43 protein-coding genes, 1 other RNA gene and 1 pseudogene (1 of these 45 running past the window's edge) are annotated in these 57,671 nt (G+C 66.8%); 24 read left to right on the top strand and 21 right to left on the bottom strand.

Features of this window, described 5'->3' with window-relative positions; translation table 11 throughout:
- Positions 1-202: 202 nt before the first annotated feature.
- Both ABIS05_RS26975 and ABIS05_RS26980 read right to left on the bottom strand, forming a co-directional pair.
- Complete coding sequence (locus tag ABIS05_RS26975; protein WP_348009087.1) at positions 203-1,561, bottom strand: MFS transporter; 1,359 nt, start codon at positions 1,559-1,561, stop codon at positions 203-205.
- A 2-nt stretch (positions 1,562-1,563) separates the two neighbouring features.
- A complete protein-coding gene (locus ABIS05_RS26980; RefSeq protein WP_348009088.1) occupies positions 1,564-2,583 on the bottom strand; it encodes a LacI family DNA-binding transcriptional regulator in 1,020 nt (339 codons plus the stop codon).
- 292 nt (positions 2,584-2,875) lie between these two features.
- Between ABIS05_RS26980 and ABIS05_RS26985 the strand changes: the two genes are divergently transcribed.
- From ABIS05_RS26985 to ABIS05_RS27020, 8 genes are all read left to right on the top strand, one after another.
- Positions 2,876-4,036: a glycoside hydrolase family 88 protein gene (locus tag ABIS05_RS26985; RefSeq protein ID WP_348063372.1), complete on the top strand. Its 1,161-nt coding sequence runs from the start codon at positions 2,876-2,878 to the stop codon at positions 4,034-4,036.
- Positions 4,037-4,056: 20 nt separating this feature from the next.
- Positions 4,057-5,319, top strand: coding sequence for a DUF2264 domain-containing protein (locus tag ABIS05_RS26990; protein WP_348009090.1), 1,263 nt, complete (start codon positions 4,057-4,059; stop codon positions 5,317-5,319).
- Positions 5,319-6,521 (top strand): DUF4861 family protein, encoded by a 1,203-nt coding sequence (locus tag ABIS05_RS26995; protein ID WP_348009091.1) that lies wholly within the window; start codon positions 5,319-5,321, stop codon positions 6,519-6,521. The genes ABIS05_RS26990 and ABIS05_RS26995 overlap by 1 nt, the downstream gene beginning before the upstream one ends.
- A 645-nt stretch (positions 6,522-7,166) precedes the next feature.
- Positions 7,167-10,055 (top strand): TonB-dependent receptor, encoded by a 2,889-nt coding sequence (locus tag ABIS05_RS27000; RefSeq protein WP_348009092.1) that lies wholly within the window; start codon positions 7,167-7,169, stop codon positions 10,053-10,055.
- 160 nt (positions 10,056-10,215) lie between these two features.
- Entirely contained in the window at positions 10,216-11,544 is a 1,329-nt protein-coding gene (locus ABIS05_RS27005) for a BNR repeat-containing protein (RefSeq protein ID WP_348009093.1), read from the top strand.
- A gap of 342 nt (positions 11,545-11,886) precedes the next feature.
- On the top strand, positions 11,887-14,643 hold the full coding sequence (locus ABIS05_RS27010; RefSeq protein ID WP_348009094.1) for a TonB-dependent receptor: 2,757 nt from the start codon (positions 11,887-11,889) through the stop codon (positions 14,641-14,643).
- 169 nt (positions 14,644-14,812) lie between these two features.
- The gene (locus tag ABIS05_RS27015; protein WP_348009095.1) at positions 14,813-17,209 is read left to right on the top strand and encodes a beta-galactosidase; all 2,397 of its coding nucleotides are present in this window, start codon (positions 14,813-14,815) and stop codon (positions 17,207-17,209) included.
- A gap of 39 nt (positions 17,210-17,248) precedes the next feature.
- Positions 17,249-18,589 carry an MFS transporter gene (locus ABIS05_RS27020; RefSeq protein WP_348009096.1) on the top strand — a complete coding sequence of 447 codons (1,341 nt, stop codon included), beginning with the start codon at positions 17,249-17,251 and terminating at the stop codon, positions 18,587-18,589.
- On the opposite strand, the gene ABIS05_RS27025 is transcribed toward ABIS05_RS27020, so the two are convergent.
- Positions 18,576-20,003 carry a sensor histidine kinase gene (locus ABIS05_RS27025; RefSeq protein WP_348009097.1) on the bottom strand — a complete coding sequence of 476 codons (1,428 nt, stop codon included), beginning with the start codon at positions 20,001-20,003 and terminating at the stop codon, positions 18,576-18,578. The two genes, ABIS05_RS27020 and ABIS05_RS27025, sit on opposite strands and share 14 nt — an antisense overlap.
- 81 nt (positions 20,004-20,084) lie before the next feature.
- Positions 20,085-20,642 (bottom strand): DUF1003 domain-containing protein, encoded by a 558-nt coding sequence (locus tag ABIS05_RS27030; protein WP_348009098.1) that lies wholly within the window; start codon positions 20,640-20,642, stop codon positions 20,085-20,087.
- A 270-nt stretch (positions 20,643-20,912) separates the two neighbouring features.
- On the opposite strand from ABIS05_RS27030, the gene ABIS05_RS27035 reads away from it, so the two are divergent.
- Together ABIS05_RS27035 and ABIS05_RS27040 are read left to right on the top strand one after the other, a co-directional pair.
- On the top strand, positions 20,913-21,734 hold the full coding sequence (locus ABIS05_RS27035) for a transglutaminase family protein (RefSeq protein ID WP_348009099.1): 822 nt from the start codon (positions 20,913-20,915) through the stop codon (positions 21,732-21,734).
- A gap of 131 nt (positions 21,735-21,865) precedes the next feature.
- Entirely contained in the window at positions 21,866-22,474 is a 609-nt protein-coding gene (locus ABIS05_RS27040) for a YdeI/OmpD-associated family protein (protein ID WP_348009100.1), read from the top strand.
- A 64-nt stretch (positions 22,475-22,538) separates the two neighbouring features.
- Here the strand turns inward: ABIS05_RS27040 and ABIS05_RS27045 are convergent, their stop codons facing one another.
- Positions 22,539-23,225 (bottom strand): hypothetical protein, encoded by a 687-nt coding sequence (locus ABIS05_RS27045; protein WP_348009101.1) that lies wholly within the window; start codon positions 23,223-23,225, stop codon positions 22,539-22,541.
- A gap of 157 nt (positions 23,226-23,382) precedes the next feature.
- Between ABIS05_RS27045 and ABIS05_RS27050 the strand changes: the two genes are divergently transcribed.
- From ABIS05_RS27050 to ABIS05_RS27070, 5 genes are all read left to right on the top strand, one after another.
- Positions 23,383-24,300: a LysR substrate-binding domain-containing protein gene (locus tag ABIS05_RS27050; protein WP_348009102.1), complete on the top strand. Its 918-nt coding sequence runs from the start codon at positions 23,383-23,385 to the stop codon at positions 24,298-24,300.
- 108 nt (positions 24,301-24,408) lie between these two features.
- On the top strand, positions 24,409-25,299 hold the full coding sequence (locus ABIS05_RS27055) for an amino acid ABC transporter substrate-binding protein (protein WP_348009103.1): 891 nt from the start codon (positions 24,409-24,411) through the stop codon (positions 25,297-25,299).
- 93 nt (positions 25,300-25,392) lie between these two features.
- Positions 25,393-26,136 (top strand): amino acid ABC transporter permease, encoded by a 744-nt coding sequence (locus ABIS05_RS27060; protein WP_348009104.1) that lies wholly within the window; start codon positions 25,393-25,395, stop codon positions 26,134-26,136.
- Entirely contained in the window at positions 26,136-26,801 is a 666-nt protein-coding gene (locus tag ABIS05_RS27065) for an amino acid ABC transporter permease (protein ID WP_348009105.1), read from the top strand. The genes ABIS05_RS27060 and ABIS05_RS27065 overlap by 1 nt, the downstream gene beginning before the upstream one ends.
- 14 nt (positions 26,802-26,815) lie before the next feature.
- Complete coding sequence (locus ABIS05_RS27070) at positions 26,816-27,550, top strand: amino acid ABC transporter ATP-binding protein (protein WP_348009106.1); 735 nt, start codon at positions 26,816-26,818, stop codon at positions 27,548-27,550.
- 118 nt (positions 27,551-27,668) lie between these two features.
- On the opposite strand, the gene ABIS05_RS27075 is transcribed toward ABIS05_RS27070, so the two are convergent.
- Positions 27,669-28,538, bottom strand: coding sequence for a DUF4394 domain-containing protein (locus tag ABIS05_RS27075; RefSeq protein ID WP_348009107.1), 870 nt, complete (start codon positions 28,536-28,538; stop codon positions 27,669-27,671).
- Positions 28,539-28,643: 105 nt separating this feature from the next.
- Here ABIS05_RS27075 and pyrC point away from each other — a divergent pair, with 105 nt between their 5' ends.
- From pyrC to ABIS05_RS27095, 4 genes are all read left to right on the top strand, one after another.
- Positions 28,644-29,684: a dihydroorotase gene (gene pyrC, locus ABIS05_RS27080; protein WP_348009108.1), complete on the top strand. Its 1,041-nt coding sequence runs from the start codon at positions 28,644-28,646 to the stop codon at positions 29,682-29,684.
- Complete coding sequence (locus ABIS05_RS27085) at positions 29,684-30,571, top strand: NYN domain-containing protein (RefSeq protein WP_348009109.1); 888 nt, start codon at positions 29,684-29,686, stop codon at positions 30,569-30,571. The genes pyrC and ABIS05_RS27085 overlap by 1 nt, the downstream gene beginning before the upstream one ends.
- A gap of 126 nt (positions 30,572-30,697) precedes the next feature.
- Positions 30,698-32,059 (top strand): serine protease, encoded by a 1,362-nt coding sequence (locus tag ABIS05_RS27090; protein ID WP_348009110.1) that lies wholly within the window; start codon positions 30,698-30,700, stop codon positions 32,057-32,059.
- A complete protein-coding gene (locus ABIS05_RS27095) occupies positions 32,035-33,063 on the top strand; it encodes an FHA domain-containing protein (protein WP_348009111.1) in 1,029 nt (342 codons plus the stop codon). The genes ABIS05_RS27090 and ABIS05_RS27095 overlap by 25 nt, the downstream gene beginning before the upstream one ends.
- A 206-nt stretch (positions 33,064-33,269) precedes the next feature.
- Here the strand turns inward: ABIS05_RS27095 and cysK are convergent, their stop codons facing one another.
- Positions 33,270-34,187, bottom strand: coding sequence for a cysteine synthase A (gene cysK / locus ABIS05_RS27100; RefSeq protein ID WP_348009112.1), 918 nt, complete (start codon positions 34,185-34,187; stop codon positions 33,270-33,272).
- A 40-nt stretch (positions 34,188-34,227) separates the two neighbouring features.
- Positions 34,228-35,298, bottom strand: coding sequence for a flavodoxin family protein (locus ABIS05_RS27105; protein WP_348009113.1), 1,071 nt, complete (start codon positions 35,296-35,298; stop codon positions 34,228-34,230).
- A gap of 65 nt (positions 35,299-35,363) precedes the next feature.
- On the opposite strand from ABIS05_RS27105, the gene rnpB reads away from it, so the two are divergent.
- The 3 genes from rnpB to ABIS05_RS27120 all read left to right on the top strand — a co-directional run bounded on the left by rnpB (position 35,364) and on the right by ABIS05_RS27120 (position 37,999).
- An RNA gene (rnpB, locus tag ABIS05_RS27110) (RNase P RNA component class A) lies at positions 35,364-35,736 on the top strand.
- Between the two features lie 119 nt (positions 35,737-35,855).
- Positions 35,856-37,064, top strand: coding sequence for a multidrug effflux MFS transporter (locus ABIS05_RS27115; RefSeq protein ID WP_348009114.1), 1,209 nt, complete (start codon positions 35,856-35,858; stop codon positions 37,062-37,064).
- 41 nt (positions 37,065-37,105) lie between these two features.
- The gene (locus tag ABIS05_RS27120; protein ID WP_348009115.1) at positions 37,106-37,999 is read left to right on the top strand and encodes a carbonic anhydrase family protein; all 894 of its coding nucleotides are present in this window, start codon (positions 37,106-37,108) and stop codon (positions 37,997-37,999) included.
- Between the two features lie 141 nt (positions 38,000-38,140).
- Here ABIS05_RS27120 and ABIS05_RS27125 read toward each other — a convergent pair whose 3' ends face one another.
- The 6 genes from ABIS05_RS27125 to ABIS05_RS27150 all read right to left on the bottom strand — a co-directional run bounded on the left by ABIS05_RS27125 (position 38,141) and on the right by ABIS05_RS27150 (position 47,314).
- Positions 38,141-40,477 carry a response regulator gene (locus ABIS05_RS27125; protein WP_348009116.1) on the bottom strand — a complete coding sequence of 779 codons (2,337 nt, stop codon included), beginning with the start codon at positions 40,475-40,477 and terminating at the stop codon, positions 38,141-38,143.
- Positions 40,478-40,755: 278 nt separating this feature from the next.
- Complete coding sequence (locus tag ABIS05_RS27130; RefSeq protein ID WP_348009117.1) at positions 40,756-41,952, bottom strand: hybrid sensor histidine kinase/response regulator; 1,197 nt, start codon at positions 41,950-41,952, stop codon at positions 40,756-40,758.
- Positions 41,949-42,539, bottom strand: coding sequence for a chemotaxis protein CheB (locus ABIS05_RS27135; protein ID WP_348009118.1), 591 nt, complete (start codon positions 42,537-42,539; stop codon positions 41,949-41,951). The genes ABIS05_RS27130 and ABIS05_RS27135 overlap by 4 nt, the downstream gene beginning before the upstream one ends.
- A complete protein-coding gene (locus ABIS05_RS27140) occupies positions 42,536-43,354 on the bottom strand; it encodes a protein-glutamate O-methyltransferase CheR (protein ID WP_348009119.1) in 819 nt (272 codons plus the stop codon). The genes ABIS05_RS27135 and ABIS05_RS27140 overlap by 4 nt, the downstream gene beginning before the upstream one ends.
- A gap of 3 nt (positions 43,355-43,357) precedes the next feature.
- The gene (locus ABIS05_RS27145; protein ID WP_348009120.1) at positions 43,358-46,843 is read right to left on the bottom strand and encodes a response regulator; all 3,486 of its coding nucleotides are present in this window, start codon (positions 46,841-46,843) and stop codon (positions 43,358-43,360) included.
- Between the two features lie 102 nt (positions 46,844-46,945).
- Positions 46,946-47,314 carry a response regulator gene (locus tag ABIS05_RS27150; RefSeq protein WP_348009121.1) on the bottom strand — a complete coding sequence of 123 codons (369 nt, stop codon included), beginning with the start codon at positions 47,312-47,314 and terminating at the stop codon, positions 46,946-46,948.
- 222 nt (positions 47,315-47,536) lie between these two features.
- Between ABIS05_RS27150 and ABIS05_RS27155 the strand changes: the two genes are divergently transcribed.
- Positions 47,537-47,770 carry a hypothetical protein gene (locus ABIS05_RS27155; protein WP_348009122.1) on the top strand — a complete coding sequence of 78 codons (234 nt, stop codon included), beginning with the start codon at positions 47,537-47,539 and terminating at the stop codon, positions 47,768-47,770.
- Positions 47,771-47,817: 47 nt separating this feature from the next.
- Here the strand turns inward: ABIS05_RS27155 and ABIS05_RS27160 are convergent, their stop codons facing one another.
- The 5 genes and pseudogenes from ABIS05_RS27160 to ABIS05_RS27180 form a co-directional block, all read right to left on the bottom strand.
- Entirely contained in the window at positions 47,818-48,363 is a 546-nt protein-coding gene (locus ABIS05_RS27160) for a hypothetical protein (protein ID WP_348009123.1), read from the bottom strand.
- 141 nt (positions 48,364-48,504) lie between these two features.
- On the bottom strand, positions 48,505-51,036 hold the full coding sequence (gene ligD, locus ABIS05_RS27165; protein WP_348009124.1) for a DNA ligase D: 2,532 nt from the start codon (positions 51,034-51,036) through the stop codon (positions 48,505-48,507).
- Complete coding sequence (locus ABIS05_RS27170; protein WP_348009125.1) at positions 51,033-51,824, bottom strand: tetratricopeptide repeat protein; 792 nt, start codon at positions 51,822-51,824, stop codon at positions 51,033-51,035. Before ABIS05_RS27170 ends, ligD begins: the two co-directional genes overlap by 4 nt.
- A 5-nt stretch (positions 51,825-51,829) precedes the next feature.
- Positions 51,830-52,758: pseudogene (locus ABIS05_RS27175) on the bottom strand (Ku protein).
- Between the two features lie 184 nt (positions 52,759-52,942).
- Positions 52,943-53,284, bottom strand: a complete 342-nt coding sequence (locus tag ABIS05_RS27180) for a PRC-barrel domain-containing protein (RefSeq protein ID WP_348009126.1) — start codon at positions 53,282-53,284, stop codon at positions 52,943-52,945.
- Between the two features lie 327 nt (positions 53,285-53,611).
- Here ABIS05_RS27180 and ABIS05_RS27185 point away from each other — a divergent pair, with 327 nt between their 5' ends.
- Complete coding sequence (locus ABIS05_RS27185) at positions 53,612-53,965, top strand: H-NS histone family protein (RefSeq protein ID WP_348009127.1); 354 nt, start codon at positions 53,612-53,614, stop codon at positions 53,963-53,965.
- Positions 53,966-54,010: 45 nt separating this feature from the next.
- On the opposite strand, the gene ABIS05_RS27190 is transcribed toward ABIS05_RS27185, so the two are convergent.
- Both ABIS05_RS27190 and ABIS05_RS27195 read right to left on the bottom strand, forming a co-directional pair.
- Positions 54,011-56,533, bottom strand: a complete 2,523-nt coding sequence (locus tag ABIS05_RS27190) for a response regulator (RefSeq protein WP_348009128.1) — start codon at positions 56,531-56,533, stop codon at positions 54,011-54,013.
- Between the two features lie 187 nt (positions 56,534-56,720).
- On the bottom strand, positions 56,721-57,671 hold the 3' portion of the coding sequence (locus ABIS05_RS27195) for a glycoside hydrolase family 5 protein (RefSeq protein ID WP_348009129.1). Its footprint extends 270 nt past the window's final position; 951 of the gene's 1,221 nt are visible here — the last part of the coding sequence; the start codon falls outside the window, past its right edge — the gene reads right to left on this strand; the stop codon is at positions 56,721-56,723.

Genomic DNA, 57,671 nt, shown 5'->3' on the forward strand with positions numbered 1-57,671 from the left:
GCCGGGGAGATTTGCGAGGCGATTCGGCGTTGCCGACTCGTTGTGGGGGTAGATCCCACGCCTCGCCGGCGCCTTGCCTCGCCCCGCAACTCACCCCGGCGCGCACCCGACCCAAAGCCCGACAGCCGCCTAGACCACCCATTGACGCAACTCGTCCAAGGCTGATGCGGCGCCTTGTCGTTTTGAATGGCTCAGCGTTGCCCTACGGCCGAAGCTGGCTCAATCCGGCGTCGGCGCCAACGGCCTTGGCACTGGCGCGCAGACGCGTCAGGCACACCAGGCTCAGCAGGGAGAACACGGTGCCGGCCAGCAGCGTGAAGCTGTAGGCATGGCCGGACAGGTCCAGCATCGGGCCCTGGATGCTGCTGACCAGGATGGTGCCGAAGATCACCATCAGGTCCTTGGTGGAGTTGAACTGGACAAAGCGAGCGCGCGGAAACAGCGCCATGGGCATGGAGGCCGCTGCCGTGAACCAGGCGCCGGAGATGACGACGTGGGCGAAATAGAAGACGCGAAAGCTCTCCGCGTCGGACACGCCTGCGAAGCCGGCTGCGGAGGTGGCGCAGTACACCGTCATGATGACCGTCGACACCCGCACCGCGCCGAATCGATCGGCCAGCCAGCCGATGGCAAAGGCCGACACGATGGAGGTGGCGTAGCCCGCCGCCGTCAGCGCACCCAGCGTCGCCTTGGCGATGCCGGCGGCGTGGGCGTAGTGCAGATAGAAGGTGTTGAAGGGGCTGAAGGTGACGCCGGCCAGCATGAAGGCGGCGACCGCCCAGCCGTAGGCGCGGTGGTTGAAGCACTCCAGCACATGCTTGAAGGGAAACAGCAGCGGCAGGCGCGTGGGCTTCTCGGTGGGCACGGTGCTGGGCGGCAGGGGCGTCTCCTTCACCATCAGCGCCATCGCCAGGATCGGCACGCAGAAGAAGAGGCCGACGCCGACCAGGATCTCGGCCAGGTAGTGGTCCGTGAGCGCGAAGATCCAGTTTTGATACGCGATGCCGACGCTCAGCCCGACGATGCGAAACACGGCAAAGAAGCGGCCCAGCAGGCCGGCGGGCACGAGGTCGTTGACGAGGCCGTTGAACAACGAGAAGGCGCTGATGGCGGCGCAGTCGAATGCGGCCCAGAACAGGCAGAACAGCATGAGGCGGCAGTTGTGCAGGCCAGGCGACCAACTGCCCAGCGCGGCATCGAGCGCGACCGCCAACGCCGGTGCCGCTGCCAGGCCCAGCATGGCCAGGCAGCCCATCGGAGCCGCCACGAGCAGGAAGGGTTTGCGCCGGCCGAGGTGGCTGCGGCAGCGGTCCGAGTGGTAGCCGGCCAGAGGCACCAGCAACATGCTCAGCGCGGCCGGCACGGTCGACAGCAGCAGTGACGTCGTGGTGTCGGACGCCGCATGCCGGCGCATCAGCTCAAGTGCACTCGGCAGCGCCGCACGCTCGCGCATCGAGACGCCGAGATCGCCGAACAGCAGCCAGAGCAGCAACCCACCCAGCCCCGCAAGGCTGAGCGGCAGGAGTGCCGCCCCGGCGCTTGCAGCCCGCGCGCGATTCATCCTCAGCCGTTCTGCGCCGCAGGGCCGGTCGATTTGCGGACGATGAGTTCCAGCGGCAAGGCGATGCTTTTCGCCTCGACGCCCCGGCCTTCAATCAGTGCCACAAGCTCCGTCACGGCGCAGGCGCTGAGTTCAGTCAGCGGTTGGCGCATCGTGGTCAGGGGTGGGTGGATGTGGCTGGAGGTGGCGATGTCGTCAAAACCGATCACCGAGATGTCGCCCGGAACGCGCAGGCCCTTGCTGTGGATCGCGTCGATGGCGCCGAAAGCCATCTCGTCGTTGGCGGCGAAGATGGCCGTCGGCGGCTCGGGCAGGGCCAGCAGTTGCTGGGTGGCCGCATAACCGCCCGTCTGGACGAAGAGGCCCGGGACGATCAAGGCGGGGTCTGCGGCGATGCCGGCGTCGTTCAGTGCCTCGACATAGGCCGCCTGCCGCTCGCAGCTCTGGCCCGTGTGATGGGAGCCGGCGATGAAGGCGATGCGCCGGTGCCCCAGCGACAACAGATGTTCGACCGCCGTGCGCGCGCCCTTGCGGTTCTCGACCGCGACGACGGGCAGGTCCACGGCGCGTGCACAGAAGTTGACGAAGACGCACGGGTGCTGACGCTTTTCCAGCTCGGCGAGATAGCCGTCCTCGACATTCGGCATGGGCAAGATCAGCCCGGCGCACAGGTTGGCCAGCATGTCGCGGGTGCCGGCGCGGTCCGGGACGTCGAAGCGCTCGGCGTTGAACAGCAGGATGTCGTAGCCACGAGCGCGGGCGGCATTGCTGATCTCGCGCGTGACCTCGTGCAGCACGAGCGAACCGAAGTTGTTGACGAAGATGCCGATGAGCCGGCTCTTCTCGCCGCGCATCCGCCGCGCGACCATGTCGGGCGCGTAGTTCAGGTGGGCGGCGGCCTCCATGACGCGCGCGCGGGCTTCTTCCGACACATAGCCCTCGCCGCGGATCGCGCGTGATGCCGTGATGGGCGCCACGCCGGCCATCTTGGCAACTTCACTGAGCCTGCTGGGTTTCCGCATAGATCTTCAAAGATATGGCATACCTGAATGTGGTGACGATACCACATTCAATAACGGCGCCGTGCTGGCGCGCCGCTGCCGCTGCCGCCGGAATCTCTCGGCGCGGTGCGCGGAAAACATCTTTGCGCGCTTGGGTTGATATGCTAACGTGACCATACTCGCCAGTTGCAGCTCGCGTCAGTGATGCCATCAGTGATGCAATCAGTGATGGCGTCTGTCGGGCGCGGTGCTTCGGGAGCAACGGCCAAGTGCCTGTCGACTGCTGGTTTACCCGCGCTGGAGTGCCCCGGGCATGATTAATCGATCGACGACGATGAGACTGAAAAACTACCTGACTGGCCTGCTGTTCACGTTGAGCTTTGTACTCGGCGGATGCGCAAGTGCGCCTTCCAATGGAGGGCTGAGTCGCATGGAAGTGATTGCGGCGATTGACAAGGTCAATGGCTATTGGGAGGCCCGCACGCCCGCCGAGGAGACACCGTTCTGGTACGTGGCGGCCTATCACACCGGCAATATCGAAGCCTACCGGGTGACCGGGAACGAACGGTATCGGCGCTATTCCGAGGCCTGGGCCGAGCACAACCAGTGGATGGGTGCGAGGTCGACGAACAAGGCGAACTGGAAATATACCTACGGAGAAACTGAAGATCACGTGCTGTTCGGTGATTGGCAGGTTTGCTTTCAGGTCTATGCCGATCTTTATCAGCTCGACAAGGACCCGCGAAAAATAGCGCGTGCCCGGGAGGTGATGGAGTATCAGATGAGCACCGCCAACAAGGATTATTGGTGGTGGGCTGACGGGCTCTATATGGCCATGCCGGTCATGACCAAGATGTACAAGATCACCGGCAATCGTCAATATCTCGACAAGATGTACGAGTATTACAGCCATGCCAACAGCATCATGTACGACCCCGACGAGAAGCTCTATTACCGGGACGCAAGGTATGTCTACCCGCAGCACAAGAGCGTCAACGGGAAGAAGGACTTCTGGGCGCGGGGCGATGGCTGGGTGTTTGCAGCGCTGGCCAGGGTGTTGTCGGAGCTGCCGCAGGACGACCCCCACCGCGGCGAGTACGTCGAGCGCCTGCAGGCGATGGCATCCGCACTTTTGGCGGCCCAGCAGCCCGAGGGCTACTGGACGCGCAGCCTGATCGACCCAGCCCACGCGCCCGGCCCCGAGACCAGTGGCACGGCCTTTTTTACCTACGGCCTGCTGTGGGGTATCAACAATGGCCTGCTGCCGCGTGACGTGTATTTGCCTGCCGCGCAACGCGGTTGGCATTACCTGACGACGGTGGCGATGCAGGCCGACGGCAAGCTGGGCTACGTGCAGCCGATCGGCGACCGCGCGATTCCGGGGCAGGTGGTCGACCAGAATTCAACCTCGCACTTTGGCGTCGGGGCCTTTCTGCTGGCGGGGGCCGAAATGGTCCGCTTGCTCGACAAATAACCGCGCCGCGAGGAGACAACATGGAACGCCGAAATTTCATGCGGGCAGCGGCTTTTGGGTCGGCGTTGCCTGCCTTGTTGGTTGCCAACCAGGCCGCGACGGCTGCGCCGGCAAGCACGGCCGGCCGGGAGCGCGACTACCTGCTCAGCCTGCTGCGCAAGATGGCCGAGCCGGTGCTGGAGCCGATGTCCAAGGGCGAGCTGAAAAAGAAGTTCGCGCTTGAGCTCAGCCCCACCTGGGATGGCCGCGACCCCTCCGTTGCCTACCTGGAGTGTTTTGGGCGGCTGATGTCGGGCATCGCGCCGTGGCTCGCGTTGCCGGCGGACGAGACTGCCGAAGGAAAGCTGCGCCAGCGCCTGCAACAACAGGCGCTGCAAAGCTATGCGAACTCGGTGGACCCCAAGAGCCCCGACTACCTGACCTGGAAGGGCCATGGCCAGGCGCTGGTCGATTCGGCCTACTTCACCAATGCGCTGATGCGTGCGCCCAAGGTGCTGTGGGAGCCGCTGGACGCGGCCACCAAGGCGCGCATCGTGGCCGAGATCAAGGGCCTGCGCCGCATCGAGGTGCCTTACATCAACTGGCTGCTTTTCGCGGCGATGAACGAGGCCTGGCTGCTGTCCATCGACGAAGAGCATGACCCGATGCGGATGAATGGCGCGATCCGCAAGATCAACGAGTGGTACATCGGCGACGGCTGGATCAAGGACGGCCAGGACTTCCACTTCGACTACTACGCCTCCTACGTCATGTACCCGATGCTGATCGAGATTCTCGAGGTGCTGGTGGCCAGGAAGGGGGCGTTCTGGAACGCCAAGCCGGAGGAGCTGCTGGCGCAGGCGACCAAGCGCGCGCAGCGCTATTGCGAGCATCTGGAGCGCTTTGTCGGCCCCGAAGGCAGCTACCCGCCGATCGGCCGATCGTTGACCTACCGCACGGCGGTCTTCCAGCCGCTGGCCTTGCTGGCGTGGCGCAAGCAGCTCCCGGCGTCGCTGCCCGAGGGGCAGGTGCGCTCGGCCGTGCACGCCGCGCACACGGCGATCTGGGATGCGCCGGGCAACTTCACCAAGGACGGCTTTCTCACCATCGGCTTCCGCGGCCACCAGCCCGAACTCGGGGACTGGTACTCCAACAACGGCAGCATGTACATCGCCTCGGCCGGCCTGCTGGCGCTCGGCCTGCCCGCCGGTGATTCGTACTGGACCTCGCCGGCGCAGGACTGGACGCAGAAGAAGGCGTTCAGCAGCAGCAGGTTCCCCAAGGACTACCCGGTGAACTACTGATGAAGCGCGCAATCCTCGTTGCCTGGCTGGCTCTGGCGGCGCTGCATGCCGGCGCGGCCGAGCGCCTGCTCGTCACCGTTCGCCACGACTTGATGGCAGCGCGGCCCGCCGAGACCATCACGGTTCCTTGGGTCGAGGTAGCCCGGCGCTTGCCCGGCGCATTGCTGCATCAGCTGGCCGTGCGAGACGCCAGCGGCCGCGTGCTGCCCTACCAGGTCACCAACGTGGCCCCGTTGGCCAAGGATCCAAAGGGCGAAGGCACGGCCTACGGCGAGCTGATCTTCCAGCACGACTTCGCCGCAGACGAGCAGAGCGCGCGCTTCACGGTCGAGAAGACCGCGACCGTCGCGCCGCCGTTTCCTGTCAAGGCATTTGCGCGTTATGTTCCCGAGCGCCTGGATGACTTTGCGTGGGAAAACGACAAGATCGGCCACCGCACCTACGGCCAGGCGCTGGCCGCACCAGCGCCGCCCGGAAGCGACAAGGAAGTCCTGGTGACGAGCGGCGTCGACATCTGGTTCAAGCGCCCGTCCTATCTCATCGTCGACCGTTGGTACAACAAGGGCCACGACCACTATCACAAGGACGAGGGCGAAGGGCTGGACATGTATGCCGTCGGCCGCACGCGCGGTGCGGGCGGCACGGGCATCTGGAACGGCAGCCAGTTGTTCACCAGCCGCAACTATTCGGCCTGGCGCGTCATCGCGAACGGTCCCGTCCGTGCCGTCTTCGAGCTGACCTACGACGAGTGGGACGCGGACGGCGCGCCCGTCAGCGAGGTGAAGCGTTTCACGGTCGATGCCGGCCACTATTTCGACACGGTCGACAGCACCTTCAGCACGCCCAGCCCGCGCACGCTGACCGTCGCCCTGGGCCTGAACAAGAAGCCGGCCTATGCCGCCCAGGCGCCGGTGGTTGCCACCTACCGTGCCCCCGCCACGCTGATGCAATGGGTGCGCCAGCGCAGCGCCGGCGACTTCGGCACGGCCATCGTTCTTCCTGGCGCAGACGGCTATGCGGCCGACCCCGACAACGAGTTGATCCTTACCCAAGTCAAATCTGCCCAGCCCTTGCGCTACTACCTCGGCGCTGGCGCGAGTTGGTCCGGAGAATTCCCGACAGCACAGGCCTGGCAGGGGTATGTGGAGGCCTACCGCAAGCGTGTCGCGTCGCCAATCCGAGTCGAACTCGGCGCTGAGTAACTGCACATCGCCGGCAGATAGCCTGCATGCCGTGGAGCACGGCGCCGTACCCCCGAATTCTGTATATCTCGCGCCGGCTTATTCATACGTATTTTTGGGCGATCGACAGTAAGCTGACCTGGGGTTTCACTGGCAGAGGCCTTGCCACCTGCTCATTCGCCTTGAATAGACCACGACGGTTGTACGGGCATGGGGTTCACCGGCTTGAACGGCGCTTGTAGCCCTGGGCCAACGGCCCAGCGGTGTGTGAAAGACGCGACGCAGCTCCGGGTAAACGCGGGCTTCAGATGGTTAGGGCAACGTTACCATAATTGGAAATTGACGCCGCTGGAGCAGCTCATGAGGGCCTGGCAGCGGCTTGGATGATCCGGTGAGTGCGGCAAAGACGATGGCGATGCCGAGTAAGTTTTCAACTTGTGACACATCGCGACCTTATCCCTAGGATGAAGTAGGCGGCCTCGGCCGTGGCGGCCAATCGACATTTTTTTGGCGTCGAGTGGTAACGTTGACATACTTTCTGAAGTTGCTGAGATATCTGCGATCCGGCTGAGCCATTTTCAGTTGCAGATATAACAAAAAATAATGCCATGGCTTACTGCAACGGCCGTGGCGATGGAAGCCCTTCGGGCGTATGGAGTAGAGACAATGAAACAAAAACTGATTTGTTCGGCGGTGTCGATGGCGCTGGCCGCTGCATACGGCCACGCGGCTGCTCAAGCTGCCGCCCCCGCCCAACCCGCTGTTGAGAAGGCGCCCAGCGCGTCGGATGGCGCTGCCAAGCCCGAGACAAACCAGCTCGAAGCGGTGGTGGTCACCGGCTTCCGCTCCAGCCTCGAGAAATCGATGGTGCTCAAGCAGCAGGCCATCGGCGTGCGCGACTCCATCGTCGCGGAAGACATCGGCAAGTTCCCCGAGGCGAATGTGGCCGAGTCCCTGCAGCGCGTGCCGGGCGTGATCCTGAACCGCGACGAAAGCTCGGGCGAAGGCCAGCGCATCTCCATCCGCGGGTTGCCCACCGAGTACTCCGTCACCACGCTGAACGGCGCGCTGGTGAACGCGACATCCACCAGCACCATTGGCAGCGCAGCGCGCGGCTTCAACTACGACGTGTTCGCGTCCGAACTGTTCGGCCGCGTCGACTTCTACAAGACGCCGCTGGCCGAACTGAGCGAGGGCGGCATGGGCGGCGTGGTGGACCTGCAAACCCCGCGCCCCTTCGACAACCCCAAGCGCACCATCCGCTACGGCCTCACCGCGTCGCACAACACCACGTCCGGCAAGACGGACCCCTCGGCCTTCGCGCTGTACTCCAACACCTGGGGTGACCTGGGTTTGCTGGCGGGCGTGTCGCATTCGTCCAGCGTCAACGACCGCTCGGGCTTCGAGGCCACCGGCGGCTACAACAGCTCCGCACGCGGCAGCATCCTGCCGTCGGCCAAAGGCAACTTCGCCCTGGCGCTTGACTACGACAGCCCGCGCGCCAACCTCGGCAGCCACACCCGCGCCGAGGTGGACAACGCGCTGCTGCCTCGCATCTACCGCTTCTACGGCTCGTCCAACGATCGCAGCCGCGACGGCTTCGTCGGCTCCCTGCAGTACAAGACACCGACGTTGAACGTCAGCCTGGACACCCTGTACTCCAAGCTGAAGAACTCGCGCGACGAGATGTACTTCGGCCTGTTGGTCCGCAACAGCCGCACCACCGACCGCACCAAGCCCGCCGGCCAGGCCGGCAACAACGGCTTCATCCCGCTGGACGTCAAGATCGACCCGGGCTCAAACCTGCTGACCGGCACTTTCGGCAACACGTCCTACAGCAGCGGCGTGACCTACAGCGAAGACGAGACCAAGTTCGGCTACGTGGCCGCCAACGCGCGCTGGAGCGTCAGCGACAAGCTGGTGCTGACGGGCCAATTGAGCAGCAACAGCAGCAAGGCCAAGAGCTACCAGGACACCCTGTCCGGCCAGATCTTCGGCGTCGACTCCACCATCGACTACAGCAGCGACCACGTCTACCCGTCGATGTCCTCGCCCGTCAGCTACACGAACCCGGCGAACTTCGACGGTTTCGACGTCAACACCGGCCTGACCCGCGAGACCGACAAGGGCAAGCAAGGCCGCGTGGTGGCCGACTGGGACTACGCGTTGGCTGGCGACTGGACCGGCCACCTGAAGGCCGGTCTCGTCTACGCCCAGACCTCGAAGGACATCAACAAGCGCAACGGCACGTCGGCCGCCAAGGCCAAGCTCAACACGCTGGGCACGGCGGGCCTGCGGTCGGGCATGACCTCCGATCTGCCCATTGGCAACCTCGACATGGGCGCCGGCTGGCCGCATGCATGGGGCACCTTCACGCGCGGCTACGCCTTCTCGACCTTCGACCCGCTCGCTTTCAACTCGGAAGCCACGTTCACGCCCGCGCAGAGCTTCAAGGCGGAAGAGACGGTGTCGAGCGCCTTCGTCCAGTCCGACTTCAGTGGCGAAGTCTTCGGCAGGGAGCTGCGCCTGAATGCTGGCCTGCGCTACTCCAAGACCGAGACGCTGATCGACAACTTCAAGCAGCAGGGCGCCAGCCTGACCTATGCGCCGAACCAGGAGAAGGGCTCGTACAGCAACGTGCTGCCAGCGGTCAGCGCTGCACTGGATCTGACCGACAAGGTGACCTGGCGCGCCTCCTGGGGTAAGACGCTCAGCCGAGCGTCGCTGTCCATCATTGCCGCGCAGACCGTCATTCCCAACCCCTTCGACAACACCGCGACGACGGGCAACCCCAACCTGTTGCCGCAGCAGTCCAAGAACCTGGACACCAGCCTGGAGTGGTACTTCCAGAAGGGCAGCATGCTGTCGGTGGCGCTGTTCAGGAAAGAGCTCACCAATGCCACGGTGGCCAATCCCGAGATAACTGTCCCGTTCAGCTCGCTGGGCTTGCCCGACACCGCGTTGGGCGGCATCTTCCATGACCCGGTCACCGACAAGGTCGACCCCAACCTGCAGATGAAGCTGCGCAGCTTCGGCAACGCCGGCCAGCAAACGCTGAAGGGCTTTGAGCTGGCCTGGCAACAGGACTTCAACTTCCTGCCCGACCCCTTCAAGGGCTTCGGCGCCCTCGCCAGCTACACCCACATCAACCCGTTCAACAGCCAGAAGTGGGTCACCAACGGGGGCAACACCATCGAGGTGAACTCGGTGCCCAAGTACGCCTACAGCGCCACGCTCTACTACGAGAACGGCCCGTTCGCCTTCCGCACCTCCTACAACTACAAGGGCCGCTCGCTGCACGGCGACACCCCAAAGAACAACGGCGACGACCTGATCCGCTGGCGCGCCGGCCGCGGCTATCTGGACGCCAATGTCAGCTACAAGATCAACGATTCGCTGGAGATCCGCCTGGACGCGCTGAACCTGTCCAACACGCTGGCCTACGACTACTTCGAGGACGCCACCGGCCAATACGGCCTGGGCGACAGGACCCGCATGGACTATGCGAAGTACGACGGGCGCACCTTCAAGATCGGCCTGCGAGGAAAGTTCTGACGAACTTTGACGCCCCTCGCCCAGTCTCGCTCCGCTGAACGCGGCGAGCCTGGTCGGTCCCCCGAGGGGACGGCGATGCTCGCGGCATTGAGCCGCGAGCACATCGCCAGCGCGGCCGGCTTGGGAGCGGCCCGGCGCTCGCCCGCAAAATGACCAAGACATGAAGACAGCGGTAGTTCTCCTCGTTGTGATGCTGGCCGCCGGTTGTGCCGTGCTGCCGCAAGGCGACGTGCGCGTGGTCGACGTGGCCGACGGCTGGGCGCGCACCTCCGTCAACGCCGTGGTGTTCCGCAAGAACTCCCTCGTCACACAGGGCGATGAGCAATACATCGCCTTCTATGACGCGGATGCCAACGTCGTGCTGGGCAAGCGCACGCTGGGCAGCGAGGTCTGGACGCTGAAGGCCACGCGCTTCAAGGGCGACGCGCTGGACGCCCACAACAGCATCAGCCTCATGGTCGATGGCGCCGGCACGCTGCACCTGGCCTGGGACCATCACAACAACGCGCTGCGCTATGCCCGCAGCGTGCGCCCCGGTGCGCTGGAGTTGACGGACAAGCTGCCGATGACGGGCCAGGACGAGGGCTCCGTGTCCTACCCCGAGTTCCATCGCGAGCCCGACGGCAACCTGCTGTTCCTCTACCGGGACGGCGGCTCCGGCCGGGGCAACCTGGTCATCAACCGCTACGACGTGGCCACGCAAACGTGGACGCGGCTGCACAGCAACCTCATCAGTGGGGAAGGGCGGCGCAACGCCTACTGGCAGGCCTTCGTCGATGACCGCGGCACCGTGCACGTCTCCTGGGTCTGGCGCGAATCGCCGGACGTGGCCAGCAACCACGACATGGCCTATGCCCGCTCGCGCGATGGCGGCCTGACGTGGGAAACCTCGACCGGGCGCCCCTACGCGCTGCCCATCACGGCAGCCACCGCCGAATACGCGGCGCGCATTCCGCAGAACAGCGAGTTGATCAACCAGACCTCGATGTCCGCCGACCGGGACGGCAACCCCTACATCGCCAGCTACTGGCGGCGCGCGGGCAGCACGGTGCCGCAATACCAGGTCGTCTACCGCAGTGGCGGTGCGTGGCGGGAGATGGAGCTGGGCTTTCGCCACACGCCGTTTTCGTTGAGCGGTGTCGGCACCAAGGCGATTCCCGTGTCGCGGCCGCAGATCATGCTCGGCCAGCAGGCCGGCGCAGCCACGGCGCTGCTGGTGTTCCGCGACGAGGAGCGAGGCAGCAAGGTGTCGGTCGCCCGCATCAGCGACATCAGCGACGTCGCCGCCCGGCGCTGGGCCGTGCAGGACTTGACGACCGATGCCGTTGGCGCCTGGGAACCCAGCTTCGATACCGAGCTGTGGCGAACCCGGGGAGAACTGAACCTGTTCCTGCAGGATGTATCGCAGGTGGACGGGGAGGGCGCCGCCGATCGCGCGGCCAGCAAGGTGCGCGTGCTGCAGTGGCGGCCGGGAAATATGCGCAATTAGGTATTCCGGCGCCGCTGCGGCGCAACACATCAACGACATGAATATCGCGCTCTTGGTGCGAGATATTATTCTGCGCATCAGAATATTTTCTGTCAGCGTTGTCATTGAATCATGTCGATACGCTGCCTTTGACCAATACGGAATATTCATAGCAAGACCGCAAAACAGCATACAAATTCAAATGGCTCGCTGCTAGCCTTGAATAACTACGCGGCGCAATCAAGGGCACGGGTAGTTTCCAGGCGCTGCCAAGCGGCACGCCTGGCGCTAGAACAAGCATTGCGGTGCGAGGCTCAAATGCATCCGTGCATTTCTGAAAAAATCCATCCCTAGGAGACATATATGCGCTCAGGCATCTTTGTAAAAACCGCTCTCGCGGGTTTGATTGGCCAACTGTGGTTGGCCCATCCTGCGGTTGCGCAAACCTCGGCAGACGCCAAGCAAGACCTGGAGAGGGTCGTTGTCACGGGCATCCGCGCCTCCTTGCAGTCGTCGGTCGCCACCAAGCGCATGCAGGAGGGCGTCGTGGACGCCGTGTCGGCGGAGGACGCCGGGAAATTCCCCGACACGAATATCGCCGAATCATTGCAACGTGTTACAGGCGTGCAGATTCAGCGCAACAACGGTGAGGGGCGCTATATCTCGGTTCGCGGCCTCGGCCCCGAGTTCAACAATGTGCTCGTCAACGGGCGAAGCCTGACCAGCGATACCGGCGGGCGCGAGTTTTCGTTCGATCTGCTGTCGCCTGACCTGATCTCCAAGGCCCTGGTTTACAAGACCTCGCAGGCCTTTCTTCCCGAAGGCGGGATCGGCTCCACGGTCGATATCCAGACGGCACGTCCGTTGTCCGGCCCCAAGGGTCATAGCGCAGTGCTGAATCTGTCCGGGTCCTACGATTCGAACTCAGGGAAGAAAACCCCTAGCGCGAGTGCGATGTATTCGTTCGCCAACCAAGACCGGAGTTTCGGTGCCAGCGGCTCGCTGTCGTATACCGACCGGGCCTCCAAGCAGACAAAGGCCGTCAACGATGCCTGGAACTACAAGGACGTCTCGCTGATCAACGGCGACCTGAGTTCCAAGAATCTGACGGCGGCCGACGTGACGGTGAAGAAGCTCTACATCCCGCAGAGCTACGGTTTCCAGGCGGAAGACGAGCGACGCAAGCGGCTGGTGGCTGCGGGCACCGTGCAGTTCAACCCGACTGCGGCGTTCAAGTTGTCGGCCGATGCGCTGTATTCCCGGCTCGATCAACAAAACGCGGTCATCGCGGTCAGCGATTGGAACAACCCCATCCTGCTCGGCGCCAAGTACAACGCCGACAACCAGATCACCAGCTTCCTGCGCCCAGGTGCCACCTTCTACGCCAACAACCCGGAGATTGCCGGCGCCGGCAAACTGCTTGGCGAAGCCAACTCCAACGACATGATCGTCAAGGCGGGCGACCGCCTGTCGACGACCAAGGCCTTCGGCGTCAATGCCAAATGGGCGCTGGCGTCCGAATGGAGCCTGGAAGGCGATCTGGCCACGTCGCGCACGAAATCCTCGTCGCCCGACATGTGGGTCGTCGCGGGCATGGTGCCCAGCAACGGCGACGTGCTGACCTTCGACGGCACGCCCACCATCCAGTTCGGCGACAACATCGCCGACCCCACGGCCGTGCGCGCCCACGCGGTGGCCTATGGCCAGATCCAGAACGGCGACGACGTGAAGGAAGGCCGGCTCAATGCCAGCTGGGACCACGAGATCGGCGCCTTCAAGGGCCTGCAGTTCGGCCTGGCCACCTCGCGCCGCAAGGTGGACCGCACGCAGTGGAACAGCGATTCCTGGAACGCCTACAGCGGCTATCACCTGGCGCTGCCGGCGTCGCTGTTCACGGTCAGCAAGCTCGACAACATCTTCGGCACCGCGGGTGCGATGCCGTCGAGCTTCCTGCGCTTCGACCCCTATGCCTACATGGCGTATCTCAACCAGCCGGCGCAGATCGCGCAGTCGAATGACCCGGCGCTCTACAGCGACAAGACGAAGTTCCCGAATGGCCCCATGGCGATCGACTACACGAAGCCGTCGATGTGGGCCGTCAAGGAGAAGGTGTCCAGCCTGTTCGTCGACAGCAAGTGGGAGGGTGACGGCTGGTCCGGCACGGCCGGCATTCGCTATGTCCACGTCAACTCCAGCTCGTTGGGCATCAGCCGCGTGCTGCAGTCGGCCGTCAAGAGCCCCAACGACACGACCTACATCCTGACCTACGGCCCCAGCACCGTGAACACCGTCGAGAACAGCTACAACAACCTGCTGCCCTCCGCCAACCTCAAGCTGGACCTGACGCGGGACCTGCTGCTGCGCCTGGGGGCCTCCAAGACGCTGACGCGCCCGACCTTGAACCAGATGGGCGTGAACAACTGGTATGGCGGCCGCTACGGCGATGTGCAGACCGGCGGCGGCAACCCCTACCTCAAGCCAATGCGCTCGACCAATCTGGACGTGTCGCTGGAGTGGTATCTGTCCAAGACCAACTACGTCAGCGCTGCGGTCTTCCACAAGAAGGTGACCGACTTCCTGGAGACCCAGCTCGTCGACGTCCAGCTGCCGCAGTTCCCCGAGATTGCGCACGACACCCGTATCCGCAACGGCCAGCAGGGCAAGATCAAGGGCCTGGAGTTGGCCGGCCAGTACGCATTCGACGCCGGCAGCGGCCTGCTGCAGGGCTTTGGCGTGGCGGCCAACTTCACCTATGTGGATGCCAGCGCAACGCGCGAGGGCGGCGCCACGACCTGCGGCTACCCGGGCCTGTCCAAGCAGTCCTACAACGGCTCGGTGTTCTACGAGGACAGCAAGTTCCAGGCGCGCCTGAGCTACAACTGGTGCAACCACTTCTCGGTCGACTGCGGCGGCGGCAGCACCATGCCGCGCACCCGTGCCGCCTACGGGCAGGCCGACGCCAGCGTGCGCTACAACGTCACGCCGCTGGTCTCGCTGTACGCCGATGCCATCAACCTGAACAACGAACGCATGCACGAGTACGCCAACAACGAATCGCAGTTCCTCACGCTGGAAGACGTCGGCCGCCGCTTCAACGTGGGCGTGCGAGTGGCGTTCTAGCCCACGTCGCCCAAACCTCCTTGCATCTCCGGGCCGCGCTGGGTCGCGCGCCTTTCGCCCTGCCTCGACATTCGAGGCAGGGTTTTTTGCTCAAGCCTGTGAGTGATTCAAGCGCGAGCGAAACAAGCCCCGTGACGGCGCTCAAATCGCCATCCAACCTGGACCGCCCATGACCGTTCTCCTCCCTCGCCGCCAACTGCTCGGCGCCGCCGCCTCCGGCGCCGCGCTGATGCTGAATGCCGCGGCCCAGGCCGCCCCGCCGGCGGCAATGCGCTTCGCCATCGGCGAGAGCGACTTCCTGCTCGACGGCCAGCCGCTGCAGATCCGCTGCGGCGAGATGCACTTCGCCCGCGTGCCGCGCGAGTACTGGCGGCACCGCCTGCAGGCCATCAAGGCCATGGGCATGAACACCGTGTGCGCCTACCTGTTCTGGAACTATCACGAATGGCGTGAAGGCCAGTACCAGTGGGACGCCCAGCGCGACGCGGTCGAGTTCTGCAAACTGGCGCAGGCCGAGGGACTGTGGGTGATCCTGCGCCCCGGCCCCTACGCCTGTGCCGAGTGGGAGATGGGCGGCCTGCCGTGGTGGCTGTTGAAGCACCCCGGCGACGCTTTCCTACGCAGCCGTGACGATGCTTTCGTGCAGCCGGTGCGGCGCTGGATGAAGGAGGTCGGCCGCGTGCTGGCGCCCATGCAGGTCAGCCAGGGCGGGCCCATCCTGATGGTGCAGGTGGAGAACGAATACGGCTTCCTCAGCGACGACAAGGACTACATGCGCGTGATGCGCCAGGCGGTGCTGGACGGTGGTTTCGACGTGCCGCTGTTCCAGTGCAACCCGACCAACGCGGTGGCCAAGACGCACATCCCCGAGCTGTTCATGGTGACCAACTTCGGCAGCGACCCGGCCACCGGCTTCAAGGCGCTGGCCGCGCTGCAGAAGGGCCCGTTGATGTGCGGCGAGTACTACTCCGGCTGGTTCGACACCTGGGGCGCGCCGCACCGCCGCGGCGACAACGCGCGCGCCGTGCAGGACATCGACGCGATGCTGAACGCCAACGGCTCGTTCAGCCTCTACATGGTCCACGGCGGTACGACCTTCGGCCTGTGGGGCGGCTGCGACCGGCCCTTCCGGCCAGACACCACCAGCTACGACTACGACGCCCCCATCGGCGAAGCCGGCTGGGTGGGCGACAAGTTCCGCACCTACCGCGACTGCCTCGCCAAGCACCTGAAGGCCGGCGAAGTTCTCCCTGATCCGCCGGCACGGCTGCCGGTGATGGCGATCCCCGCGTTCACCCTCGGCGAGACGGCGCCTGTGTTCGCCAATCTGCCCGCGCAGGCCATCGCTGACACGTCTCCGCGCAACATCGAGCAGTACGACATCAGCCGCGGGCTGGTGGCCTACCGCACGACGCTGCCCGCCGGCCCCGCCGCGAGGCTGGAAGCCGCGAACGCACGCGACCTGGCCTGGGTGTTTGTCGATGGCCGCATGGTCGGCACGATGGACACGCGCCACCGTCGCTTCAGCGTCGACCTGCCCGCGCGCAAACGAGACGCGACCGTCGAGATCCTGCTCTACACGATCGCCCGCGTGAACTTCGGCATGGAGGTGCATGACCGCAAGGGCCTGCAAGGCCCGGTGCTGCTGCGCACGGCAAAGGGCAAGGGCAAGGGCAACGGCAAGGACAAGGCCAACAACCCGGCACAGGAACTCACCGACTGGGAGATCCGCGCCATCGACTTCGGCGCCGACGGCGACCTGCCGCCGCTGCAATGGCAGTCCAGGCGTTCGACCGGCCCGGCCTTCTTTCGCGGCGGCTTCGAGGCGCCTGAGCCCGCCGACACCTTCCTCGACATGTCGGCCTGGGGCCAGGGCATCGTCTGGATCAATGGCCGCTGCCTGGGCCGCTACTGGAGCATCGGCCCGACGCAGACGATGTACCTGCCGGGGCCGTGGATCAAGGCCGGCCGCAACGAGGTCGTCGTGCTGGACCTGACCGGCCCACGCGCCGCCCGCATCGAGGGGCGCACCACGCCCATCCTCGACCAACTGCAGCCGGACCGCGACCTGGCCCGCCCGCCCAGCAAGGCGCGCCCGCGTCTGGCCGGGCTGACGCCGGTGCATGCCGGGCAGTTCGCGAGTGGCTCAGCGACGCAGGATGTGCGCTTCAGCGAGCCGGCGCGCGGCCGCCAGCTCTGCATCGAGGTGCTGAGCACTTTCGACGGCAAGCCCGACGCCGCCATCGCCGAGCTGGCGCTGCTGGACGCGCAAGGCAAGCCTTTCAACCAGACCACCTGGACCATCGCCTACGCCAGCAGCGAGGAGGCGCGCAAGGAAGACGGCGGTGCGCTGAACGCCATCAACGGCCAGGCCACCGACTACTGGCACACGGCCTACAGCGGCACCGTGAAGCCCTCGGGCCCAGCGCGCCTGATCATCGATCTCGGCGCGTCGGTCGATATCGCCGGGCTGCGCTACACACCGCGCCAGGGGCCGGATGGCGTGACCGGCCGCATCCGCAGCTATCGTGTCTTCGTGGGTGACAAGCTGGTCGACCAGGACTGACCCGCCAACCGCACAAAAAACAAATCGGAGACAACCGCGATGAACCAGAAAACCATGGGCAACTACAGGTGGACGATCTGCGCCCTGCTGTTCTTCGCCACCACCGTCAACTACCTGGACCGCCAGGTGCTCAGCCTGCTGGCGCCGTCGCTGTCCAAGGAGTTCGGCTGGTCCAACACTGACTACGCCAACATCACGGCCGTCTTCCAGTTCGTCTACGCGATCTCGATGCTGTTCGCGGGCCGCTTCATTGACGCCATCGGCACCAAGCGGGCCTTCGTCATCGCCGTGGCCGTGTGGTCATTGGGCGCGTTGATGCACGCCTTCTCGGTGCCCGTCGGCGGCATGCTGGTGGCGCTGGGCGTCGGGCTGCCGGTGACGGTCGCGGGCTTCATGGCGTCGCGCGCGGTACTGGCCATCGGTGAAGCGGGCAATTTCCCCGCCGCCATCAAGGCCACGGCGGAATACTTCCCCAAGAAGGAGCGCTCCTTCGCGACGGGCATCTTCAACTCCGGCGCCAACGTCGGCGCCATCCTGGCACCGCTCACCGTGCCGTGGATCGCCGCCACCTGGGGCTGGCAGATGGCCTTCATCGCCATCGGCGCCATCGGCTTCTTTTGGATCGTGCTGTGGCAGATCTATTACGACACCCCCACGCGCCAGAAACGCCTGGGTGCTGCGGAGCTCGCCTATATCGACAGCGACCGTGAACCGGCACCGGCCGCCGATGGCGCCAAGGTGCCTTGGTTCCGCCTGCTCGGCTATCGCCAGACCTGGGCCTTCGCCTTTGGCAAATTCATGACCGATGGCGTGTGGTGGTTCTACCTGTTCTGGCTGCCCAAGTACCTGGCCGGGCAGTACGGCATGAGCACGACCGATGTCGCGCTGCCGCTCGCCGTGCTCTACAGCATGACGATGATCGGCAGCATCGGCGGCGGCTGGTTCCCGGCCTTCTTCATGAAGCGCGGCTACTCACCGTATGACGGCCGCATGCGCGCCATGCTCGTCATCGCCTTCTTCCCGCTGGTCGTGCTGCTGGCGCAGCCGCTGGGCGGCATCAGCTTCTGGATGCCGGTGCTGCTCGTCGGCATCGGCGCGTCGGCGCACCAAGCCTGGTCGGCTAATTTGTTCACGACGGTGTCCGACATGTTCCCCAAGCGCACCGTCGGCTCGGTCGTCGGCATCGGCGGTATGGCCGGTGGGCTGGGCGGCGTGGCGGTGTCCAAGCTGGGTGGCTGGATCTTCGACGCCTACGGTGCGCGCGGGGAGCTCGCCACGGGATACATGATCATGTTCTCCCTGTGCGCGGTGGCCTACCTCGTGGCCTGGGTCGTCATGAAGGCACTGGTGCCGCGCCACAAGGAGATCACCTCGCTTTGACGAGGCCGGCTGCGGGGTGAAGTTGCGTTGAATCCAGCGCGCTGAGGTCGTTGCACTTGCTCGCATCGGCGCCGATGGCCGGCGCGACGGCCGTTACAGCCCCGGCTGCCGGTGGCACCACCTGCGGCAGCCGGGCCGTGATCAGCGTGCCCAGGCCCGGCGCGGCCAGGATGTTCATCGTGCCGCCCTCGGCCTCGACCCTGAAGCGCATGCCCACCAGGCCATGGGCCGAGCGGATTGGCAGGCGCATGTCGAAGCCCATGCCGTCGTCGCGCACCGTCGCTTCCACGTGCCCCTCGCGCAGGCCCAGGCCGAGCCAGACATGGCTCGCCTGCGCGTACTTGCTGATGTTCGTCATGGCCTCCTGCATGAGGCGATAGATCACCAGATTGGCGCTGGCACTCAACTGCACCGGCTCCAGCTTGCACAGCACCTGGAGGCCCGAGCTGTCGGCGAACTCGCGACCCATGATCTCCAGCGTCGCCACCAGGCCCAACAGGGTCAGCGCGGACGGTTGCAAGTCCTCCACGATGCGCCGTTTCAGCGCGATGCCCTTGTTCAGCGTCGCGATCAGATGACTCAGCCTCTCCATCGCTTCGGGCGCAGGCGTCGGCAGGGCGGCCAATCTCGCGCGGATACGCGCCGAGTCCAGCTTCGCTGAGGTCATCAGCGCCCCCATCTCGTCGTGAAGATCGCGGGCCAGGCGGGCGCGTTCATCCTCGCGGGCGGTTTGCAGGTGATAGGTCAGCTGCGTCAACTCGGCCGTTCGCTGCACGACTTCGATCTCCAGCAGGTCGTGCGCGGCCTGAACCAGGCGCTGCTGTTCACGCCGTTGAGACTCCAGCGCCGCGCGCTGCCGCAGCGCGATGAACAGCGTCAGCAAGCCGATGGCGCTGAGCGTCGCCACGCCGATGCGACCCATCGACAGCGTGTCGTACAGGCTGCCACGGCCGTCGAGCACATTGCTGGCCTCGAATTGCAGCAACTGCGCGCCGAGCTCGCGGATCGCATGCATCTGCCGAGGGTCGGTGGTGCTTGCGGCCAGCTTGGCCTCCGCCAGCCTGTGCAGCTCAGCCAGCAAGGCCTTGGGCTTGGCTTGATCGACGTAGTAGGCGTCCAGCGCCGTGAAGGCGCCCGCGATGGCCTGCATCGCCCGGCCGTAGGCAAGCAATTGCGCCTGGCGCGACTCGGCCGTGTCCGCGCTGGCTTCGATCTTCCGTGCGGCCTCGGCGTCCAGGATGCCCCATTGCAGTTCCTGCAGGCTGGTGGGCACGATGGCCATGGCGCCCAGCCTGTCCAGCGTGCGGGCCGACTGCCAGTACGAAACCTCGCTGACGAAGATCAGCGCCACCACGGCAACGCAGGTCATGGGGAAGATCAGCGGGTTGCGCTTGATGACTTTCAGGACATCCATTCCCGGCACCTTCCCCAGAAGCTGAGCGTTCTCGATCATGCGACGGTGGCGGTGCGTTGGTATTCACCGCGCGGCGCATCGTCAACGTCGGACATTGGGCCCTGAATCGCCATCGGTCTGTTCGCCATCGAACATTGCCGGCCGAGCGGATGCAGACAGTGCCGCCAGCGCCTGCAATTGCTCGCGCTGCAGGCCGATCAGTTCTTCCCACTGGGCCTGGCGCAGTTCGTCGACCTTGTCGTGCAGCGCCATGATCTCCAGTTCGGCCTTCAGGTTGACCTCGTAGTCATGCCCGGCGCTGGCGCGGTCGCGCTCGGCCTGGCGGTTCTGCGACATCAGGATCACCGGCGCCTGGATGGCCGCCAGCATCGACAGGAAGAGGTTGAGCAGGATGTAGGGGTAGGGGTCGAAGGTCTGGCCGTGCAGCGACAGCATCAGGCCGTTCACGCCCACCCAAAGCACCATGGCCGCGGCAAACAGGCCGACGAAGACCCAGGAGCCACCAAAGCGGGCGACCGCATCGGCGGCACGCTGCCCGCGGGTGGGCGGCACCTCGGGCGCGTGCCCCGGCGGGCGAGCAATGGGCCGGCGCTGCGCGATGTGCAGGGCGACGCGTTCGGCACGCGGGTCGGCGCTCATGTCGCGCTGGCCGGCACGGCGGGCGGCATCAGGCTGCGGTCTGAGGGGGTATCGGCCATGGGCGTCTCCATCAAGTGGATAGGGGGCCAGCAGTCAGCGGCGTAGCAACTGCATCAGACCACGCGTTTGCAGGGCGCGCGCTGTGCCGGTCACGCTGAACCGACCTGCGATCGCTTGCGGCGTTAGCGCGGGAGCGGCAGGCTGTCGGCGAGATCGAACAGACGGAGACGCCGGAATCAGGCACTCTTGGCCTTTGACCAAGGGGTAAGCATGCAGTTCCGCGTCGGATTCGAGATGGTTCATGAGTGCGAGCAACCGACGCCGATGATCCTGCAGCTGAGCATCCACTACTCCCGCGCGTCGGACCTGGTGCGGCCCGACCATCTGGTCACCAGCCCCTCGGTGCCGGTGACCGCCTACCGCGACCTGTTCGGCAACTGGTGCAGCCGGCTGGTTGCCCCGGCGGGCCGCTTCTCGCTCAGCACCGATGCCATCGTCAACGACAGCGGCGCGGCCGACGTCGTCGTGCCGTCGGCCTGCCAGATACCGGTCGAGCTGCTGCCCGAGTCGACCCTGGTCTATCTGCTGGGCAGCCGCTACTGCGAGACCGACCAACTCTCCGAGATTGCCTGGAAGCTGTTCAGCAACGGCCCGACGGGCTGGGGCCGTGTGCAGGCGATCTGCGATTTCGTGCACCGGCACATCGAGTTCGGCTACCCGCATGCACGCCGCACGCGCACCGCCTGGGAGGCCTACAAGGAAGGGCAGGGCGTCTGCCGCGACTATGCGCACCTGGCTATCGCCTTCTGCCGCTGCATGAACATCCCGGCGCGCTACTGCACCGGCTACCTCGGCGACTACGGTACGTCCCCGCCCTACGGGACGATGGATTTCGCGGGCTGGTTCGAGGCCTATCTCGGCGACCGCTGGTACACCTTCGACGCGCGCAACAACGTGCCGCGCGTCGGCCGTGTGCTGATCGCGCGTGGCCGCGATGCCAGCGATGTCGCGCTGTCGAGCACCTTCGGCCCCAACGAGCTGAAGAGCTTTCGCGTCTGGGCGGATGTCGTCGAGGCAACTGCGCCGGCTTGAGGCCGTCGTAGATCAGCGCGGCCAGCGGCGCGCGGCCACGCGGCTCGTGGCGGCCATCGCGGTATTCCAACTGCTGCGCTACGGGAGCTGAATAGACTGACGCCATCGTCAATGCGGATGCAAGGTAGCCCGTGGCCCCGACCGCCATCAACCCGGTAAGCGTGTGCGAGTTCCGCAGCGCGCAAGGCTTTTATGACTGGCTCGCGGAGCAGCACGACAAGCGCGACGAAGTGTGGGTCAAGATCCACAAGGTCGGCTCGGGCCTCGCGTCGATCACGGCCAAGCAGGGCATCGACGTCGTGCTCTGCTGGGGCTGGATCGATGGCATTCGCAAGGGGCTGAACGAGAGCAGCTTCATGCAGCGCTACACGCCGCGCCGCAGCCGCAGCATCTGGAGCCAGATCAACATCGCCAATGTCGAACGGTTGATCAAGGAGGGCCGCATGACGCCTCACGGTCTGCGGGAAGTCGAGGCCGCCAAGGCCGACGGGCGCTGGGCGCGCGCCTACGGCAGCGGCCAGGACATGAAGATCCCCGTCGACCTGCAGGCCGCCATCGACGCCGAGCCGAAGGCGAAGCAAATGCTGGCCGGTCTCACCGAGCAAAACCGCTTCGCGCTGGCGTTCCGCGTCCACAACCTGAAGACGCAAGCCGGCCGCAAACGCAAGATCGAGGCCTTCGTCGACATGCTCAAGCGCGGCGAGACGATCTATCCGCAGAAGACGCAGAAGAAGAAATAGCGCAGCGCCAATGAAAACGACCGCCGAGGCGGTCGTTTTTGATGGGCAAGGTAGCCCTTTAAATTCAGCGCGCGGCGCGCTTGCGGGCCCAGGCCAGGGCGCCCAGTGCGCTGAAGGCGAGCACAAGGCTGGCGGGTTCCGGCAGGCTGCCGGGCGCCGTAGCCGCCTGCTTGAGGCTCAGGTCGTCAAGCATCAGGGCCTGGTCAGTGCCGGTGATGACCATGGAGCGTGCAACGCCGCTGAAACCCAGGACCAGGTTGTTCCAGTCGCACAGACTGAAGGCCGGGTCGACGGAACAGCCCGACAGTTGCAGGTCTTTGACGTCAAAGGCGGCAAGCTTACCGATGCCGTCCAAGTCGCTGAACAACGAGATGCTGCCGGTAGTGCGCGGCAGGCCGGCGTAGTTCAGCGAAGAACCGCCGATGAAGCCCGCAGCGAAATTGAGCGTGAAGCTCGCCGTCGGGCTCGCCGCGCCGCCAGGTTGTTTGCCGAGCAGCAAGGCGGTGCAGCCGCCGTCATGGAAGAAGTTTCCGAACCCGTTATTGCACGCGTCTTCAGAGGAGACGACGCCCCAGGCATCGCCAGTGAACCGGACGCCGCTGTCCTTGTAGCGGTCCAGCAACTGGACTATGCCGGTATCGGCTGGATCAGCGCTTTTCTTGATGTCCTCGAAACTCAGGACCACGTCGGCGATCGCCGGTTGCAGCGCTGCCGTCAAGGCCAGGGCCAAAAGTTTGCTCGTTGCGCGCATGGGGTTATCCGTCCGTGGTTTTCGAATTGGGTTTGTGATCTGGACTGTAAACAACCCCGTCCTCCCCTGAGCGGCACGGCGCCCCTTCAGTTGAGGGGGAAAGTGCCTTCCAGAACCTGGTTTAGGGGGGGCATAGGCCATGGCTACACTGCGCCGGGTGGAAACCAAATGGCTTGAAGACTTCGTCAGCCTGGCCGAGACGCGCAGCTTTTCCCGCTCCGCCCAGCTGCGTCACGTGACTCAGCCGGCGTTTTCGCGCCGGATTCAGGCGCTGGAGGCCTGGGCCGGGGTCGATCTGGTGGATCGCTCGTCTTACCCGACGCGGCTGACGGCCGCCGGTGCAACACTGCTGGCCCAGGCCGTGGATGTGCTGGGCAATCTGCAGGCCACGCGCAATATGTTGCGCAGCCATCAGGCGGCCGACCAGGACATGATCGAGTTCGCCGTGCCGCATTCGCTGGCGTTCAGCTTCTTCCCGCACTGGCTGATGAGCTTGCGTCGCGGTTTCGGCGCGATCAAATGCCGGCTGAATGCGGCCAACGTGCATGACGCGATGCTGCAGCTCAGCGAAGGCAACTGCGACCTGCTGCTGGTCTATCACCACGCCAGCCAGCCCTTGCAGCTCGATCCCGAGCGTTATCAGACGGCCTCGCTCGGCCACGAGACCCTGTCGCCCTACGCCAGGGCCGACGCCCAGGGTGAGCCGATGTTCCGCTTGCCCGGCCGGCCGGGGCAGAAGATCCCTTTCCTGAGCTATGCGGCCGGCGCCTACCTGGGCCGCATCGTCGAGCTCATCGTCAAGCAGGCGGACTGCGCGCTGAACCTGGACGCGATCTACGAGACCGACATGGCTGAGGGCCTGAAGGCGATGGCGGTCGAAGGGCATGGGCTGGCTTTCCTGCCCGCCAGCTCGGTGCAGAAGGAGCTGGCGGGCGGCCGTCTGGTGCCGGCTGCGGCGCCGGGAACATTCAGCGTCAGCATGGAACTGCGCATCTACCGCGAGCGGCCCGAGGCGTCGCGCCGGCAGAAACCGGCAGCTCAGGCCTTGTGGGACTATCTTGCGTCGGCGGCATGAGGTTATTGCAGCTGTGCATGGATCGTGAAAACCCGTATTCGGGCTGAGTGCACGGCGTGGTCTGCTCAGGGTTGTTATTGATATTCACTACCTGTCGTTGGAGTCTCCATGAAGAAAGTTTTGCTCGTCGCAGCCTTGCTGGCCGGCGCTACCGCCGTGCATGCCGAAGACACGCTGAAGAAGGTCAAGGACAGCGGCGTCATCACGATGGGTGTTCGCGAGTCCTCGGGCCTCTCGTACACCATCGGTGACGGCAAGTACGTCGGTTATCACATCGACGTCTGCACCCGTTTCATCGCCGATCTGGAAAAGCAGCTCGGCCGCAAGCTCGAAACGAAGTACCAGCCCGTCACCTCGGCCAACCGCATCCCGCTGACGGTCAATGGCACCATCGACCTGGAATGCGGCTCGACGACGAACAACGTCGCGCGCCAGAAGGACGTCGCCTTCGGCGTGACGACCTATGTCGAGGAAGTGCGCATCGCCGTGAAGGCCAACTCGGGCATTACCGGCATCAACCAGCTCAGCGGCAAGACGGTGGCCACGACGACCGGCACCACCTCGGTGCAGACCTTGCGCAAGCATGAGCGCGCCGCCAACGTGGACTTCAAGGAAGTGTTCGGCAAGGACCACGCCGACAGCTTCCTGCTGCTGGACTCCGGTCGTGCCGATGCCTTCGTCATGGACGGCTCCATCCTGGCCAAGAACATCGCGACGTCCAAGAACCCGGCGGATTTCAAGATCGTCGGCGAGGTGCTGAATGTCGAGCCGATCGCCATCATGATCCGCAAGGACGACCCGGCTTTCAAGAAGGCGCTGGACGACAGCATCAAGGCGCAGATCAAGTCGGGCGACCTGGCAAAGACCTACGACAAGTGGTTCCTGCAGCCCATCCCGCCGACCAACACCAAGATCGGCCTAGCGCTGTCGCCTGCGACCAAGGACGCCTGGGCCAATCCGAACGACAAGCCGATGGAAGACTACGCCGCGAAGAAGTGACGCGCGCGTTGATCTGACCGACCGCAAAGCGGGTGCCTGGCACCCGCTTTGCTTTGTTCCCTACGGAACATGATGAAGTCTTGAGGAGAGGTCATGAGTTGGGACTGGCAGTTCTACTGCAATGACACCGCCACCGGAGAGGCCGTCGCCGGCTGCTTCGGCCCGGGTGGCAAGGAGCAGACCTATCTGCAATGGATGTTGGGCGCCTGGGGCTGGACGCTGAGCGTCTCGGTGCTGGCGCTGGTGCTGGCGCTGGTGGTGGGCTCGCTGATCGGCATCATCCGAACCGCGCCCAACAAATGGCTGGTGCGCTTCGGGGAGGCGTGGACGGAGTTGTTCCGCAACATCCCGCTGCTGGTGCAGGTCTTTCTCTGGTACCACGTGCTGCCGTCGCTGTTCCCGGCGTTGCGTGAGGCGCTGCCGGCGTCGGTGCTGATCGTCTTCGCTTTGGGCTTCTTCACGAGCGCGCGTATCGGCGAGCAGGTCAAGGCCGGCATCAAGACCTTGCCGACCGGCCAGCGCTATGCCGGCCAGGCCGTGGGCATGACGCTGCCGCAGACCTATCGCTTCGTGTTGCTGCCGATGGCGTTCCGCATCGTCATCCCGCCGCTGACGAGCGAGAGCATGAACATCGTCAAGAACTCGGCGGTGGCCTTCGCGGTCAGCATCCCGGAGCTGGCGCAGTTCGCGCAGCAGGCGTCCGAGGAGACGTCTCATTTCGAGGAGATTTTCATCCCCGTCACGGCGCTCTATTTCATCTCGGCATTTGCGATCAACCGCATCGCCAAGTTCATCGAGGCGCGCGTGCGCATCCCTGGCCAGTCAGGAGCCAAGTGATGCTCAATCTCGACTATTCCTTCCTGAACTGGGCGGTCATCCAGAGCTTCGTCGCCAAGGGCTTCTGGTTCTCCATCCAACTGACGCTGGTGTCCATGATCGGCGGCATCATCCTCGGCACGCTGCTGGCGATGATGCGGCTGTCCAGCCACAAGTGGCTGTCGACGCCGGCGGCCTTCTACGTCGACACGCTGCGCTCCATCCCACTGGTGATGGTGATCCTGTGGTTCTTCCTGCTCATCCCCAAGCTGCTTGGGCCGCTGGGCGGGCAGATGTCGGCCTTCATCACCTTCACGCTGTTCGAGGCGACCTACTACTCCGAGATCATGCGTGCCGGCATCCAGTCGGTGTCCAAGGGGCAGGTGAACGCGGGTTATGCGGTCGGCATGAACTACGGCCAGACGATGCGTTTCGTCGTCTTGCCGCAGGCCTTCCGCAACATGCTGCCGGTGCTGTTGACGCAGACCATCATCCTGTTCCAGGACACCTCGCTGGTCTATGCGGTGGGCGAGTACGACCTGCTGAAGGGCTTCGAGGTCGCGGGCAAGAACTTCAACCGCCCGGTTGAAACCTATCTCGTCGCCGCCGTCGTCTATTTCGTCATCTGCTTCGGCCTGTCGCAACTCGTGCGCCGACTGCAGAAGAAGATCGCCATCATTCGATAAGCATCGAGTCCACCATGATCGACATCAAGAACATCTCCAAGTGGTACGGCAGCTTCCAGGTGCTGACCGACTGCACCACCTCCATCAAGAAGGGCGAGGTCGTCGTCGTCTGCGGGCCCTCGGGCTCGGGCAAGTCGACGCTGATCAAGACCGTCAATGCGCTGGAGCCGTTCCAGAAGGGCGACATCGTCGTCGACGGTATCTCCATCGCCGACCCCAAGACCAACCTGCCCAAGCTGCGCTCGCGCGTGGGCATGGTGTTCCAGCACTTCGAGCTGTTCCCGCATCTGTCGGTGACCGAGAACCTGACCATTGCCCAGATCAAGGTGCTGGGCCGCTCGGCGGACGATGCCAAGACGCGCGGGCTGAAGATGCTGGAACGCGTGGGTCTGTCCGCGCACAAGGACAAGTTCCCCGGCCAGCTCTCTGGCGGCCAGCAGCAGCGCGTGGCCATTGCGCGGGCGCTGTCGATGGACCCCATCGTCATGCTGTTCGACGAACCCACCTCGGCGCTCGACCCCGAGATGGTGGGCGAAGTGCTGGACGTGATGGTGCAGCTCGCGCAGGAGGGCATGACCATGATGTGCGTGACCCACGAGATGGGCTTTGCCAAGCGCGTCAGCAACCGCGTCATCTTCATGGACGCGGGCAAGATCATTGAGGACTGCAGCAGCGGCGACTTCTTCAGCAAGCCCGAAGACCGCTCGCCGCGGGCCAAGGATTTCCTCGCGAAGATCCTGCAACACTGACCCACCGCCTACGCGCTGCGCGCGCGCCCTCAAGGGGGCACTGCCGGTGGCCCGGCAAAGCCGGTTCCACGGCAGTCACTCGACAAGTCAGAAGGCCCCGCTCGCGGGCCTTCTTCATTCAGGGTTCGATAGCCGCACCGACGACCGGCCCGGCGGCCACGGTGCCGATGCGCGTCGCCTTGCCGGTGGCCAGGTCGATGCGGTACCAGATCGACTTGCCGCCGGTCGTGATCGCCGAATAGGCCGCGTTGGACACGTCCGAAATGTCCAACGTCGCCTTCTCGAACGAACCCACGCCGAGCGAGCCGACCGTGTAGAGCTTGCCCGTGTTGGGCGATACGACGGGCTGCACGCCTTCCTTGCTGCCCTGGTGCACCAGCACGCCCTGGCGGCCGTCCAGCGCGTAGTTGGTGGTGAGCTTGTCGTTGCCCTTGTTGTAGGTGTAGCCGGCCGCGACGATGCTGGCTGCCTTGCTGGCATTCACGTCGCTGGCGTCGAACACGAGCCGGCCGTCCATCTGCAGGCCGGGCGTGTTGGGCTCGGTATCGACAATGGCACCCGTGTCGGGATGCAGGCGCATGTTGAAGCCGCTGTCGCTGACGAGGCGGATGCGATCCACCGTCGGATTGAAGTCGAAACCCCATTCGGTTGCGCCGATGGGCAGGCCGACGGCCGTGCCGACGGCACTGACGGCGCCGGTCTTGGTGTCGATGCGGTAGAGCTGACCACTGGCGCCCAGGCCGAAGAGCTGGCCCTTGGCGACGCGGTAGTCGATGCCCAGCAGCGTGTCGCCGGCGCTCAGGCCCGTCAGCGCTTTCGTGGACAGCGTCTTCTGCGGCTGGCCGGCGTTGAACTGCACGAGCTGGTTGGTCGTCGTCACCGCGTAGATCGTCTCCTTGGCCAAGGGGCCCAGCGGCTCCGTGGTGGCGCAGGCGGCAAGCAGCGCAGCGGCGGTGATCGTGGCGAGCATGAGTGCAGGGCGAGCCATGGCATCTCCGAGAGTTGAGGGCGGTCGGTTTATACGCGCGTCCACAGCCCACGAAGGCATGGCCTTGCGATCCGTCCGCCATCGAGCGAACGACAATCGCGCCCCATGACCGACATCCTCACCCTCACTCGGCCCGACGACTGGCACTTGCACCTGCGCGACGAGGTGGCGCTGGCCAGCGTGCTGCCCTACACGGCGCGTCAGTTCGCGCGGGCCATCGTCATGCCCAACCTGCGCCCGCCGGTGACGACCGCCGCACAGGCCGTGGCCTATCGCGAGCGCATCCTGGCCGCCCTTCCCAAGGAGGGGCCAGGCAAGGACTTTCAGCCGCTGATGACGCTCTATCTCACCGACAACACGCCGGTCGACGAGATCAAGCGCGCCAAGGATGCCGGCGTCGTCGCGCTCAAGCTCTACCCGGCCGGCGCCACGACCAACAGCGATGCCGGCGTCACCGACATCCGCAAGACCTACGCCGCGCTGGAAGCCATGCAGCGCGAGGGCCTGCTGCTGCTGGTGCACGGCGAGGTGACCGATGGCGACATCGACGTCTTCGACCGCGAGGCCGTGTTCGTGGACCGCGTCATGCAGCCGCTGCGTGCGGCCATGCCGGAGCTCAAGGTCGTGTTCGAGCACATCACCACCAAGGAAGCCGCCGAGTACGTGACCCAGGCCGACCGCTTCACCGCCGCCACCGTCACGCCGCAGCACCTGCTCTACAACCGCAACGCGATCTTCACCGGCGGCCTGCGCCCTCACTACTACTGCCTGCCGGTGCTCAAGCGCGAGGAGCATCGCCAGGCGCTGCTGAAGGCGGTGGCGTCGGGCTCGTCTAAGTTCTTCCTCGGCACCGACAGCGCGCCCCACGCGGCGCAGTTGAAGGAGAACTCGGTCTGCGGCGCCGGCTGCTTCACGGCCATCTCGGCGCTGGAGCTGTACGCCGAGGCCTTCGAAGGCATGGGCGCGCTGGACAAGCTCGACGCCTTCGCCGGCCACCACGGCCCCGACTTCTACGGCCTGCCGCGCAACACCGGTACCGTCACGTTGAAGCGCGAGCCCTGGACACTGCCCAGCGCCGTGCCCTTCGGCGAGGCGCAACTGAAGCCGCTGCGTGGCGGCGAGACCTTGAACTGGAAATTGATCTGATGAAGAAAGTTGCCTTCCTCGTCGACTTCGACAACGTCGCCACCGACGTCATCGAGCAGGCCCTGCAGATGGCGTTCAAGGACTACGAAGCTGTCCACATTCGCCGCGCCTATTGCAATGCCGAGCAGGCGCAGAACCACCAGGGCTTCCTGAAGCGCCTGGGCCTGCGCGCCATCGTCAACCTGGCCATCGGCAAGAACTCGACCGACATCGCCATGGCCGTCGATGCGATGGACCTGGCCATCACCGAGAAGCCCGACGTCATCGTGCTGGTGTCGTCGGACAGCGACTTCGCACCGCTGGTGCTGAGGCTGCGCGAGAAGGGCGCTTGGCTGCGCGGCTTTGGCCAGCACGGCAAGACGGGCGAGGGCGTCATCCAGATTTACGACCAGTTCAATGAACTGGCGCATGACAGCGGCAAGTCGTCTGCGCCCAAGCGCGAGCCGGCCAGGAAGGCTGCGGCCCGCAGGCCCGCCGCCAAGAAGGCCCCGGCGCCCAGGGCGGCGCTGCCCGAACCCAAGGCAAATCAAACGCCCGCGCCGCCTGCGGCCAAGCCGGCTGCGGTGCCGACTCCGAAGTTCGCCGCTGCACCGGTGCTGGCGCCGGTCGCAGCGCCGAAGCCGGTCCCAGCGCCCAAGCCAGCCGCCGCCCCCACGCCCGTGGACGCGAACGTTGCCGCCGCCCGCGAGATCAACGCCATCCTGGCCCTGCTGCCCAAGCTGGCCGACGGCCAATGGCATGACCTCGGTGCCGCCGCCAAGGCGCTGAAGGAGGCCGGCCTGCTGCCCAAGACGGCACCGTCGACCAAGCTGTTCCGCAAGCACCCGCAAGCCTTCCAGCTGCAGCCGGCCAAGCAACCGAACCAGGTGCGCTTCGGCCACGGCTGACCCGGGGCCTGCGCGCCGCCTGCCGATTGCGTCACGGCCATTCCGGGCTGACGACCGGGCCCCGCGCGCAAAGCGGCTAGCATCGGCGCCCACCCCGGGAGGTGTCGTTTGTCGATGAAGTTCTGTTTGAAACTGTTCTCAAGCCTCGCCCTTGCGGGCCTGGCCTGTGTTGCCGGCGCGCAGTCGCCGCCGCCCGCTGCTGCGGCACCCGCGAGCGCTGTGCCGGCGCCGCCGGCCGCGCCGCCTGCCGTGTCGGCCAGTGCGCGGCGCCTGTACGAGCGCAGCAAGGGCCAACTGCTGCAGATCCGCACGCTGCTCAAGACGCAGGACAGCCAGGCCTCGGTCGGCTCGGGCTTCCTCGTCAGCGACGACGGCCACGTCCTCACCAACTATCACGTCATCAGCCAATTTGCACTGGAGCCCGACAGCTACCGGCTGCGCTACGCGACGACGGACGGCCAGAGCGGCGCGCTGGAACTGCTGGACTTCGACGCCCGCCGCGACCTGGCGCTGCTGCGCGCGGTGGACGACGGCAAGGGCGGTGGCCTGAAAGGGCATGGCGCCTTGGCCTTCCGCCCGCAAAGCCAGCCGCTGGCCAAGGGCGAGCGCATCTACTCCATGGGCAACCCGCACGACGTCGCCTTCGCCGTCGTCGAGGGCAACTACAACGGCCTGGTGGAGCGCAGCTTCGACCCGCTCATCTACTACGCCGGCGGCATCAACCCCGGCATGAGTGGCGGCCCGGTGCTGGACGAAGACGGCCTCGTCGTCGGCGTCAACGTGTCGACAATGCTGTTCGCGCAACAGGTCAGCTTCCTCGTGCCCGGCCAGTTCGCCGAGGCCATCGTCAAGCGTAGCCTCGACGCCAAGCCCATCCACACGGCGGCCTGGAGCCGGCTGCGCGACCAGCTCACGCGCTACCAGGACGAGCTCGTCACCCGCTTCTTGAGCACCCCATGGGAGAGCGCCAACAACGCCCGCTACCGCCTGCCGGTGCCCAAGCAGGACTTCATGCGCTGCTGGGGCAGCAGCACGCCGGCCGACACCAAGGGCCTGGAATTCGAGCGCTCGCAATGCCGCATGGACCACGCCCTCTTCGTCGGCGGCAACTTGCAAACCGGTTGGCTGGACATGTCGCACGAGGCCTATGACGGCACCAAACTCGGCGCGCTGCGCTTTGCGCGCCAGTACTCCAAGAGCTTCCGCAACGAACGCCTGGGCGGGTCGGATAAGTCCCGCACCGCGGCCCACTGCAAGGAGCAGTTCGTCGACCGAAATGGCCTGCCGCTACGCGCCGTGGTCTGCCTGCGCGCCTACCGCAAGCTCGAAGGCCTGCATGACCTCAGCGTCCTCGTGACGACGGTGGACTCTTCTACGCAAGGCGCCCTGGGCCGCTTCGATGCCCGTGGCGTCAGCTTCGACAACGCGCTCAAACTCGCCGCGCACTACCTGGAGGGCTTCGCGTGGACGAACAGCAAAGCCAAGTGATGCCGCTCGCGACGACCTCATCCCCGCCCGCCGCCGCCGTCGTCGAACTGCTGGGCCGCGACGGCCGTGTCGCGCTTGTGCAGCGCGTGACACAGTGGCCGGTGCGCATCGGCCGCTCGCCGGCCTGCGACATCGTGCTGGACGACGCGCACGTCGCCGCCGAGCATGCCGAGCTGCATGCCGGCGCCGAGGGCCGCGTCGTGCTCAGGCTGCTGGACACGCGCAACGGCGGCTCCGTCGCCGGCCTGCGCCTGGGCGCGGGTGAAGAGGCCGCGTTGCCCACCGGCGGCGCCTTCCAGCTCGCTGGCAACTCGCTGCGCCTGCGCACCAGCGCCGACGCACTCGCGCCCGAACAGACCCTCGTCCTGACCCCGGTGCGCCACTGGGCGCTGCTGCCGGCGTTGATCCTCGCCATGCTGTTCTTCCAGTGGGTGGACCGGTGGAGCGACTCCGACCCCGACGCGCGCTGGGTCGACTACGCCGCCCCGCTGCTCGGGCCGCTGGCCTTCGTGCTCGGCTGGGCGGGGCTGTGGTCGCTGGCCAGCCAGATCTTCCAGCACCGCTTCCCGTTCACGACGCATCTGCGCCGCGTGCTGCTCGTCACCGTGGCGCTGCAGGTGCTGGAATGGCTGCTGCCTGCCGTGGCCTATTCGCTGTCATGGCCAAGGTTGATGGCGCTCGACGGCCTGGTCTTTCCGCTGGCCGGTGCGGCGCTCGTTGCCTGGCATGCCCGCCTCGTCTGGCCGGGCGCGCAGCGCACGCTGAACATCGGCATCGCGGCCCTGCTGCTGCTGGGCCTGGGCCTGCAGATCGGCGGCCGCCAGGAGCAGCAATACGTCTTCGGCCCGCCCTACCTCTCCAGCCTGCCGCCCCCGGCGCTGCGCCTGGCCTCGCCCAAGCCGCCGGAAGACCTCATCGAGTCGCTGAAGCCGCTGAAGGCCGAACTGGCGAAGCAGGCGCGCAAGGACAACGAGGGCGTCGACGCGGAAGAGGCCGGCGAGTAAGCCTCACCCTCTCAGCTATCCATTCCGCATTTGCGGCACCCGCGATGCATGAAGTCGGGGTATTCGGGCCGAGCGCCGGGCCGCTCCCAAGCCGGACCGCCTGACGCTACTAGCGGCTCAATGCCGCGAGCAGCGTCGTCCCCCCGGGGGACCGACCAGACTCGCTCGCGTTCAGCGACGCGAGGTTGGGCGAGGGGCGGTTCACTTCAGGCCTGGGGCAGGAAGCCGTCCACGGACAGGTAGCGCTCGCCCGTGTCGTAGTTGAAGCCCAGCACCCGCGCGTTCGCAGGCAGCTCGGGCAGCTTCTGCGCGATGGCCGCCAACGTCGCGCCGCTGGAGATGCCCACCAGCAGGCCTTCCTCGCGGGCGCAGCGGCGGGCGTATTCCCGCGCCGCCTCGGCCTCGACGAGGATGACGCCGTCCAGCAGCGCCGTGTCCAGCACCGCCGGGATGAAGCCCGCGCCGATGCCCTGGATGGGATGCGGGCTGGGCTGGCCGCCGCTGATGACCGGCGAGGCCGTCGGCTCCACCGCATAGACCTTGAGTTGCGGCCACGCGGCCTTCAACACCTGAGCGCAGCCGGTGATGTGGCCGCCGGTGCCGACGCCGGTGATCAGCGCGTCAAGGCCATCGGGAAAGTCGCGCAGGATCTCCTGCGCCGTCGTCTTCGCGTGGATGGCCGGGTTGGCCGCGTTCTCGAACTGCTGCGGCATCCAGGAGCCCGGGTGCTGCTCCAGCAGTTCGCGGGCACGGGCGATGGCGCCCTTCATGCCCTTCTCGCGCGGCGTCAGGTCGAAGCTGGCGCCATAGGCCAGCATCAGCCGGCGCCGCTCCACGCTCATGCTGTCGGGCATGACGAGGATGAGCTTGTAGCCCTTGACCGCCGCCACCATGGCCAGGCCCACGCCGGTGTTGCCCGAGGTCGGCTCGATGATGGTGCCGCCGGGCTTGAGCAGGCCTTGCGCCTCGGCGTCTTCCACCATCGACAGCGCGATGCGGTCCTTGATCGACCCGCCCGGGTTGCTGCGCTCGGACTTGACCCAAACCTCTTGGCCCGCGAACAGGCGCTGCAGGCGGATGTGAGGCGTGTTGCCGATGGTGTCGAGGATGCTGGCGGCTTTCATGGAGAGCTCCGGTGGGTTCGGTGCCGGGCAGTGTGCCAGCCTACTTGGTGCGCGGCTTGGGCAGGCTCTCATCGCCATGCTTCATGCGGCCGCTGCGCATCAGGCCGACGCTGAGCGCCACGGCGCGGGCGGCGCGCTTCACCTCGTCCTGCACATCGGTGTCGGCGTCCAGCGCGTCGTGGCTGGTCGCGTAGGGCTCGTAGTAGCCGATGTAGCGGTCCAGCCTTGCGCCGAAGCCGGCGTCCAGCAGGCCCATCCAGTCCAGCCAGTCCGACAGCGCGCGGCGTGTGCCCTCGATGCCCGCCACGTCGCCATGCACGACGACGCCGTAGACGCGGCCGGCCAGGTGCTTGGGATAGTCCCAGCCCTTCAGCTCCAGCTCGCGCGCCAGCTCGGCCTTCTTGCCCTGTGTGGTGGTCGGGTCGGGGTTGCCGCCGTCGGCGCAGACGAGGCGGTCCATCATCAGCTTCAGCGGGCTCGTCACCTGATACCAGTGCACGGGCGTCAGCAGCAGCACGCCGTGGGCGCGCACCCATTGCTCGTAGATCTCGGCCATCCAGTCGTTGGTCTGCCCACTGGCGTGGTTAGGGTAGCAACTGCAGGGCCAGTGGCACAGCGGCATGGCGGTCGACACGCAGCCCTTGCAGGGATGGATGTGACGGTCGTAGTCGGACGTGACGCGGCTCAGGTCCAGCACGTCGACGGTCATGCCCTCGGCTTCGCAGGCGGTGCGGGCGATCTGCGTCATGCGCCAGGTCTTGGACATCTCGCCGGGGCAGGTGCCGTCGTTGCGTGGCGAGGCGTTGATGATGAGCACGCGCGCCGGCGTCGCCGGGTCGGCCCACGCCGCCTGGGCGTCCTTGAGCCGCAGGTGCAGGTCGCGCCATTCGCGAGACAGGTCGTAGTCGGGGTCGGCAAAGCTCGCGCCGGCCTTGACGGTGATGGGCGCCTTGCGGCCCTCGTCGAAGGCCTCCCAGGCGATCTGCTCCAGCCGTACCAGCGCATCGCGCTCCGCGTCGTAGGCAGGGTCGACGAAGCGCTGGCGGAAACGCTCGCCGAATTCCTGGCGACCCATCGTCTGCGCCTGGCCGGTTCTCACGGGTGAAGTCATCTCGGGGGCTCCTGGTTGATGGTGGCCGAGGCAAGCCGGATGCCTGCTGCGATACTGCCGCCCGTGAAGCAAGCCAGACCGCCGCTGGGGCAAGCATGGAAACATGGCCCTGGAGGAAGGTCCGGACTGCATAGAGCGGCGTAGCAGCTAACGGCTGCCCGGCGAAAGCCGAGGATCAGAGCAACAGAGACGAGTCAATCAAACGTGCAGGGCGCAAGCCTTGCGGGACCGCAGGCGCAGCCTGCGGGGTTGGGTGCAACGGGCAATCTCTACGCGCAGCAACACCAAGTAGGCCAGCGTTGATGCGGCTCGCAGAGCTGGCGGGTAGGTGGCACCGAGCCGGGGCGTGAGTCCCGGCCCAGAGGAATGGCGGTCACGTGGCCTAACCCGTTAGGGGAGGGCGGCGCACAGAATCCGGCCTATCGGCTTGCTTCACACTTTTACCGACACCCAGTGACGCGAACGGCGTCAACCCCGCGACGCGGTCGACGCAGAGGCGTCGATACACTGGCCGCCTGCCGCAACCTGCGGCTCCGCTCGTCTACCCGACCGCCCCGATGAATCCTGAAGCCAGTCGCCTCTGGCGCGCGCCTCGCTGGGCACTGTCCGTGCTGTTGGCCTGTTTGGCCATGGTCGGGCCCTTCTCCATCGACACGTATCTGCCCGCCTTCTCGGGCATCGCTGCGGCGCTGGATGCGACGCCGGTGCAGATGCAGCAGACGCTGTCGGCCTACCTGTTCGGGTTCGCCGTCATGAACCTTTTCCACGGCGCGTTGTCGGACTGCTTCGGCCGCCGGCCCGTGGTGCTGATCGGCCTGGGCGTGTTCACGGTGGCCAGCGTCGGCTGTGCGCTCGCCGGCTCGGTCGGCCAGCTGGTGTTCTGGCGCACGGTGCAGGGCATGTCGGCCGGCGCCGGCATCGTCGTGTCGCGGGCCATCATCCGTGACATGTTCCCGCCGGCAGACGCGCAGCGCGTCATGTCCCAGGTGACGCTGTTCTTCGGTGTCGCGCCGGCCATCGCGCCCATCGTCGGCGGCTTCCTGTTCGTGCACGCCGACTGGCACTCGATCTTCTGGTTCCTGACCTTCGTCGGCGCGGCGCTGTTCGTGGCCAACTGGCGGCTGCTGCCCGAGACGCTGCACACGAACCTGACGCAGCCCTTCGATGTGCCGGCGTTGATGCGCGAGTACCGACGGCTGTGCAGCAGCCCCAAGTTCCTGATGCTGGTGCTGGCCAGCGGCATCCCGTTCAACGGCATGTTCCTCTACGTGCTGGCCACGCCGGTGTTCCTGGGCGAGCACCTGCAGTTCGCGCCGACGCAGTTCTTCTGGTTCTTCATGTGCACCATCGGCGGCATCATGGCCGGCGCCGCGCTGAGCGGCCGGCTGGCCGGCAAGATGTCGCCGCAGCGCCAGATCATGCGGGGCTTTCGCATCATGGTGGCGGTGTCGATCGTCAACGTCGCGCTCAACCTGTTCGTGCCGCTGAGCGCTTGGTGGGCGCTGCCGTTGATCGGCCTGTTCTCGTTCGGCTGGGCGCTGATGGTGCCGGTCGTCACGCTGCTCGTGCTGGACCAGGTGCCCGAGCGCCGCGGCATGGCCTCGTCGCTGCAGGCCTGCATCGGCTCCGCAGCCAACGGCCTCGTGGCCGGCGTGCTCGTGCCCCTGGTCATGCACTCCACCGTCGCCCTGGCCGTCACATCGGCTGCGCTGATGGGTGTGGGCCTTGTGGCCTGGTACGGCGTCAGGCGCTCAATCGCCAACTGAGCGCAGGCTCAAGACCGGGCTAAGACGGCCGAAATCTCAAGATGAGCATCAAAAAGCATCTGACCGTTTCGGCCTGCCTGCTTGCGCTCGCCGCGCAGGCGCAGGACGGCAAGGAGCCCGTCGAGTTGCTGCGCCAGCGGCTGGCAGAGCGCCTGTCCACCAAGGTCGAAGGCGCTGCCACGGCCAAGCCTCCACCTCATGCGGCATCCAAGGCGGCCGCCAAGCCGGCGAAGGCAGGCGCTACCCCCAAGCCGGTGCCATGGGGCTATGCGGGCGACCTCGGCGCCGAGCACTGGGCCAGCCTGGCGCCTGAGAACAAAACCTGCGGCGTCGGCACGCGCCAGAGCCCTATCGACATCCGCGATGCCATCGCCGTCGATCTGGCGCCGATCGCCTTCGACTACCGCCCCAGCGCCTTCTCGGTGCTGGACGATGGCCACACCGTGCAGGTCAACGTGGCACCCGGCAATGGCATCACGGTCATGGGCCGGCGCTACGAACTGGTGGAGTTCCACTTCCACCGGCCCAGCGAGGAGCGCCTGAACGGCAAGCAGTTCGACATGTCGGCCCACCTCGTGCACAAGGACAGCCAGGGCCGCCAGGCCATCGTCGCCGTGCTGCTTGAGCGCGGCGCCGACAACAAGGCCCAGCCGCTGCTGCAGACCGTCTGGGCCAACCTACCACTGGAAAAGGGCGAGGCCCTGCAGGCCCAGGCGCAGATCGACCTAAGCCAACTGCTGCCCGCCGAGCGCGGTTACGCCACCTACATGGGTTCCATGACGACGCCGCCCTGCAGCGAGGGCGTGCTGTGGATGGTGCTGCGCCAGCCGGTGCCGCTGACGGCCCAGCAGATCGGCGTGTTCTCGCGGCTGTACCCGATGAACGCGCGGCCGCTGCAGGCCGGGTCGGGCCGGCTGATCAAAGAATCTCAGTAAGTTGAGGCCCCTCGTCCAAGGAGTACCTTAGCCGGTCCCCCAAAGGGACGGCGATGCTTGCGGCGTTGAGCCGCAAGCATTGCCATGCGGGCCGGCTTGGGAGCGGTCCGGCGCTCGGCCCGAAGCCGCGCCGCCGGTATCTCAGCTGCGACCCTTGGCGGTCGTGCGTGTTCCCGACAGCCAGTCATACAGCGTCGCGAACAGCTGCTCGGCGACGACGGGCTTGGCGACGTGGTCGTCCATGCCGGCATCCAGGCAGCGCTGGCGCTCCTCGTCGAAGGCATTGGCCGTCATGGCCAGGATGGGCAACTCCGCACCCTGGGGCAGGCGGCGGATGGCGCGGGTGGCATCCAGGCCGTCCATGACGGGCATCTGCACGTCCATCAGCACGAGGGCGTAGTCGCCGGCCCGCATCATGTCGACGGCCTGCTGGCCGTCTGCGGCCACGTCCACCGTGAGGCCGGCGCTGCCGAGCAGGGCCACTGCGACTTCCTGGTTCACCGCGTTGTCCTCGGCCAGCAGGATGCGCAGGGGCTGGCTGCGCGCCAGCTCGGCCAGGCGCTCGCGCACCGAATGCGGCCGCGCCTGGATGGCCGGCGCCGCCAGCGCCCGGGCCGGGGCGTCGACGGTCAACGCGAACCAGAAGCAGCTGCCGCTGCCGAGCTCGCTGTCCACGCCCACACGGCCGCCCATCAACTGCGCCAGGCGGCGGCAGATCGCCAGGCCCAGGCCCGTGCCACCGTAGCGGCGCGTGGTGGAACTGTCGGCCTGTTCGAAGTCGCGGAAGAGCCGGGGCTGCGCTTCGGCCGCGATGCCGATGCCGCTGTCCTGCACCTCGAAGCGCAGCGGCAGCGATGTGCCGGTATTTGCGGCGGTCGGCTCGCCGTCCAACCGCACGGCCAGGCGCACGAAGCCGGTCTCGGTGAACTTGACGGCGTTACCGGCGAAGTTGAGCAGCACCTCGGCGATGCGCTGCGGGTCGCCCAGCAGCACGCGGCCGGAGAGCTCCGGCGCGATGTCGGTCTCCACACGCAGCCGCTTGGCGGCGGCGGCCTGCGTCGTCATGTTGGCGATGTTGTCCAGCACCTCGTCGACGGTGAAGGGCCGCTGCTCCAGCTGTACCTTGCCGGCCTCGATCTTGGAGAAGTCGAGCACGTTGTTGATGACGCTGAGCAGGTGCTCCGCCGCGTTGGCCACCTTCTGCAGGCGCTGCTGCTGCACGGGCTCGACGGCGTCGCTCTGGGCCAGGTAGGTCAGGCCGATGATGGCGTTCATCGGCGTGCGGATCTCGTGGCTCATGTTGGCCAGGAAGGCGCTCTTGGCCAGGCTCGCCGCCTGCGCGGCCTGCGAGGCCTCGGCCAGCTCGGCGGTGCGCGCCTCGACGAGTTCCTCCAGGTGGTGGCGGTAGCGCTCCAGCTCCAGCGCGTCGCGGCGCTGGCGCGAGATGTCGGTCAGGAAACCGTGCCACAGCATGCCGCCGTCGGCCTCGCGCTGCGGGATGGCGTTGCCATAGATCCAGCGCTCGGCGCCGTCGGGCTGGGGCGTGCGGAACTCCTGCTGCCAGGGGCTCAGGGAGCGCGCCGACGCCAGCAGGCTCTCGCGCACGGCGGCGCGGTCGTCGGGGTTGATGCGCTCGAACCAAGGCGCGGCGCTGCGGCTCAGTTCGGCGCTGCCGACGGGGAAGTACTCGCGCACCGCCTCGCTGACGTAGGCGAACGAGAACTCGCCGTTTACCGCCAGGCGCAGCTGGAAGACGACGCCGGGCACCGTCTCGGCCATGCCGCGCAGCCGCTCGATGAGGGCGCGCTGCGCGTCGAACTGCTGCTGCAGCGCGTCGCGCATGTGCTCCAGGTGGCCGCCGAGCTGGCCGATCTCGTCCTGCCGGGTGTGCTCCAGCTTGGCGTTGAAGCGGCCCTGGGCCAGGTCGTTGGCAAAGCCGCCCAGCACGCGCAGCGGGCGGAAGAGCCGTGAGTTCAGCAGCCACAGCACCAGCGCCAGCGACACCAGCAACTGGCCGCCCACCGTCGCGCCGTAGAGCCAGCGCTGGCGCAGCAGGGCGGCGGTGCTGAGGTGATCGTCGATCTCGATCTGGATGTGGCCGATGCGCGTGGCGCCGCGCAGGATGTCGCGCTCGCCGGTCAGCGTCTTGCCCAGCCGCCGCTCGGGCAGGTGGTTCTCGATAAAGGGCAGGCCCTGCGACGCGTCGCTGATGCTGACGCGCACCACCTCGGGCGATTTGACGATGGCCGACACGACTTCGCGCGCGGCCACCGCGTCGAGGTTCCAGAGCAGCTCAGGCAGGCTGCTGGCCAGCACGTCGAGCTTGGCGTCGATGTCGCGCTGCAGCGCCTGCTCGGTCACCGTCGACTCCCGCAGCCCGATGAAGAGCCCGCCCACGATGAGGGCCGGCACCAGCAGGCCGATGCTGGCGCCAAGCGCCAGGGCAGCGAACAGGGAGGACGAGGGCTTGCGGCTCAAGATGAGGTCAGGATGCCGCCGCGCCAGGCGCGGCTGAGTGTTCGTGGGGCTATCAGGTGCGCTTGTCCAAGTCGTGGATGGTATGCGTCACGTGCGCGATGCCAATGCTCCGTCCGGCGCTGGCGATGAGAGCTGGGCGCAGACGAATGTAAAGGCCTGAAATTTCAGCAGAAATGCGGGGTGCCACGCATTCTGAGCGGGCGCACCCGCGATAAGTTGCCGTGATTTCTGAGGCAAAACACCTACAGACGCCGCCGACGCGCGGCCGGCCGGCCCACTCAGGCCGGCATCAACGGCAGCAGCACCTCGAAGCTCGCGCCCTTGCCCGGCTCGCTGTGCAGGCTGATGCCGCCGCCGTGGGCCTGGACAAATTGCTGGCTGATGTACAGGCCCAGGCCCATGCCGGGCGCCTTGCCGGAAGAGGGCAACCGCTCGAACTGCTGGAAGATGCGCTGCTGGTCTTCCAGCGGGATGCCGGGGCCCTGGTCGGTCACGGTCAGGCGGGCCAGGCCATCGTCGCTGAGGTCCACCTCGACCTGCACGGGCCGCCCCGCGCCGTAGCGCAGCGCGTTGCTGAGCAGGTTGACGAGCACCTGCGCGATGCGGCTGTCGTCCCAGTCGCCGACCACGCCCGGCAGGGCGAGCAGGGTCAACGGCACCTGTTGATACTGACCCTCGAAATCCGCCACGACACGGCGGGCGAGTTCAGCGAGGTCGGTGCGGCGCCGGCGGATGGACAGCATGCCGTGCTGCAGGCGCGAGATGTCGAGCATGTCCTCGATGAGGCGCGTCATGCTGCGCACCTGGCGGCCGTCCTTGTCGATCATGGCCTGCAGGCGCTCGGGGCTGAACCAGGCGAGGTCGCCCTTGGCCAGGCGCTGCTGCCGCATGATGACCTCCAGGGCCATGACGCCCAGCGGCGTGCGCAGTTCGTGGGTGACCATGGACATGAACTCGTCGCGCAGCTTCAGCGCGTGCTGCAGCTCGCCCTGGGTGTGCTGCAGCTCGGCGAGCAGGCGCTCCTGGGCGATGCGGGCGGCCTCCAGTTCGACGAGCTGGCGCCGCAGTTCGCGGCTCTTGGCGTGCAGTTCGGTGAAGACGCGCACCTTACTCTTCACCGCATGCGCGTCCAGCGGCTTGTAGAGAAAGTCCACCGCGCCGTGCTCGTAGCCGCGGAAGGTGTAGGCCGCCTCACGGTCGGCCGCGCTGACGAAGACGATGGGCAGGTGGCGCGTGCGCGAGCTGCCGCGGATCAGCTCGGCCAGCTCGAAGCCCGACATGCCGGGCATCTGCACGTCCAGTAGCGCCAGGGCGAACTCGTGCTCCAGCAGCAGCGACAGCGCTTCCTCGCCGGACGCAGCGGCAATCACCCGCAGCGGCTCGTCCAGCAGCAGCGCCTTCAGGGCCAGCAGGTTCTCGGGCAGGTCGTCGACGATGAGGACGCTGATGACGTCTGGGGATGCCACTTCAGTCATGCGGCAAACTTTCCGGCGGCCAGTTGGAGCAGCAACGGTCCGATGGCCCGCAGCGGCAGGATGTGATCGGGCCGGCTGCGCGCAATGGCGGCCTCGGGCATGGTGGGCACGTCGGCATCCTGCGGGTCCTGGACGATGGTGAGGCCGCCACGGGCCTGGATGGCAGCCATGCCTTCGGCGCCGTCCATGTTGGCGCCGGTCAGCAGCACGCCGGCCAGTGCCGCGCCGTAGGCGTCGGCGGCGGCGGTCATCAGCACGTCGATGGACGGGCGGGAGAAGCTCACCGGCGGCTCGTTGCTGAAGGCGAAGCAGCGGTCGGCCTCGATGAGCAGGTGGTAGTCGGCGCTGGCCACGTAGACATGGCCGGCCTGCACGGGCTCCTTGTCCTGCGGCTCGTGCACGGGCAGGGCCAGGCGCTGGGCCAGCACGTGGCCGAGCTGGCTGTCGTGGCGGGGCAGCAGATGCAGCAGCGCGACGATGGGCAGCGCATAGCTGGCGGGCAGCGGTGTCAGCAGCGCCAGCAGCGCCGCCACCCCGCCGGCTGAGGCGCCGATGACGATGAGCTCGGTGGGCGGGCGGGACTTCATCTTTTCCTGTAGAGGCGTTCGCGTGCGGCAACGGCTTCGAACGCTGTGCCATGCGAGCTGAAATCCAGCGTCTCCTTGCTGCCCAGCCCAAGGAAACCACGGTGGCACAGCGACTGCGTGAACAGGCCGATGGCGCGGTCCTGCAGTTGGCGATTGAAATAGATCAACACGTTGCGGCAGCAGATCAGGTGGGTCTCGGAGAAGACGTGGTCGGTGGCGAGGCTGTGATCGGCAAAGGTGACGCGGCGGCGCAGATCGGGGTCGAAGCGGGCGGCGCCGTAGGCGGCGGTGTAGTAGTCCGAGAAGCCGCTGGTGCCGCCGGCTGCCTGGTAGTTTCGCGTGTACTGCTGCAGGTCGGTCAGCGCAAAGATCCCTTGGCGCGCCTTCTCCAGCACGGCGGGATTGATGTCGGTCGCGTAGATGATGCTGCGCTCCAGCAGCCCTTCCTCGTGCAGCAGGATGGCCAGCGAATAGACCTCCTCGCCGCTGGCACAGCCGGCCACCCAGATCTTCAGCGATGGGTAGGTGTGCAGCAGCGGCACGACCTGCTGGCGCAGCGCCAGGAAGAACTCCGGCTCGCGGAACATCTCCGTGAACGGCACGGTCAGGATCTGCAGCAGCTGCGCGAAGGCGCGCGGGTCGTGCAACACCAGCGCCTGCAGCGCCGACACCGATTCGCATTCCAGCTGCTGCACCGCATGCAGCACGCGGCGCTTCTGCGAGGCGAACGAGTACTCGCGGAAGTCCTGGTTGTAGCGCGCGTAGATGGCCTCCATCAGCAGGCGCACCTCCAGGTCAAGCAATGCCTGCGGCATCGGTCAGGCTCGATCAAGACTCGGCAGCCACACGCGCAGCAGCGAGATCAGCCGGTCCAGCTCGATGGGCTTGGCGAGGTAGTCGTTGCAGCCGGCCTTGCGGCATTGCTCCTGGTCGTCGCGCATCGCCTTGGCGGTGATGGCGATGACGGGGAGCTTGTGCCAGCGCGGGTCGGCGCGGATGCGGCGGGTGGCCTCCAGGCCGTCCATGACGGGCATCATCACGTCCATCAGCACGAGGTCGATGTCGGCATTCGCTTCGAGCTTCTCCAGCGCCTCGACGCCGTTGCGCGCCGGCTCCACGGTCAGGCCGCGCTGCTCCAGCAGGCTGGTCATGGCGAAGACGTTGCGCACGTCGTCGTCCACCAGCAGCACCTTGCGGCCTTCGAACACCTGCTCGCGGTTGCGCGCCGTGCGCAGCATGTCGCGGCGCTCGCCGCTCATGCGCGACTCGACGCGGTGCAGGAACAGCGTCACCTCGTCCAGCAGCCGCTCCGGCGAGCGGGCGCCCTTGATGATGATGGTGCGCGAGTAGCGGTTGAGCTCGGCTTCCTCGTCGCGGCTGAGGTTGCGGCCGGTGTAGACGATGACGGGCGGCGTCGCCGCGTCGGGGCCGCGCGCGGCCATGCGGGCGAGCAGCTCGGTGCCGTCCATGTCGGGCAGCTTGAGGTCGATGATCATGCAGTCGAAGGCCTGAGCCTCCAACGCGGCCAGCGCCTCCGCGCCCCGGCCGACGGCGACCACCTCGATGCCGTCATCGCCGATCAGCTGGGCGATGCTGTCGCGCTGGCGCGCGTCGTCTTCCACCAGCAGCAGGCGGCGTACTTCGTCGGTGCCGTGGCGCTCCAGCTTGCGGAAGACGTCGATCAGCTCCTCGCGCGTTGTCGGCTTGATGGTCGTGCCCACGGCGCCCAGCGGCAGCGCCACGTCGCGGAAGTCCTCGCCGGCGATGACGTGCACGGGGATGTGGCGGGTGCGCGGGTCTTCCTTCAGGCGTTGCAGCACGGCCAGGCCCGAGCCGTCGGGCAGGCGCACGTCCAACAGGATGGCCTGGGGCAGGTGGGCCGAGGCCAGCGCCAGCGCCTCACGGGCCTGGTGGGCGACGATGCAGCGGTACTGCATCTCGTGGGCCAGGTCGTAGAGGATGGACGCGAAGTTCGGATCGTCCTCGACGACGAGGGCGAGGCGGCGCGGCGGCGCATCGATGCCGGTCTCGGTGTCGAGTTCGTCGCGGTCGTCGGCGAAGGCGGGCGGGGCTTGCTCACGCGGCGAGGGCGGCAGCGCCGTCGGCGGCAACACCGGCGGCAGCGGCACATGGGGCTCAGGCGGCACCACGGCAGCAGGCGTGTGCAGCGGCAGCGTCAGCGTGAACTGGCTGCCCTCGCCCTCGACGCTGCTCAGCGCGATGTCGCCGCCCAGCAAGCCGGCCAGTTGGCGCGAGATCGACAGGCCCAGGCCCGTGCCGCCGAAGCGCCGGTTGAGCGCGCCGTCGCCCTGGTGGAAGGCCTCGAACACCTGCCGCTGCTGGCTGACCGGAATGCCGATGCCGGTGTCCTTGACGATGAAGGCGACGCCGGCCGCGCGCGGCTCGACGTGCAACGTCACCGCGCCGTGCTCGGTGAACTTGATGGCGTTGGACAGCAGGTTGCGCAGGATCTGCTCGACGCGCTGCGCGTCGGTCACCACGGCGTTGGGCAGGCCCGGTTCCAGCTGGATGTGGAAGCCCAGGCGCTTCTCCTGCGCCAGCGGCTCGAAGATGCGGCGCATGCCGTCGGCCAACGCGCGCAGCGGCATGGGGCGAGCCAGGATCTCCAGCTTGCCGGCCTCGACCTTGGACAGGTCGAGGATGTCGTTGATCAGCGTCAACAGGTCCTTGCCCGCTGCGTGGATGGTGTTGGCAAAGCGCTGCTGCTCCTCGCTCAGGTTGCCCGGCTTGTTGTCGGCCAGCAGCTTGGAAAGGATCAGCGAGCTGTTCAGCGGCGTGCGCAGCTCGTGCGACATATTGGCCAGGAATTCCGACTTGTAGCGGCTGGCGCGCTGCAGCTCCGTCGCGCGGTCCTTCAGCTCGACCTGGATCTGGCTGAGCGCCGCATTGCGCCGGCTCAGCGTCTCGGACTGCTCGCCCAGCTGCACATTGGTCTGCTCCAGCTCGGCGCGCTGCTCCTCCAGCTGCAGCTGAGATTCGGACAGCACGCGCGACTGCTCGCTCAGCTCCTCGTTGGCGGTGCGCAGCTCTTCCTGCTGCACCTGCAGTTCCTCGTTGAGCTGGCGCGTTTCCTCCAGCGAGCGCTGCAGGCGCTGGCGGTAACTGGCCGCCTCCAGCAGCGTGCCCAGCAGATGCTGCAGCTGGTCGAGCAAGGCCAGCGTGCGTGCATCGGGTGGCCGGGCGAAGCCCAGCTCCAGCACACCGTTGACCTGGCCCTCGTGCAGGGCGGGCAGCAGCAGCACTTCCTGCGGCGACGTGTCGCCCAGATGGGTCTCGATCTTCAGGAAATCGGCCTTCAGGCCGGGCAGGCGCAGCATCGCGCCGTCGCGCCAGACCTGGGCGACCAGGCCCTGCTCGGCGTCCGTCCGGGCCCCGCCCTCGCCCTCGCGGGCTTCGCTGTCGACTAGGCCGTGGGCGGCCACGCGTTGCGGCCGGCCGTCCTCGCCGCGCACGAAGGCGGCCGAGACGATGGCGCCGGCGCGCTCGGCCAGAAAGCCCAGCGTGCGCTCGGCAATGCCGCGCGCCGCCAGCTCGCCCGCGAGCTGGTTGGCCAGATCCAGCTGCGCGCCGCGCAGCCAGGCGCGCTCGTCGCTCTGCTGGGCACTCTCGCGCGTCAGCGCCAGGGCAGCGGTGTATTCGTTGGACAGGCTGATGACGTCGCGCCGCCCCGCCCAGGCGATCAGCGCGCTCACGGCCAGCAGCAGCGCGATATAGCCGCCCAACGCCAACTGGGCTTCGCGCTGGAAGGCCTCTCGGCGGTCGCGCAGCAGGCGGGCCTCGGTGTCCCTGAAGGCACGCAGCTCGTCGCGCATCTCGTCGAAGAGCTGCTTGCCGCGCTCGGAGCGCACCACCAGCTCCACCGACTCGCCACGGCGGCGCATCGCGATGACGTCGTTCGCGTACGCGACCCAGCGCTCGGCCAGCGCGCCCACGCGGCGCAGCCGGTCGTACTGGGCCGGGTTGTCGGCCGTCAACTCCTTGCCGGCCTGCAGCTCGCTGTCGAACTTGGCCTGCGCCACGGAATAGGGCGCAAGAAATGACTCGACGCCGCTGAGCAGGAAGCCGCGCATGCCGCTTTCCTCGTCGGCCAGCAGCGTCGACAGCTGCTGCCCCTTGACGCCGGTGCGGCTGGTGTGGTCCACCCATTCCAGCAGCCCCAGCAGGTGCGTCAGCAGCCACACGAACACGACGATGCTGCCCAGGCCCATGCCCAGCGGCAGGCCGAGGTTGCGCGTCAAGATGCGGCGGAATTGGGCCGAGTCCTCCGGCCGGGTCTCAGTCATTTTTCAGATCCTTGGGGGCGCGCCGCGCCTGCCGCGAGTCGGCGGCGTCGCCTGACTCAAACTCGCTGCCAGCGGCGCGAGCCGGTAAATGTTGCCGGTAAATCAGTTGAGTGGCGGAAAAAACCGCCTGAGACTTTCCTGAGAGAGCGGCTTGCACAGCACATGGTCCACCCCGGCGGCCATGGCTTCGTTGTGCTCCTTCTCACCGCTGCGCCCGGTCACGGCGATCAGCACGAGGTCGGAGCCATGCGCGGCACGCAGCCGCTTGCTCAGCTCGCAGCCGTCGAAGTCGGGCAGGCCCAGGTCGACAAGGGCGCAGACGGGCTGGTACTCGTTGACGGCAATGATGGCGTCCTGCGCCGTCGTGGCGACGCGCACGCTGTAGCCGTCGAACTGCAACAGGCTGCTCAACGTTTCACAGGTGTCGATGTCGTCATCGACCAGCACGACCCGGATATCCTCGGTTGACATGAATACTCCTCGCGCCCGGCTTCTCGAGGCCGGGCTTCCCGACGCGGCTGGGGCACCGCTTGTAACGGGCAGGTAGGAGCAACTCCCATGCCTGCGCGTGCTCGGCCGGCAAGGGTCTGCTGATTTGTCCTACGCCGGCATGAGGCGGCGGCGTGCACGGCGGGAGCCGGCGGCGTTTCAAAGTCCTGCTCAACGGTCACGTCGACCGACATGGAGTTTGTGATGAAAGCCTGGACCGCCAAGCTGGCCTCTTGCGCACCACCGATGTGGTTGACGGCGGCCATTGCCGCCGTGATGGCGGCGGCGCTGCTGGCTGCTTTCGTCGGCACGCTGCGCGAACACCTTCGCCAGGGCGACGAGTTTCGCCAGGCCCAGGTGGCCCAAGCCAAGCGGCATGCATTTGCGGCGGTGGCAGACGCAGGAACGGCCCGCGTCGAGCAGCTCAGGCTGCGATAAGCGGACCGTGTCGTTGGTGAAAGCGGGCAGCGAGGCCCGCTTCGCCTTTACTGGAAGTAGCGAGCCTTGGCGCTGGCCTGGCAACTGTCCTTGGCATCGCCAGACAGCGCGTCGCAGCGCTCGTTGGCGGCCTTGTAGTCGGCCTTGAGCTTGGTTTCCATCTGGTCGTTCTGGGCATCGGCGATCTTCTTGTTCGCCTTCAGGTCGGCCTTGGCCTTGTCATGCATGGCCTTCGCATCCGCCACGCACACGTCCTTGGCATTGCCAGACTGGCTGTCGCAGGCTTCCTTGGCGATCTTGTACTTGGCCTCGTAACGGGCTTCGAGGTAGTCGTTGCGGTCCTTGGTGTTGCCCGTGTACTGGTACTCGAGGTGCGCAAGGGCGACCTTCTCCTGGCCCTTGGCGCGCTCGACGCACACGTCCTTCACGTTGCCCGACATCTTGTCGCAGCTGTCGCGTTCGGCCTTGAACATCGCCTTCACTTCGTCCTTGGCGGAGGAATAGACGGGCTTGGTCAGGTTGGCCGAGGCTGCGCCGGCGAGGCCGGTCAGGATCAGGGCACAGAGAAGGCGGGGGGCGTTGTATCGGGTCATGGGGGGTCTCCTTCGGGTTGAGAGGGCGGGGTGGCAGGCAAGTCGTCGCAGGCCCGTTGCTCCGTGCTGCAGCTTAGGAAGCCGCAGCACAGTGGCCTGTCGGCGCCTGGGTGCCCTCGCCGTCAGACAACGCCGCGCTCGTCATTCCTGATTCAGCCGGCGGCTGGCTGCGGTGAGTGACTGCCGGCTCTTGCCGTAGCCGGCCCAGGGGTCGTCGCCGCCCGCAAAGGACAAATACTCGCGCGCCGTCTTCACCGTCCAGTGCGCGCCGCTCTTCAGCGCCGTTAGCTGCTCCCAAGCCACCGGCATGGACACGCCCATGCCCGGCCGTGCGCGCGCGGAGAACGCGGCCGCCGTCGTCTGGCCATGGCCGTTGCGCAGGTAGTCGATGAAGATCTTGCCGACGCGCCGCGCGCCACCGCTCTTGGCTACGAAGCGCTGCGGGATGGCCTTGGCCATGTGCTCCACGGCCGCCTTGGAAAATGCCTTCACCGCATCGGCGTCCAGCCTGGGCGCCAGCGGCACGACGACGTGCAGCCCCTTGCCGCCGCTGGTCTTGAGCCAGCACTTCAGGCCCAGCTCCTCCAGCAGCGTGCGCATCAGCAACGCGGCCTCCTGCAGTTGGGGCCAGGTGATGCCCTCGCCGGGGTCGAGGTCGAAGATAACGCGGTTGGGCTGGTTGATCTTCTTGACCGTGGAGTTCCAGGTGTGGAACTCGATGACATTCATCTGCGTCGCGCTGATGAGGCCCTCGAGGCTGTGGATTTCCAGCAGCGGCGCATGCTCCGGCCACAGCGCGGCGTCCAGGTCGACGACGCCGGGCATCTTGGCCTCCGAGTGCTTCTGGAAGAACAGCTGGCCGGTGATGCCCTGCGGCGCACGCACGAGGGACACCGGCCGCTGGCGCAGATGCGGCAGCATCCACTCGGCCACGCTCTCGTAGTAGTGCACGAGGTCAATCTTGCGCAGGCCGGTGGACGGGTCGATGACGCGTTCGGGATGGGTGATGACGTGTTTGGGATTTGACTTGGGCATGGGCTTGTCTTTGGCCTTGACCTTCGGCGGTTCGACGACCTCCGCCTGCTCGCGCGTGATGGCCTTGGCCGGCTTGTCGGTGCGCACGCCGCGAAAGCTCGCGTGGCGGATGTGGCCGTCCGGCGTCCATTCGCCAAAGGCCACCTCCACCACCAGCGTCGGCTTCACCCAGCGCTCGCTGCCGCGCTTGCGTTTGGACCAGCGCCCGGGCTCCAGTTCTGCCGCGTCCAGGGGCGCCGTGTCGGTCTCCAGCGCCACCAACTGGCGGTGCAGCTCGCGGCCCTGCACGTTGCCCCAGCCGGTGCCCACCGAGCCCGCCGAGCGCAGCCGGCCACCGTCTTGATAGCCCAGCATCAGTGCGCCGATTTCCCTGGCTGCGTTGCTGCGGTCCGTGAAGCCGATGACGACGAACTCCTGGCGGCGCTGGCACTTCAGCTTCAGCCAATCGTCGCTGCGCCGCGAGACATAGGGCGAGTCCGCGCGTTTCAGGATCACGCCTTCCAGCCCCAGCCGGCAGGCGGCCGCCAGCACCTCGGTGGGCGAAGCGGGCAGCTCGTCGCTGAAGCGGATGCGCTCGTTGGCCTTGCCGTCGAGCAAGGCTTTCAGCGCCGCACGGCGGCTGCGCAGCGGCACGGCGCGCAGGTCCCGGCCGGCGCTGAAGGGCAGGTCGAACAGGAAGAACACGATGCCCTCGCTGCGCGCGTTGTCGATGGCCTTTTGCAGGCCATTGAAGCTGGGCACGCCCTGCTCGTCGAGCACGACGATCTCGCCGTCCAGCCAGGCGGGGCCTAGCTTCAAGGCCTGCAGCGCCTCGGCAATGGATTTAAGCCGGTCGGTCCAGTCATTGCCCTGGCGCGTGAACAGGCGCGCCTTGCCCGACGAGATTCGCGCGAGCAGCCGGTAGCCGTCGAACTTGTTCTCGATGACCCAGTCGCCCGGTGGCGCTGTGGCGGCCAGCGTGGCGAGCTGCGGCGTGAGCGTGGCCGGCAACGCGGCCCTGACGGCACGCGACAGGTCAGTGGCTTCTTCAGCAGGCTGGCTACGGGGCTCGCGTTCCTCCACCAGGCCGAGCGGCTTCTCGACCACGCTGTCCGGCAGCGCGCTGAGCACGTCGTACTCGGTGCTCGGCCGTGCCCAGGCGTCGCCGCGCTTCTTCAGCAGCAGCCAGTGGTCCTGCTTGAACTGGCCCGGCTTGGAGATGCGCACCAGCTCCCACAGGCCAGCGAGCTTCTGGCCGTGCATTTGAAAGATCAGCTTGCCCTTGTCCAGCCCCTCGCGCGGGTCGCCCACCGGCGTCCACGTGCCGCGGTCCCAGACGATGACGGTGCCGGCGCCGTATTGGCCCTTGGGGATCTTGCCCTCGAAGCTGTTGTAGCTGACCGGGTGGTCCTCGACATGGATGGCCATGGCCTTCACAGCCGGGTCGTAGCTCGGCCCCTTGGGCACGGCCCAGCTGAGCATGACGCCGCCGAGCTCCAGCCGGAAGTCGTAGTGCAGATGCGACGCCCAGTGCTTCTGGATGACGAAGCCGAGTGCCTTCTGCCTTGTCTTGCGCGCCGGCCGGCCCGCAGGCTCGGGCGTGGCGCCGAAATCGCGCTTGGCGTTGTAGCGCGCCAGCGGGATATCTGCCGTCTTCATAGCTGCTGCCGGCGGTAGGCGCTCAGGTGGCGCAGCGAGCCGGGGTGGTCGCCCAGGCGCTCCAGCAGCACGCCGAGGTTGTAGTGGGCGTCGGCGAGCGCCGGGTCCAGCGCCAACGCGCGCTCGTAGGCGGCCACGGCCTGGTGGGGCCGGCCCACGTCTTCCAGCGCGGTGGCGCGGTTGAAGTGAACGAGGGGCGTGGGCTCGCAATGGTCCAGCGCCTGCTCGTACAGCGCCACGGCTTCTTCGCAGCGCTGCGATTCGCACAGCAGCGCGCCGAGGTTCACGTAGGCGGCCGAGCAGCACGGGTCCGCCGCCAGCGCGCGCCGGTAGGCGGCCTCTGCGGCGGCGCTGTCGCTGGCCTCCAGAGCCACCGCTTGGCTCAGTGCCTGGGCGGCATCTTCTTCTTGTGCAGCGAGTGGTCGCATGGCCGCCGCGTCCTCCTCATCAAAAGGCAGCAGCACCTGGCCGGTGTGCGCGTTGATGCGCTGCTGGTCCGCCGTGCGCGCCTCCACGCCGCCGGCATGCGCGCGCAGCCGCACACCCGACAGCGCGCCCGGGGCGAGCGAAGCCTGCACGTTGCGCAGCGCCTGCACCACCTTGCGCGCCGGCACGCCGGCGTCACGCAACGCCTTGGCCGTGCGCAGCACGACGATGTCCTGATGCGTGAAGCGCTGGCCCTCGCGCGGCGAGATGACGCCCTGCTCCACGAGCGCGCCGAGCAAGCGCGGCGTCAGGCCGGCCAGGCGCAGCGCCTGCCGCAGCGGGTAGGGCGCGTCCAGGGCCATGGTTGCTATTTCTGCGCCCGTTTGCGCGGCGCCGCCTGGGCGGCTTCAGGCTCGGCGCTGACACGCTTGGCCGCCTTGCGGGCGGGCGCGGCGGCCTTGGGCTTGAGCGCCGTCACGTTGGAGGGCTTGGCTTCCTTGACCGGCTTCCTGGCGCCGCCCAGGCTGGCACGCAGTGCGTCCATCAGGTCGATGACCTGGCCGCCGCCAGCGGGGCCGTCTTCCTCATGCGACGACGCGACGATCTGCTTGCCCTTGATCTTCTGATCGATGGCCGCCTGCACACGGCCCTTCTCTTCGTCCTGGAGGCGGTCGGCTCGAAGGTATCGGCGGCGATCTGCTCCACCAGTTGCAGGGCCAGTTGCAGTTCCGACTTGGAGACTGCCGACGCCGGAATGTCCAGGTCGGCGAGCGACCTCACCTCCTCGGCGTAGCGCAGCTGTTGCAGGATGAGGCCGCTCTCGTTGGCGCGGATCTGCACCACGTACTGCTTGGCCTTCCACGCCCACTTGGCCAGCGCACAGCGGCCGGAGTGGCGCAGCGCTTCGGCCAGCAGGGCATAGGGCTTCTCGCCGCGTTTGTCGGGCGCGAGCAGATAGCTCTTGTCGTAGAACAGCGGGTCGATGGAGGCCAGCGGCACGAAGCTGACGATCTCGATGACGTGGCTGCTGCCCTCTTCGAGCGCCTTCAGCTCCTCGGGCGCGAACAGCACGAAGCGGTTGTCCTCGACCTCGTAGCCCTTCACCATGTCCTTGCGCTCGACGACCTTCCTCGTGCGCTCGTTGACGTACTGCTGCTTGAGCCGCGAGCCGTCCTTGTCGAGCAGATTGAAGCGGATCTCCGAACCCGACTCGGTGGCGGAGTACAGCTTCACGGGCACGTTCACCAGGCCGAAGCTCAGTGACAGCGAGGCAATGGAGCGAGCGGAGGTAGCCATGGCGGGCTCCGTGTGGTGGTCTTCGGTATTCGGTATTGGGGCCGAGCGCCGGGCCGCTCCCAAGCCGGCCCGCATGGCGATGTGCTCGCGGCTCAATGCCGCGAGCATCGCCGTCCCCTCGGGGGACCGCTCAGCGTCGCCCGCGTTCAGCTGGGCGAGGCTGGGCGAGGGGTCAACAGTCCAGTTACATCCAGGGGAACCCGTAGTAGTCATACACCTTGCGCCCGTATTCGTCCGAATAGGTCGGCGCTTCGTCTTCGGTGTAGCGGGGTGCGCTGTCCAACTGGGTCTTGTCGACGTTGACGACATAACCGTCCTTGTTGGTGTCGTACTTCAGCATGTTCCAGGGCAGCGGGTAGCGGTCGGTGCCGACACCCAGGAAGCCGCCGAATTCCAGTGCGGCATAGCGCACCTGGCCGCTGCGTTTGTCGATGACCAGGTCGTCAATGGAACCGAGCTTGTCGCCTTGCAGGTTGTAGACGTTGGTGCCTTCGACCTTGGAAGAAGAGATGGTGGGATAGGACATGGTGGGGCTCCTGTAGGGGGGGTGAGCTTGACGTTGGCGGCGGCTTCAAGGGCCATCGCCTTGGTGCGTGCACCAGCCCTCAATTTGCGCCAGCCCTCCGCTTGGCGGGGTCGGGGTGGGGCCCATCTCCGTGTAGGCCATGGCCGACGCCCGGCGGGCATCGCTGAGTTATCGGATCATTGCCGTCTCGCAACCCGGCGTCGAATGAAGCGGGAATGGCAACCCATTCATTGCGACTCGGTCGCCGAATGGGATCGTTCAGATTCGGCGGCTCTTCTGTGATGGAATGCGGGCTCGTTCAAAACAACAATGTCGCTGGAAACACTCATGGCCAAAACGCTCAACACCCTGCTGAAACAAATCGCGCAATTGCAGAAGCAGGCGGACTCACTGCGTTCGCGCGAGAAGACGGAGGTGGTCGCCCGAATCAAGGAAGCCATTGCCCATTACGGCATCACGACCGATGAATTGTTCGGCGCCTCGCCGGTCAAGGCCACACGCAAGCGTGTGGTCAAGGCCGAAGGCAAGGCCCGCAAGCCCGCAGCCAAGAAGGCGGGCGGCGTGGCCAAGTACACCGACGGCACCGGCCGCACATGGTCGGGCGTGGGCAAGCGGCCCAATTGGTTCAAGGACGCGCTGGCCGCGGGCAAGACGGCCGAAGACCTGCTCGTCTCGCGCTGACCGTCGCGGCTTGACGTTGCTGGCGCCGGCCAGCGACTCAGGCAATCAACGCTGTTGCTGGCGGCTGCCCGCCGCTGGCTGCACCCAGGCCAGCAGCGTGCGCACCAACTGGCGGGCGTCGATGGGCTTGCTGACGTGGGCGTTCATGCCGGCGGCCAGGCAGTCCTGCACGTCGTGCTCCATGGCACCGGCGGTCATCGCGATGATCGGCAGGCGCACGTGCTCCGGCATCGCGCGGATCAGCCGCGTGGCGGTGACGCCGTCCATCTCGGGCATCTGCATGTCCATCAGCACCACGTCAAAGGCCTCGCGCTTGAGGCGCTCTATCGCCTCGACACCGTTGGCTGCCACCTCGACCTGCAGCTTCATCACCGCCAGGAAGGCGCAGGCGACCTGCTGGTTGACGGGGTTGTCCTCGACGAGCAGCACGCGGGCGCCGTGCACGGCGCGCATGGTCTCGGCCAGGTCGGCCATGCTGCTCTCGGCCTGTGCGGGTGGGCGCGCTGCCTCGGCGCTCTGCAGCTGCATGACGGCATCGAACAGCCGTGACGGCGTGACGGGCTTGACCAGCACCTGCGCGGCGGCATCGCCTTGCAGCGCCTCCACCACGCTCAGGCTGGCATTCAGGCTGCCCAGCGCGATGACGAGCGGCGGCGCGACGCCACGCTCGATGGCGATGCGCCGGGCGTGCTGGATGAAGTCGGCGCCCGCGGTCTTCCAGTCGAGCACCAGCAGTTCGTAGGGGTGCAGCGGGTCGACCTGGCGCAGCCGGTAGAGGCCCTCGTCGCCGAAGGAGGCCACGCCCACCTGGAAGCGCCAGCTCTGCAGCATCTGCTGCAGGATGAGGCGCTCGGTGGGCTGGGCGTCGATGACGAGGGTGCGCATGCCGCGGATGCGATGCGGGTCGATGCGCTCGGCACCGGGCTTGGCCTTGCCGAAGCCACAGGTGAAGGCGAACGTGCTGCCCTGGCCAGGCACGCTGGTGACCTCGAAGCTGCCGTCCATCAACTCCACCAGCCGCTTGCAGATGGCAAGGCCCAGGCCGGTGCCGCCGTAGCGGCGCGCGATGGAGGCGTCGGCTTGGCCGAAGGGCTGGAAGAGGCCGGCGATGTGCTCGGGGGTCATGCCGATGCCGGTGTCGCGCACGCTGATGCGCAGCTGCTGGCGCTCGCCCTGCGTGCTCAGCAGTTCGGTGCGCACGACGATCTCGCCCTTGGGCGTGAACTTGATGGCGTTGCCGACGAGGTTGTTCAGCACCTGCGTCAGCCGCAGCGCGTCGCCGAGCAGGCGGTCTGGCATGTGCTCGTCGAACTCGAAGAGCAGGTCCAGCCCCGACTCCTCCAGCCGCGCCGAGAACAGATGGCCGACGTTCTCGATCAGCTCCTCGGGGCTGAACTCCTCGGTCTCCAGCGTGATCTTGCCGGCCTCGATCTTGGAATAGTCGAGGATGTCGTTGAGCAGGGTCAGCAGCGCCTTGGACGACATCTGCACCTTGCCGAGGTAGTCGCGCTGGCGAGGGTCCAGGCGGGTCTCGAGCACCAGGTTGGTCAGGCCGATGACGGCGTTCATCGGCGTGCGGATCTCGTGGCTCATGCTGGCCAGGAAGAGGCTCTTGGCGGCGTTGGCGGCCTGGGCCTCGTCGCGGGCGACGGCCAGCGCGTCGCTCAGGCGATGGTCGGCCTCGTAGGCCTTGAACAGGCGTGCGTAGAGCATGCTGTTCTCCAGCAGCAGCTCCATCAGCACGGCCGAGCAGGCGACGAAGCCGAAGATGCGGCCGGCGTAGAAGCCGAGGTCGAAGCGCGCTGCGTTCAGCATGGCGGACAGCGCGATGTCCAGCAGCCACACCACACAGACCACCATCAGCCACAGGTCCAGCACTGTGCGCGGCCGCTGCCGCCACAGCGCCGCCAGCGCGAGCAGGCTGAAGGCCCAGACGCAGCCGATGGTGATCTGGAAGGTCAGCGAGTAGCGGCCGCCCACGAGCAGGTCGGGCAGCCAGTCATGGCCCTGCGTGGCCAGCGCGATGCAGCCCAAGGCGGCAGCCACCGTAACGGCCGGCCACAGCAGCGCCGGCGCGGCAATGCGGGGCGCGTTCTTCAGTGCGACGTAGCCCAGCACGAAGAGCGGGAAGCCGCCATGCCAGATCATGTAGAGCCAGACGGTGCTCTGCGGCGTCGCGCCCAGCAGGCCGGTGCTGCTGAAGAGGCCGGGGAAGGTCAGCGTGTGCGCCGTCGTCAGCAGGGCGGTGAAGAGGTAGCCGCAGCCCAGCCCGAGCAGGGCCTGCGAGCGCAGGATGCGGAACTGGCCGAACAGCAGCACGGCGGTGATGAGGTCGGTCAGCACCAGCGCCGACTGATAGATGGGAATGAAGGCCGGCACGGCCGGCAGCTTCAGCTTCGCGAAAGGCACCAGCGCAGCGAACGCCAGCAGCGACAGCAGCGCCACGATGGCGGCGTGCCGGCGCTCGCGCGGGCCGGCCGGCTGGTCCAGCAGAAAAGCCGGCGCCTCCCTTGCCGTGACCGCTTCATTGGAAGCACCGCCCTCCCCGGGCAGGCCGTTTGCTTGCACCTCGGCTCCCTGCCGCGCCCCGTTTGATGAGCGCTCGCTAACAGGATAGTCGAAGTGTGTGACGCCACGCGTGGTGACGTTTGCGGGGTGTTACGACGCGCTGCGGCGCGAGGCGCAACGCGGTCTGCAACCTTGATTGTCTTGGGGAAGGCCTCGGGGCCAGGCCGGGTGTGGCCTGGCCGCTCATTCAGCGCGCGCCGTCCATCAGCGCCGCCAGGATGGGGGCGTCGAGCACCCGGTTGCTGCTGCGGTCCAGCAGCCCGCCGACGTCCCAGTAGAAGGGCACCAGGCCCAGCGCACGCGAGCGCTGCGTCACGGCCTTGCAGTAGGCGGCGCGGCTCTTCTGGTGCAGGGCCAGCGCGTCGCCGGTCAGCGTTTTGCTGCGGTCCTGGGCGCCGTACTCGCCGACGATGACCGGGATGCCCTTGTCGATGAACCGGGTCTTCATCAGCCCGAACATCTGGTCCACCGCGCTCTCCTCGCCCCAGGTCGAGTTGTGCGCGGTGTCGGTGGTCGAGTGGTTGCCCTGGCCCCAGTAGAAGAACTGGTTGCCCCAGCTCTCGTCCTTGGTCATGCCGGTGAAGTTCCAGGGCGTGTAGTAGTGGATCTCGGCCATGAGCCGGCCGCTCGCCGTGTCGGTGGGCCAGGCGGTCATCAGCTGGCTGGTCAGTTCCACGTCGGTGGACGGCCCCTGCACGATCAGCGTGCGGTGGGCGTTGCGGCCGCCGGTGGCACGCACGGCGTCGATGAAGGTCTGGTGGTAGCTCATCAGCACGGCCATCTGCTCAGCCGTCTTGACGTTGGGCTCGTTGGCGCCGGCAAACAGCAGCCGGCTGTCGAAGTCGCGCAGCTGCGTGGCGATTTGCTGCCAGAAGGCCTTCTGCTTGTGGTTGTTGGCCACCTGCTTGTCGACCGTGACGTTCTCCTCCAGCCAGCCGCCATCCCAGTGGATGTTGACGATGACATGCAGGTCGGCATCGATGCAGTACTGCACTACTTCCTGGATACGGGCCAGCCAGGCGGAGTCGATCTTGGCCGTGGCGGCATCGGCGTACTGGTTCCAGGACACCGGCAGGCGGATCGCATTGAAACCCGAGGCCTTGGCGAACTGCACGAAGTCGCGCGTGATGCGTGGGTT

The sequence above is a fragment of the Roseateles sp. genome (assembly GCF_039929605.1).
Lineage (GTDB): Bacteria > Pseudomonadota > Gammaproteobacteria > Burkholderiales > Burkholderiaceae_C > Pelomonas.

Bases quoted from the DNA above. Each gene is read 5' to 3' on its own strand.
- ABIS05_RS27010 (WP_348009094.1), top strand. From the start codon at position 11,887: ATGCGCTCAGGCATCTTTGTAAAAACCGCTCTCGCGGGTTTGATTGGC.
- ABIS05_RS27130 (WP_348009117.1), bottom strand. From the start codon at position 41,952: ATGACTGAAGTGGCATCCCCAGACGTCATCAGCGTCCTCATCGTCGAC.
- ABIS05_RS27000 (WP_348009092.1), top strand. From the start codon at position 7,167: ATGAAACAAAAACTGATTTGTTCGGCGGTGTCGATGGCGCTGGCCGCT.
- ABIS05_RS27105 (WP_348009113.1), bottom strand. From the start codon at position 35,298: ATGACTTCACCCGTGAGAACCGGCCAGGCGCAGACGATGGGTCGCCAG.
- ABIS05_RS27045 (WP_348009101.1), bottom strand. From the start codon at position 23,225: ATGCGCGCAACGAGCAAACTTTTGGCCCTGGCCTTGACGGCAGCGCTG.
- cysK (WP_348009112.1), bottom strand. From the start codon at position 34,187: ATGAAAGCCGCCAGCATCCTCGACACCATCGGCAACACGCCTCACATC.
- ABIS05_RS27055 (WP_348009103.1), top strand. From the start codon at position 24,409: ATGAAGAAAGTTTTGCTCGTCGCAGCCTTGCTGGCCGGCGCTACCGCC.
- ABIS05_RS27030 (WP_348009098.1), bottom strand. From the start codon at position 20,642: ATGAGCGCCGACCCGCGTGCCGAACGCGTCGCCCTGCACATCGCGCAG.
- ABIS05_RS27075 (WP_348009107.1), bottom strand. From the start codon at position 28,538: ATGGCTCGCCCTGCACTCATGCTCGCCACGATCACCGCCGCTGCGCTG.
- ABIS05_RS27005 (WP_348009093.1), top strand. From the start codon at position 10,216: ATGAAGACAGCGGTAGTTCTCCTCGTTGTGATGCTGGCCGCCGGTTGT.
- ABIS05_RS27170 (WP_348009125.1), bottom strand. From the start codon at position 51,824: ATGGCCCTGGACGCGCCCTACCCGCTGCGGCAGGCGCTGCGCCTGGCC.
- ABIS05_RS26990 (WP_348009090.1), top strand. From the start codon at position 4,057: ATGGAACGCCGAAATTTCATGCGGGCAGCGGCTTTTGGGTCGGCGTTG.
- ABIS05_RS26985 (WP_348063372.1), top strand. From the start codon at position 2,876: ATGATTAATCGATCGACGACGATGAGACTGAAAAACTACCTGACTGGC.
- ABIS05_RS27085 (WP_348009109.1), top strand. From the start codon at position 29,684: ATGAAGAAAGTTGCCTTCCTCGTCGACTTCGACAACGTCGCCACCGAC.
- ABIS05_RS26975 (WP_348009087.1), bottom strand. From the start codon at position 1,561: ATGAATCGCGCGCGGGCTGCAAGCGCCGGGGCGGCACTCCTGCCGCTC.
- ABIS05_RS26995 (WP_348009091.1), top strand. From the start codon at position 5,319: ATGAAGCGCGCAATCCTCGTTGCCTGGCTGGCTCTGGCGGCGCTGCAT.
- ABIS05_RS27035 (WP_348009099.1), top strand. From the start codon at position 20,913: ATGCAGTTCCGCGTCGGATTCGAGATGGTTCATGAGTGCGAGCAACCG.
- ABIS05_RS27180 (WP_348009126.1), bottom strand. From the start codon at position 53,284: ATGTCCTATCCCACCATCTCTTCTTCCAAGGTCGAAGGCACCAACGTC.
- ABIS05_RS27185 (WP_348009127.1), top strand. From the start codon at position 53,612: ATGGCCAAAACGCTCAACACCCTGCTGAAACAAATCGCGCAATTGCAG.
- pyrC (WP_348009108.1), top strand. From the start codon at position 28,644: ATGACCGACATCCTCACCCTCACTCGGCCCGACGACTGGCACTTGCAC.
- ABIS05_RS27020 (WP_348009096.1), top strand. From the start codon at position 17,249: ATGAACCAGAAAACCATGGGCAACTACAGGTGGACGATCTGCGCCCTG.
- ABIS05_RS27065 (WP_348009105.1), top strand. From the start codon at position 26,136: ATGCTCAATCTCGACTATTCCTTCCTGAACTGGGCGGTCATCCAGAGC.
- ABIS05_RS26980 (WP_348009088.1), bottom strand. From the start codon at position 2,583: ATGCGGAAACCCAGCAGGCTCAGTGAAGTTGCCAAGATGGCCGGCGTG.
- ABIS05_RS27015 (WP_348009095.1), top strand. From the start codon at position 14,813: ATGACCGTTCTCCTCCCTCGCCGCCAACTGCTCGGCGCCGCCGCCTCC.
- ABIS05_RS27140 (WP_348009119.1), bottom strand. From the start codon at position 43,354: ATGCCGCAGGCATTGCTTGACCTGGAGGTGCGCCTGCTGATGGAGGCC.
- ABIS05_RS27150 (WP_348009121.1), bottom strand. From the start codon at position 47,314: ATGTCAACCGAGGATATCCGGGTCGTGCTGGTCGATGACGACATCGAC.
- ABIS05_RS27145 (WP_348009120.1), bottom strand. From the start codon at position 46,843: ATGACTGAGACCCGGCCGGAGGACTCGGCCCAATTCCGCCGCATCTTG.
- ABIS05_RS27115 (WP_348009114.1), top strand. From the start codon at position 35,856: ATGAATCCTGAAGCCAGTCGCCTCTGGCGCGCGCCTCGCTGGGCACTG.
- ABIS05_RS27025 (WP_348009097.1), bottom strand. From the start codon at position 20,003: ATGGATGTCCTGAAAGTCATCAAGCGCAACCCGCTGATCTTCCCCATG.
- ABIS05_RS27060 (WP_348009104.1), top strand. From the start codon at position 25,393: ATGAGTTGGGACTGGCAGTTCTACTGCAATGACACCGCCACCGGAGAG.
- ABIS05_RS27070 (WP_348009106.1), top strand. From the start codon at position 26,816: ATGATCGACATCAAGAACATCTCCAAGTGGTACGGCAGCTTCCAGGTG.
- ABIS05_RS27120 (WP_348009115.1), top strand. From the start codon at position 37,106: ATGAGCATCAAAAAGCATCTGACCGTTTCGGCCTGCCTGCTTGCGCTC.
- ligD (WP_348009124.1), bottom strand. From the start codon at position 51,036: ATGAAGACGGCAGATATCCCGCTGGCGCGCTACAACGCCAAGCGCGAT.
- ABIS05_RS27160 (WP_348009123.1), bottom strand. From the start codon at position 48,363: ATGACCCGATACAACGCCCCCCGCCTTCTCTGTGCCCTGATCCTGACC.
- ABIS05_RS27135 (WP_348009118.1), bottom strand. From the start codon at position 42,539: ATGAAGTCCCGCCCGCCCACCGAGCTCATCGTCATCGGCGCCTCAGCC.
- ABIS05_RS27155 (WP_348009122.1), top strand. From the start codon at position 47,537: ATGAAAGCCTGGACCGCCAAGCTGGCCTCTTGCGCACCACCGATGTGG.